The following is a 55,489-nucleotide window of genomic DNA, read 5'->3' as shown; positions in this document are numbered from 1 at the left end:
CCACGTTCGCGCCGGTATCGATGTTGCCCTCCGTCCGGACATCACCGATCGACACGGAGACGCGAAAAGGCCGCTCGTACTCCAGGATCGAATCCCCGCCGGCCGGCAGGGCAAGGCTGCGGCTGAAGGACAGCATCCTCCGCGGATAGTCGATGACCAGCAGGCCGTCTTCGAAGAACCCGCGGCCAAGGATCCCCAGGAATGGCGCCTCCGGCGACATCAGGCGGCTGTAGTCACGGGTGATCACGTCCAGGTCGTGTCGCGACAGGCCGCCCAGGCTCAGCGAGTCCAGGCGCGTGGTGTCCACGGCCGCGGTTTCCAGGCCGTCGGAGGTGCTTGCGCGTCCATGGACCTCCAGCCCGAGCACGGCAACCAGGGCGGCGTCGGCGCGGCCGTTGCCGCTCGCTCCCGTATCGACAGCAAAGCGGAACGGTCCCCGCCCATTGACCCGGGCCTGGACATAGATGCGTCCATCGACAACTTCGAAGGGCACCTGCGCGTCGAAGTCGCTGCGCGCCGCTTCCCCGATGGCACAGGCATCGGACCGCGCCCCGGCATCCACGTTGCCGGCGTCGCCGAGGGCCGCCATGAGCATCACTGCAAGGAGCATCATCCGGATCCTGGTGCACGATTGAAGACGGGCGCCCTCACCGCTTCCGGCCGTCAAGCAGGTAGTAGGCCAGGTGGCCCAGGCCCGTCGCACCAAGCAGCAGCGCTGCCACGCCCGGCGTGACCTCGCGCGCCCCGATCAGTTCCACCAGGCCGAAGCCGATGGCCAGCGCTACCAGGACCGCGCCCCACTGCAGGGAAGACTGGCGGCGACGGCGCGCCTCGCCTTCGAGCAGCGCGCGCACCAGTTCTTCCGAGCCTCGGGCCTCGAAGATCCGGCGGCGCGCATAGGCTTCCACCGTCACCTTGATCGAGTAGGCGACGGCGGCGAAAAGGGAGATGGGAATCAGGATGTCGAAGTTCATGGCGTGCCTGCATCGGTTGGTTGACCAAGGAGATACGCCCGGCGACACGGCGGTTGCACTACGCCGATTGCAACCGGCGCGCCGATTCCCGTATCCCTGTCCTCGATGCTTCAAGCCAGTCCATCTTCCGACGATGCCGCCGACGCCGACCACGCGCTGGTGCAGGCCGTGCTGTCCGACGCCCCGGGTGCCTTCGAGCGCCTGGTCCGCGACTATCAGGGCCTGTGCTGGCACGTCGTCGACCGCTTGGTCCGCCATCCGGACGATACCCGCGAGCTCTGCCAGGAGGTTTTCCTGCGCATCCACCGCACGCTGCACCAGTACCGCGGCGAGAGCGCGCTGAAATCGTGGATCGCACAGGTCGCCTGGTCGGTGGCCGCACGCCATCTCGAGCGCAAGCGCATCCCGATCGCCGATCCCGATGACGACGACCCGCCCCTGGAAGAGCGGATCGGCGACGGCTTCGACCTGGAGGCCGCGGCATCGGACGCGGAGGCCGTCAGGCGGCTGCACCGCGCCATCGAAATGCTGCCGCCGCTGCAGCGCAGCCTGCTTGCGCTCTACCATCTGGAAGAGATGCCAATCGCCGGGATCGCGGAGGTCACGGGCCTCGCCGAAGGCACCATCAAGAGCCATCTGTTCCGCGCACGCAAGCGGCTGCGCAGCCTTCTGGAATCACGCATGGGAGTTCCGCCATGACCACGAAAGACACGGCCCCCAAGGTCGACGCCAGCGAATGGGAGGCCCAGGAACAGGGGCTGCGAGTCGCACGCGGCAATGGACACGGGCCGGCCGACGCCGACGCCGTGGCCCACTGCTACCGTCTCGTGGCCACGGCAGTAACAACCGCCCCACGCAGCCAGCCGCCGCCCGGTTTCGCCGCGGCGGTCGCGGCCAGGGTCGGCATCCGCGACCCGAGGTTCGAGCCGATCCTGGCTCGCAGCCTGCTTCTGATCCTTGCCACCGCATCGATCATGGCGGCGGCGCTCTACGCCGACGCGGCGTGGTACGCGCTCCGCCAGGCGCTGGCCACCGACGCGATGCCGTGGCTCGCGGCCGCCGGGATCTGCATCGCCCTCAACTGGATATCCGGCCAGATCCGCCGGCTTCACGCGCTCCCGCCCATGACCCCGAGGCGCTGAACGCCTGCAGCAGGCGCGCGATCTCGATGACCGAGGCGATGCCGGCGGCGTTGTCGACCGCGACCCACGCCCGGCATGGATGGCGCGGCATCGGCACAATGGCGGCCGCGACATTTCGTGCAGGGCGTTGGACATGCGGATCGGAGTTGATTTCGGCACCAGCTATTCGGCCGCGGGCGCCGTGGTGGATGGCCAGGTGCAACTGATCCGCTTCGGCGACCAGGAGCAGTTCCGGACCACGGCATTTTTTCCGCAGCGACTGCCGGACCTCCACAAGTTCGAGCTGACCGATGCACTGCAGGGCGACGTGGCGCGTTGGATGAGCAGTGCCAAGGGCGAGCAGACCCGCGAACTTGCGCGCCTGGAAGGCCTTCGGCAGGCGGCCATGGCGCTACCTGTGCAGCAGCGCGCGGACGCGCTGGCCCAGGTCCCGACCATGCGCCGGCGCAGTGACGATGAACTCCGCCGCGCGGCGATCGCCGCCGTGCGCCGCAACTGGGCGGCAGCGGAAGTGCGCGACGCAATGGACGCCAAGGCCGATCTGGACGACGCGCTTTACGGCGACGAGGCGGTGGATGCATTTCTGTCCGCGGGTGAAGGGCATCTGGTGGTTTCACCCAAGTCGATGCTCGGCTACAGGCTCGACGCACATGCACGCGACGTGCTGCTGGGCATCGCCACCCATGTCTTGCGCCACATCCGCACCACCGCCTCGGCGCAGCTCGGCGCGGACGTGCGTTCGGCGGTCATGGGCAGGCCGGTGCGCTTCCGCAGCTCGATGCAGGAGGCCGGCGGCGAGCAGGCGCTGGAGATCCTCACCGACGCTGCGTCCGCCGCGGGCTTCGAAACCATCGAATTCCTTGAAGAGCCGGCCGCGGCCGCCTACGAGTACCACCGTCGCAGCCGCGAAGTCCGTCGAACGATGATCCTCGACATCGGCGGCGGTACCACCGACATGGCGCTGGCGCTGGTGGGGGGCGATGCGCCGGCACCAGTCGTTCATGGCGCGTGGGGCGAGCCCGTCGGCGGCACCGACGTCGACCTGGAGCTGAGCATGCGCGCGGTCATGCCGCTGTTCGGGAAGAACGTGACCAGGACGCCCGTGCATCTCTTCTACGAGGCCTCGCACGTGCAGGACCTGCAGCGGCAGGGCAACTTCCGCAGCGCCAGCTTCGACGACGTCGAGGCGCCCTATCGCCAGCGCCTGGTGGCGCTGCAGCAGGCCGGCCACACGGTGCGCCTGAACCGCGCCGTCGAGCGCGCGAAGATCGAACTCAGCGGCAGTGAACGCGTGGCGCTGGATCTCGGCTATATCGAACACGGCCTCGGCTGCGACATCGACCACGCGCACCTCGAAGCCGCCGCCGACCGCCCGTTCCTGATGCAGCTGCGCGCGCTGATGCGCGAAGCCGGCGCCGGCGCCGGCGAGGCGCCGGACGTGGTCTATCTCACCGGCGGCATGTCGCGTTCGCCGTACGTGCCGGCGCTGGTCGGCGAAGTGTTTCCGGGCGTCGAGATCGTGCGCGGCGATGCGTCGTTGGGCGTGGTCACCGGGCTTGCCCGCGCGGCCGCGGCCTGAGGGCCCGGCTCCGCGGCGAAAACGCGCGCGTTGCAATGCGCGGGCCGCGCGCACCTCGCGGAACTCGCGCCCTCGCCCCGACCGGCAACATGTAAAAAATACTTGACACGACCCCATCGCAATGTAAAAACTTGTTTACATCAAGCCGAGGGAGAATTGTCGTGACGATCGGGCGCTGGGGTTGGATCGGACTGCTGGCCGTGGCGGGCACCGGCCTGTGGTTGCTGCTGGGCAGCGGACGTGTGTTCGGTCACGACATCGGCGGTCTGGGCATGACCCTGCTGATCGGCTGTACGTGGGTGGCGCTGTACGCGGTGTCCTCGATGCCGCGCGGCGAGTTCGAGCAAGGCGCCTCACCCGGCGAGTGGAAGGCCTGGATCGGCTTCGCCTTCATGCTGGCGGCCACCCTCTACTTCGTCCTGCACGCCGAGGCGTTCAGCGGTGATGACCGCGCGGCGGCGCGGCGCGTGGCGACCAATCTCGTGCTGCTGCTGGTGGCGTGGACCGTGCTGTCGCGGCTCATGGCCTCGCGCTGGAAGGACCGCGTGCAGCAGGACGAGCGCGACCGCGAGATCGAAACACGCGGCGCCGCCTGGGGTCGCGGCGCGCTCGTGGTCGGGGTGATCTTCCTCGCGGTAACGCTGGGCCTGTCGCCGGAGCACAAGCTGCAGTGGGCCACGCACTTCGCGATCGGCAACATCCTGGTTTTCGTGCTGATGATCGGCTGGCTGGTCGAGGCTGCGGCGATCGCGCTCACCTACTGGCGGGACCGCCGCTGATGCCGCTGCCGTCATTGGCGAGGTGCTGACGCGATGACCGGCACTCCGCTGGAAAACGACATCCGGCGCCTGCGCCTGGAGCGCGCCGGAATGACCCAGCAGCAGCTGGCCGATGTCTGCCATGTGACCCGGCAGACCATCATCGCGCTGGAGGCGGGGCGCTATGCACCGTCGCTGGAACTGGCGTTCCGGCTGGCGCGCGCGTTCGACGTGGGCGTGGAGGATGTGTTCCGCTGGAAGACGCCCTGAGCCTCGGCCTCACTGCGCTGCAGGGGCCTGTTCATCCCGCAGCGCCGTCAGGATGCGCAACCCCGCGCGCCCATCGGCGGGCGTGAAGCCCAGTCGCGCCTGCTCTGCGGCAATCGCCCGCCGCGTCAGCGTGCCGACCATGCCGTCCGCCTCGCCGATCGCGTGCCCGCGCGCCAGCAGCAGTTCCTGCAGCTCCCGCCGCTCCGCGCGCCCGATGCCGGGGTCGTCCGTGGGCCAGGCAGTGGCAAAGGCAGCGCCTCCGCGCAGTCGATCGGCCAGGTGCGCAATGGCAAGGGCATAGCTCTCCGCCGCGTTGTAGGAATAGATCGCGTCGAAGTTCTTGAACACCAGGAACGCCGGGCCCTTGGCGCCGGCAGGCAGGATCACCGCGGCACGCGCGTCCGCGGCCACTCCACCGACGGCGCTTCCATCCACGCGCCTGACGCCCTGCTTCACCCATTCCGACAGCGGCTTGCGATTTGTCCGACCTGCCTGCGCGGCGTTGAATCCTTGCGGCAGCTGCACCTCGTAACCCCAGGGCTCGCCCGTGCGCCAGCCGGATCGTTTCAGGTAATTGGCGGTGGATCCCAACGCATCCGGGATGCTGCCCACCAGGTCGCGGCGGCCGTCACCGTCGAAATCCACCGCGATGCGCTGGTAGGTGCTGGGCATGAACTGCGTGTGCCCGAAGGCACCTGCCCAGGATCCGGTGATGCCTGGATCGACCAGGTCCCCGCCCGCCAGCAGCTGCAGCGTGGCGACCAGCTCGCCCTGGAAGAACGGCTGCCGCCGCCCGAAGCAGGACAGCGTGGACAGCGAGACCAGCAGCGGCCGCTTGCCGAAACTCCGGCCGTAGTCGCTCTCCACGCCCCACACCGCCACCACCGTGGCCGGGTCCACGCCGTACTCCGCCTGCGCGCGCGCAAGCGTCGCGGCGTGCGCGGCGAGCATGGCGCGGCCGTCGTCAATGCGCTGCTGGTCGACCAGCGCGGCCAGATAGTCCCAGATCGGCGTGCTGAACTCGGGCTGCTGGTTGAGCAGCGGCAGCACGCTCATGTCCGGCACCAGGTCGGCGGTCAGGCGGTCGAAGCTGCCGGCCGCGACGCCCTTGCCCGCAGCGGCGCCGCGCAGTTTGACCATGCAGCCCTTGAACGTGGCGAGCTCGGCAGCCGTTGGCCCGGGCTGGGCGGGCGGAGCCGGCAAGGTCTGCGCGGGTAGCTGGGGCGCTGCCTGTGTCGTTTGCAGCGGTCCCTGCGGCTGCGCCATTGCAACGGCGGCCGGCAGGGCGAGGACAAGGACCAGCGTGGCAAGCGGGGGAATCAGGCGCATCCGGAAACTCCGTGTTCGACTCGCCGGATTGTAGGCACGCGCCGCTTCGGCATGCGCCACGCGCGATGAACAGGCGACTTCACGGCCGGCAGACCGCCGCTGCGCTGTCATCGGCGGGGCCGCACGACAAGGACACACGATGGACGTACTGCAGAACACCGAACTCTGGATCCTCGCGCGGGTGGCCGCGGCGATGGCGCTTGGTGGCGTGCTCGGCATCGAGCGCGAGCTCGGCCGCCACGCCGCCGGCCTGCGCACGCACATGATGATCGCCGGCGCCGCGGCGCTGATCGTCGGCCTGGGCGACGTCGTGGCCGAACACTTCACCCAGGAGCAGTATCGCGACCTGCTGCGCATCGACCCCGGTCGCCTGATCGAATCGGTGGTGGCCGCGGTCGGCTTCGTCGGCGCCGGTGCCATCCTCCGCGCCCGCGGCGACCAGCAGGTGAGTGGGCTGACCACCGCCAGCTCGCTGCTGATGGCGGCCGCGATCGGCATCGCCGCCGGGCTCGGCAGCTACCTGCTCGCGCTGGGTGCTTCGCTGCTGTGCGTGGTGGTACTGGCCGTGTTCCGGCGGCTCGAGTCACGGCTTGGCACCGATGAACCGAAGCCCGAAAAGTCATGACCGCATACCTGCGCCGGAATATCCGCCAACCGCACGTCCGGCCATCCCACGCCCGTCACAGCACGCCCGTCCGCAACACCCCCGCCGCGCATGCGGCATGATCCCGCCATGACCATGAGGAACCGCCCATGTCCCGCTTCCACTCCGCTCGCCATCTTGCCGTGCTGCTGGCCGCGCCGCTGGCCTTCGCTGTCGTCGCCTGCTCGCCCGCACGCGAGCCCACGCCAGTGAACGGTGCACCCCCGAAAATCGTCGATGGCGGACTTGGCGGCAGCTGCGACGCCAAGGCGGCTGAGCAGTTCGTCGGCCAGCTGCTGGACGAAGCCGTGGGCGAACGCGCAAAGGCCGCCGCCGGCGCGCGCGGCGTCCGCGTCATCCGCCCGGGCATGGCGGTGACCATGGACTACCGCGCCGGGCGCCTGAACATCGAGATCGACGACGACCGCCGCATCATCAAGGTCAGCTGCGGCTAGGCCCATGGCACGCCGCAACCGGGGGAAGCGCGCACCGCGCAGCTGGATCTGGCTGGTCGCGGCACTGTTGCTGGTCGGCATGTGGCAGGTGCTGGAACGCCAGGACGGTCCGGCGCTCGCCTTCCTGCCTGCCGAAGCCCAGGCGACCCTGGCCCTGATCGACCGCGGCGGGCCGTATCCGCATCGCCAGGACGGCGGCGTGTTCCAGAACCGGGAACGCCTGCTGCCGCAGCGACCGCGCGGCCATTACCGCGAATTCACCGTCGATACCCCGGGCTCGCGCGACCGCGGCGCGCGCCGCATCGTCACCGGCGGCGACCCGCCCGCGGAGTGGTACTACACCGAGGATCACTACCGGAGCTTCCGCGCCTTCGAACGCGGGGACCGGCCATGAACGGCTTGGAGCTTGGCGCGATGCTGGCCGATGCCAGCCAGGCGGCGGCCTACTTCGTCGATATCCACGATCGCGCCGCGCTGGTGGAATCAGCCACCTCGCTGGACTTCGCGGTGCGCGCCGTGGACCTGGAGTTCGCCGACGACAAGGCCGCGCTGCTCGACGGACTCGCCGCGGCGCTCGACTTCCCGTCGACCTTCGGCGGCAACTGGGACGCGCTGGCAGACAGCCTGGGGGACCTGTCCTGGCTGCCGGCACCGGGCTACCTGCTGCTGCTGGATCATTGCGGCGGCCTGCGAGAGGGCGCCGGCGATGACTTCGTCACCCTGCTGGACATCCTCGACGAAGCCGCACGCCACCACGCCCGCGCGGGCGTGCCGTTCTGGGCGCTGCTGCCGGTGTCGGCGCCGTGACCGGCGTGCATACGCCGTACACACGGTCTTAGCGAAAAAAGGACACCGCGCATACGTCCACACGCGGACACTGGGCCGCGAGCCCCTGACCGTGGACAACTGCGATGAAGCGACTCCTCCCGATCACCGGCGCCGCACTGGCGCTGTCACTCGCGGCCTGCAGCGACCCGAGCCAGGCCTACACCCCCGTGGATGAGCTGCCTTCGGCGCAGACCCCGGCTGCGGAGCGCACGGAACCCGGCGCGCTGCCGGCCGACGATGCCATGCCTGCCCCGGCACCCGTCGTCGACCCGGCACTTCCGCCCCCGGTGGATCCCAGCCTGCCGCCGGTGGATCCCGCCACGCCGCCGATGAACCCCACCGTGCCGCCGATCGACGAGACCCAGCAGCCGCCACCGCCGGTCGATTCGCCGATGGCCAACGAGCCACCGACGGACTGAGCCGCGGTCTTCAGTCGTCGCCGCCCTTGCGGAAGTCGATCGGCTGGCTTGGGCGGTCGCTGCTGATCGTGGCGCCGCTGTCGCGAACGCAGTCGCGCGAGACCGGCTCGCCGGGGCGATCGCTGCTGCTGGCGCACAGTGGGTTGGCGTCTACCGCCGCGTTGGTGTCGTAGTACTCGGGCGTGGCGGCGCAGGCGCCGAGCAGCAGCGCCGCGGCACCGGCGGCAAAGGCGAAGCACATCGCGCGCATGGGACTCTCCTCGGGCGTATCGGCAGTCCAGCCTGCACGAGGATCCCCGCGGTCCGCAAGACGCTCGCGCCTGCAACCCGCCGCCGTGCCGGGCCCGCGACGCTCCGTCGATCAGGCCCGCGGGTCGCCGATGAAGCGGAGGAACTCCGAGCGCGTGCGCGCGTCGTCGCGGAAGCCGCCCAGCATCTTCGAGGTCACCATGCTCACGCCGCGCTTGTGCACGCCGCGGGTGGTCATGCACTCGTGGCTGGCCTCGACCACCACGCCCACGCCGCGCGGCTTCAGCACGTCCTGGATGACCGCGGCGATCTGCGCGGTCATCTTCTCCTGCACCTGGAAGCGGCGCGCATAGGCGTCGACCACGCGCGCGAGCTTGCTGATGCCCACCACCTTGCCGTCGGGCAGGTAGCCGACGTGGGCGCGACCGATGATCGGCGCCATGTGGTGCTCGCAGTGGCTCTCGAACTCGATATCGCGCAGCACGATCATCTCGTCGTAGCCGGCGACTTCTTCGAAGGTGCGCTCGAGGTACTCGCGTGGATCGTCGGCATAGCCGCTGAACCAGTCGCCGTAGGCCTTGGCCACGCGCTTGGGGGTGTCCAGCAGGCCTTCGCGCGCCGGGTCGTCGCCGGCCCAGCGCAGCAGGGTGCGGACAGCGGCCTCGGCCTCGTCGCGGCCCACGCCGTTGCGCTGATCGTCCGGATTGGCCATCGCCCTGCTTCCTGTCGCCTGAAAACCGCCATGGTACCGCGCCGCGGCGGCGGGCCAGGACGCAGGCCCCGGACCAATGGCCCTGACCCGGCACCCGCATTCATGGGAAAGTCGGGCCACGATCCTGCCTCGGCACCCCAACCCTCCCTCCCTCCGGAGAGCCCCAGATGCGAACCGCTTCCGCCCGCTCGCCCCTCGCCATCGCCCTCGCGCTGGTCCTTCCCCTCGGCCTGGCCGCCTGCAACGACCCCGGCACCGCCGCGGCCGCCGGCAACCAGGCGACGACGGCCGCCACGAACGCGACGGTGGCCGATCCCGGAGCCGAGACGGCGCGCCTCAATGCCTGGTTCGAGGAGAAGTACGAGGAGCAGCTGCAGTTCAGCCCGGTCCAGCTGACCTTCCTCGGCCGCAAGGAGCTCTACGACCGGATCGACGATGTCTCCGAGGCCGGGATCCGCAGGCAGCTGGACTGGATGGAGGCCTCGGTGAAGGACATGGAGGCGCAGTTCGACTACGACCGCCTGGAGCCCGAGGCGCAGCTGTCCTGGAACCTGTGGAAGAAGCAGTACGAAAGCGCGCGCGACGGCATGCCGTTCCTGCTCGACGGCTACTCGTTCGACCAGATGAACGGCATGCACAGCATGGCGCCGACCTTCATGATCAATTTCCACAAGGTCGACGACGAGTCGGATTTCCAGGCCTATGTGGCGCGCCTGCGCGCGCTGCCGGCGACCTTCGACATCCTGCTTGAACGCACGCGCGCGTCGGCGGCGCAGGGCATCCGCCCGCCCAGGTTCGCCTGGGAAGGCGTGGCCGACCAGTCGCGCAAGATCATCGCCGGGGCGCCCTTCGACGACGGCCCCGACAGCGCGTTCTGGGCCGATGCCCAGGCCAAGGCCGACGCGCTGGCGGAGTCCGGCAAGGTCACCGCCGAGCGGGCCGCCGAACTGAAGGAAGAGGCGCGCAAGGCCCTGGTGGACGACGTGAAGCCGGCCTATGAACGCATCCTCGCGCTCGCCGCCGAAGAGTTGCCGAAGGCCGCCGAGAACCCCACCGGCGTCGGCCAGACGCACCCCAACGGCGCCGCCTACTACGCCTACCAGCTGCGCGAGAATACCTCCACCGACATGACCGCCGACCAGATCCACGCGCTCGGCCTGTCCGAGGTCGCGCGCCTGCGCGGCGAGCTGGAGGCGGTGCAGGCGCAGATCGGCTTCGAGGGCGACCTGCAGGACTTCTTCAAGCACGTGCAGTCCGACCCGGCGCGCCTGTATCCGGACACCGACGCCGGCCGCCAGGCCTACATCGACGACGCCACGAAGGCGATCGACAACATCAAGCAGCACCTGCCGCAGTACTTCGGGCTGCTGCCCAAGGCCGACCTGGTGGTGAAGCGCGTGGAAGCCTTCCGCGAACAGGACGGCGCCGCCCAGCACTACAACCCGGCGTCACCGGACGGCAAGCGCCCGGGCGTGTACTACGCGCACCTCTCCGACATGAACGCGATGCCGAAGACCGAGCTTGAGGTGATCGCGTACCACGAGGGCCTGCCGGGGCATCACATGCAGATCTCGATCGCGCAGGAGCTGACCGGCGTGCCGACCTTCCGCACGCAGGTCTTCGACACCGCCTACAACGAGGGCTGGGGCCTGTACTCGGAGTGGCTGGCCAAGGAGATGCCCGACACCTACCAGGACCCGTACTCGGAGTACGGCCGCCTGATGTCGGAGATGTGGCGCGCGATCCGCCTGGTGGTCGACACCGGCATGCACGCCAAAGGCTGGACCGAGGAGCAGGCGGTCGCCTACTTCCGCGAGAACAGCTCGGTGCCCGACGCCGCGATCCGCTCCGAGATCCAGCGCTACCTCGTGTTCCCGGGCCAGGCCACCGCCTACAAGATCGGCATGATCCGCATGCAGGAGCTGAGGAAGAAGGCCGAAGCCGAACTCGGCGACGCCTTCGACATCCGCGGCTTCCACGACACCATCCTCGGCGGCGGCGCCATGCCGCTGGACCTGCTGGAGCAGCGCGTGGACCGCTGGATCGCCTTGAAGAAGGCCGGCTGAGCGGCCTCCCGGAAGTGCTGCAGCCCTATGGGGCTGCAGCATCTTTTTTGGACACTACAGCCCTTGCGTGGGCTGCAGCTTTTGTAGGAGCGGCTATAGCCGCCCCTACAGTTTCCCGCGATACCTAGTGCACGCCGTGGCACACCGACGTCGGTCCGAAGGATTCGCCGAACGACTGGCCGTGCCCATGGTGCTGCCAGTAGAAGGTCGGCGCCGGCACCGCCTGGTTGCCGATCTCCGCCATGTCGGCCGCGACATCGAACAGCCGCCCGTCCACCATCACATAGCGCGTGTCCGCGGTATGGCGGATGTTGTCCAGCGGATTTCCGTCCAGCACCACCAGGTCGGCGCGCTTGCCGACCTCCAGTGAGCCCAGCTGCGAGGCCATGCCGAGGTAGTCCGCGCCGTCGATGGTCGCCGCACGCAGCGCCTCGAAGTTGCTGAAGCCGCCCTGGGTCAGCATCCAGGTCTCCCAGTGCGTGGCCATGCCCTGCAGCTGGCCATGCCCGCCCACCTGCACCTTGACCCCGGCGTCGCGCAGCGTCTTCAGCGACTTCGCCACCTCGATGTGGTGGTAGTCCCAGTCCGGCGCGGTCTCGCGGCGGATCGAACGCGCGTCCAGCGTCTCGCGCGGGAAGAAGCGGTTGAGCTTGGCGTCCTCCCAGACGTTGTCGCGCGCGTACCACCAGTACTCGCCCGACAAGCCGCCGTAGCTCACCACCAGCGTCGGCGTGTTGCGCACGTCGGTTTCCTTCCACAGGTTCACCACGTCCGCGTACAGCGGCGCGATCGGCAGGTTGTGCTCGATGCCGGTGACGCCGTCCAGGATCATGGTCATGTTGTGGTGGAAGGTCGAGCCGCCTTCCTCGACCACCAGCATGCCGAGCTCGCGCGCGGCCTGGTCGACCTGCTGGCGCTGCGCGCGCCGCGGCTGGTTGTAGCTCTTCACCGAGAACGCACCGTTCGCCTGCATCCGGCGCAAGTGGCTGCGGGCGTCGTCGAGCGAGTCGATCTCGGCCTTGAAGCCGCCATCGGCGCCGTACAGGATCGTGCCGGTGGAGAACATGCGCGGGCCGACCATGCGCCCGGCCTGCAGCAGCTCCGACTGCGAGAACACGAACTCGGTGGTCGCCGACGGGTCGTGCAGCGTGGTGATGCCGAAGGCGAGGTTGGCGTAGTACGCCCAGTTCTGCTGCGGCACCACGCCCTGGCCGAAGTTCGAGGCATGCGCGTGCACGTCGATGATGCCGGGGATGACGGTCTTGCCGGCCACGTCGACCACGCGCGCGCCCGACGGCACCTGCACCGTGCCCGCGCTACCGATCGCGGTGATGGTGTTGCCGTCGACCACGATCGTGCCACCCTCGATCACCTCCTCGGCGTTCTCCGCGTCGCGCATGGTGACGATGCGCGCATTGGTGAAGGCCACCACGTCGCGCGGCGCGTATACGGGCGCGTCCAGGCCCACGGCGATGCCGCCGCCGGGCGTCGGCTTCGCGATCTCCGCCGGCGCGCCGGGCAGGAAGTCGAAGGTCTGGTCCAGGCGGCGCGAGTGGTAGCGGTCGCCGACCATCCAGTGCAGCGACTTCGAGTCCGCCGCCCAGTGCAGGTAGCTGCCGATGTCCGCGCTCACCGGGCGCACCGGCAGCGCCTTGGTCTTGCGGTCGAGGGTGATGGTGCGGCCGGCCTCGGGCATCGGCGCCACGTAGGCGTTGAAGAGTTCGGTAAAAGCGACCCACTTGCCGTCGGGGCTGATCTGAACCGAGTCGACGTACTTCAGGTCGAACAGCGCGCGCGGGTCCTCACCGTGCAGGCCCACCGACATCAGCTTCTTCTCCATGCCGTTGCCGGCCAGGTAGAGCACGCGCGCGCCGTCGTGGCTGAACTGCGGCGACTGCCCGCTTTCGGCCACGCGCACCGGTTTGCCGCCGCCCACCGGCACCACGTGGATGCCGCGCTCGCCCGCCCACAGGCTGCCGGTCAGGCCGCCGCCGCTGCTGCGGCTGTAGACCACGTGCTTCCCGTCCGGCGAGAAGCGCGGGTGGTAGTAGAAGCCCGGCTCCGCGGTGAGCTTGCGGCCCTCGGCGGTGCCGCCGGCGCCGCGCACATGGATCGCGCCCAGGCCGTCGTCCGACCAGGTGGTGTAAAGCAGCTGGCGGCCGTCGGCGCTGAAGCTGGGCTGGTATTCGTAGACGTCGCGGTTGGCGGTCAGGCGCGACGGCGTGCCGCCCGGAAGCGGTTTGCGCCACAGCTGGCCCAGCGCGTGGAAGACCAGGGTGCCGCCGTCGGCCGAAGTCGCCACGTCGCGGATCATGCGCGGGTTGAAGCGGCCCTCGGGCAGCGTCGTCTCGAAGCGCAGCGGCTGCGACACCACCTGCTCCACCTGGGCGGTGAACGGGATCTTCGACGCGGCACCGCTGGCCATCTCGACGCGCCACAGCCCGCCCTGCGCCCAGGCCACCACCGACTTCGAGTCCGGCGTCCAGCCGAAGCCGCTGTACGGCCCGAAGATCGCCCACGCTTCCTGCTGGTCGTGGCTCAGCCCGTCCCACACCGGACGCACTTCGCCGCTGGCGATGTCCATCCGGTGCAGCACGCTGGCGTCGCGCACGCGCTTCACGAAGGCCAGGGTCTTGCCGTCGGGCGACACCTGCGGCCGGACCGCGCCGCCGGGCGTCGCGACCACGGTCTCGGTCTTGCCGGTCTGGCGGTCGAAGCGCTTGATCGCGTAGATCACCCCGTGCGGGTCGCGGTTGTAGTCAAAAGCGCCGCCGGAGCTCACGTCCTGCGAGAAGTAGACGTAGCGGCCGTCGGGCGAGACCGTCGGCTCGCCGATGTCCTGCTGCTCGTTGGCCTTCTCCACCAGCTGGATGCCGCCGCTGGTGCCGGCGGCGTGGTAAAGCCACAGCTCGCCGGCGCCCAGCGAGCGCGTCGAGGTGAAGTGCTTGCGGGCCACGATGTACTGGCCGTCCGGCGTCCACGTGGGGTTGTTGAGCAGGCGGAAGTCCTCCTCGGTGACCTGGCGCGGATCGCTGCCGTCGGCGGCGATGGTCCAGATGTTGTTGCCACCGCTGCGGTCGGAGGTGAAGGCGATGCGGCGGCCGTCCGGCGACCAGCGCGGCTGCACGTCCCAGGCGCGACCGGTGGTGACGCGGGTGGCGGCCCCGCCGGTGATCGGCATGCGGTAGAGATCGCCGAGCAGCGCGAACACCAGCTGGCGGCCGTCGGGCGAGACGTCGACGTCCATCCAGGTGCCTTCGCTGGTCTCGAAGCGGACGGTCTTCGGCGTGCCCTGGGTGGACTCGACGTTCCATTTGGCCGCTTCTTCGTCACCGTTGGCGTCCTTGCGCAGGCCGCGGGCGCTGTCCAGCGGCGCCTCGGCCTGGTTGGCGCCGGCGGCGTCAAGCGACTCTTGCTCGAGTTCGACGTTGTCGCTGCGGTCGCTGTCCTGCGTGTCGGTGCGGTCGTCCTGCTGCTGCGTGCGCTCCGGGGCCGGCGGCGCCGGCGGCGGGTTCTGGGCCAGCGCGGGGAAGGTGGCGAGTACGCCGGCAAGGGCGAGGGCAAGGGCGTTGCGTGTCATGCAGCGATATCCGTCTGGGCCAAACCACCCACGATAATCGCCGCGCCCGCGCAGGGCATCGCTCGAAAGTCCCGGTCCGGCCCGGCTTTCCTTTGGCGATCAGTGCCCCCCGGACGCTGCGGGATCCGCCGCGCTCCGGCCGAGTCAAGCCCGGCGTTCTCCGCATTGAGCTTGAATTCGGCGCCGCGGCACGCATATCCGCAGCCTGCCTGCCGTTTTGCAAAGGACACGCTCCATGACCACGACCACCGAGACCCGCAAGTTCGAAGCCGAAGTCGCCCAGGTGCTGCACCTGGTCACGCATTCGCTCTACTCGCACAAGGAAATCTTCCTGCGCGAGCTGATCTCCAACGCATCGGATGCCTGCGACAAGCTGCGCTTCGAGTCGATCGCCAACCCGGAGCTCCTGGCCGGCGAGCCCGAGCTGCGCATCGACGTCAGCTGGGACAAGGACGCGCGCACGATCACCCTGCGCGACACCGGCATCGGCATGGACCGCGACGAGGTGGTGGCCAACATCGGCAGCATCGCCAGCTCCGGCACCCGCCGCTTCCTCGAGGCCATGGGCAGCGAGCAGAAGGCCGACGCGCGCCTGATCGGGCAGTTCGGCGTGGGCTTCTACTCCGCCTTCGTGGTCGCCGACCGCGTGACCGTGTTCACCCGCCGCGCCGGCGCCGCGCCCGAAACCGGTGTGAAGTGGGAAAGCGACGGCCGCGGCGAGTACACGCTGGAAGACGTGACACTGCCCGGGCGCGGAACCACCGTGGTGCTGCACTTGAAGGCGGACGAAGACGAATTCCTCGACGCCTGGCAGCTGCGTTCGCTGGTGCACAAGTACTCCGACCACGTCGCGTTCCCGATCCGGATGCCGAAGGACGCGGCGGCGGGCGCGGATAGCGACGACGGCGCAAGCGGCACCGGCGATGATGCCGTGGCGGACGCCGACAAGCTCGACGAAGGCAAGGACGATTCGGCGAAGCCGGCGGCCACATGGGAAACCGTCAACGACGCCTCCGCCCTGTGGACCCGCCCCAAGGCCGAGATCAGCGACGAGGAGTACCAGAACTTCTACAAGTCGCTCGGCCACGACTTCAACGATGCCGCGGCCTGGTTGCACAACCGCGTCGAGGGCAGCCAGAGCTTCACCACGCTGCTGTATCTGCCGGCGCAGCCGCCGTTCGACCTGATGATGGGCGGCCGCGACGAGCGCAAGGGCCTGAAGCTCTACATCAAGCGCGTCTTCATCATGGACGCCGCCGAAGAGCTGCTGCCGAACTACCTGCGCTTCGTGCGCGGCGTGGTGGATGCCGACGACCTTCCGCTCAACGTCAGCCGCGAGATCCTGCAGCACAACCGCCAGCTCGAGCGCATCAAGGGCGCCTGTGTGAAGCGCGTGCTCGACCTGATCGAGCGCCTCTCGCGGGACGAGCCGGAGAAGTTCGCCGCCTTCCTCAAGGCCTTCGGCAACACGCTGAAGGAAGGCATCGTCGAGGACGCCACCAACCGCGAGCGCATCGCCAAGCTGCTGCGCTTCGCCTCCACCAAGGGCGAGGGCGCCGCGCGGACCGTTGCGCTCGATGACTACATCGCCCGCATGTCGCCGGGCCAGGACGCCATCTGGTACGTCACCGCCGACGGCTACAAGGCCGCCACCGGCAGCCCGCAGCTGGAAGCCTTCCGCGCGAAGGACATCGAAGTGCTGCTGATGTCCGACCGCATCGACGAATGGATGCTGGGCCAGCTGCGCGAGTACGCCGGCAAGCCGCTGAAGCACGTGGCCAAGGGCGAGCTGCCGCTGGACGAAGCGGAGAAGCAGAAGCTTGAAGACGCCACCGGTGCCGCCGCGCCGCTGCTTGAGCGGATCAAGGGCCTGCTTGGCGAACGCGTCGAAGACGTGCGCGTGTCGGCACGCCTGACCGACTCACCCTCGTGCCTTGCCCTGTCGGAATGGGAGATGGCACCGCACCTCGCGCACCTCCTGCGCGAAGCCGGCCAGGACGTGCCCGAGCAGAAGCCCACGCTCGAGATCAACCCGCAGCACGCGCTGGTGCGCAAGCTGCAGGGCGAAACCGACGACGCCCGCGCCACCGACCTGGCCACCCTGCTGCTTGAGCAGGCCGAGCTTGCCGCCGGCGCCCCGCTGCCCGACCCCGCCGCCTTCGTGCAGCGCATGAACCGCCTGCTCGTCGACTGAGCGGAACAGCGCGCCGCAGACCGGGCCCCGGCACGCGCCGGGGCCTTCTGCCGTCCGGACGGCGCCTTCATACGCTCTTACCCCTGCCGCCTGCACAATCGACCATTCTTTTCCGCGGAGTGTTGAAATGGGCCTGTTTTCCAAGATTTCCGAACGCATCTTCGGCCGCAAGAGCGCGCCGGAATCCACCCCCGCTCCGGCCGCCGGCAACAAGCCGGCACCGGTCATCTTCAGCGGCAGCACGCAGGACCCGAAGGTCTCGCCGCCTGCACCCACCCCCGCCGCGGCCCCGCCGGCCGCCGCACCGGTCGACGTGGAGGCGGTGCTCTCCGGCATGGCCGAGAGCAAGGGCGGCAAGAGCGATTGGCGCCATTCCATCGTCGACCTGCTGAAGCTGCTCGACCTGGATTCCAACCTGGATGCGCGCAAGGAGCTGGCCGCCGAACTCGACGTCAACGCCGGCGCACACGGCAGCGCCGAGCAGAACCTGGCCCTGCACAAGGCGGTGATGCGCAAGCTGGCCGAGAACGGCGGCAAGGTTCCGGATTCGCTGAAGGACTGAGCCACCTGGCGCGCCGCGGCGGACACGTCGCGGCGCGCCCGCCCGGCATCGATGACGCCTCGGCCCCGGTCGGGGCGTCATTGCGTACCGGACCGCGGCATCGCGGCCGGACGCGTTACGATGCCGCCCTTCCCGCCCTGCCCTGCAGATTCCCCATGAAGGCCCGCACCTCCGTCGCACAGCCGGCCGCATGAGCAACACGTCACGCCGGGCCGCCGCCGGGACCGAGCCCCGCATCGAGCGCCTGCAGCCCTGGATCGCCGCGCTGCTGAGCGCGCTGCTGCACCTGTTGCTGGCCCTGCTTGCGATGTCGGCCGCCCCGGTCACGATGTCCAATCCCGAAGGCAGCGCGGGCGGCAGCCGGATCGACGTCACCTTCATCGACGTGGCCGACCCCATCCCGTCGCCCCCCGAGCAGCCACCCTCGCCGCCCGAGACGCCGCTGGAGCCCGTGCCGCCGCGCGAAGCGATCCGACCCCCGGCCACCTCGCCGCTCCAGGTCACCCGGGTCGTCCAGGCCGACGAATCCCTGCCGCCGGATGCGCAGGCCACGCGGGAGACCGCGGAACCTCCCGCCAGCGCCGCGGCGCCGCCGCGTCCCCGCCGCCACGTCCGCGGCCAGCCGCCGGGGATGCTCCCCGAACACCACGCGCCGGTGAACGCCGGCCCCGCGCGCAGCCCCGCCACCGACCGCGGCCGCAGGTACAACGCGTCCGCCGCCGAAACCAACATGGAAGCCGGTGGCTTCCAGGTGATTTACGACCTGCTGGGCGAAGCCAGGCTGCGCGAATGGCGCGACGCCGGCATGACCGAGCTCTACCTGCCGCTGCCGGGCACGCGCCGGCTCATGGTCTGCCCGCTGGAAACCGCGCTCCGGCGCGAATCCGGCCCCTGCCGCCTGGTCGAACCGGACGATCCCGGGCTGGCGGAGATCGGCGATGCGCGCAAGGTCATCACCATGGACCGGGTGTACCGGCAGGGCGAACTGCTCTGGAGCGGGCCGGGCCCGTACCGGTGAACCATGCCGAACGGCACGTCCCCTGCGGGCGCTGCAGGCACACTCTTGCGGGCAAACCCTTGTCCCGCCCCCTCCGGAGCACCATTCCATGCTGCGTACACTGCTGCTGTCCTCCGCGATCGCCCTCGCCCTGAGCGCCTGCGACCGCACCGCCACCGAGCCGCCGATGCCGACTACCGCCGCCACGCCCGCCGCCCCCGCCCAGGGCGAGAATCCGCTTTTCGCCGCCAGCACCCTGCCGTTCCAGGCACCGGTGTTCGACCGCATCGAGGACGCGCACTACCAGCCTGCGATCGAAGAAGGCATGCGCCAGCACCTGGCCGAGGTGCGCGGGATCGCCGACAACACCGCGGCGCCGGACTTCGCCAACACCATTGAGGCGCTGGAGCGCAGCGGCACCCTGCTGACGCGCGCCGCGTCGGTGTTCTTCGCCATGACCTCGGCCAACACCAACCCGGCGCTGCAGTCGGCCGAGGAAGCCCTGGCGCCGAAGCTCGCCGAGCACGGCGACGCCATCCACCTCGATCCCGCGCTGTTCGCGCGGGTGAAGACCCTGCATGACCAGCGCGCGGAGCTCGGCCTCACCACCGAGCAGCTGACCCTGCTTGAGCACACCTACGACAGCTTCGTTCGCGCCGGCGCCGAGCTTGATGCCGACAAGCAGGCCGAGCTGCGCAAGCTCAACAGCGAAGAGTCCTCGCTGACCACTGCCTTCTCCAACAAGCTGCTGGCCGCGACCAAGGCCGGCGGCGTGCTGGTGGACGACGTCGCCAAGCTCGACGGCCTGGACGAGGCCACGATCGCCGCCGCCGCCGAGGCCGCGAAGGCCGACGGCAAGGACGGCCAGTGGTTGCTGGTGCTGCAGAACACCACCCAGCAGCCGGTGCTGGCATCGCTGACCGACCGCGGCGTGCGTGAGCAGGTCATGGCCGCTTCGCTTACGCGCGCGCAAAAGGGCGACGCCAACGACACCCGCGCCACCATCCAGCGCCTGGCCGAACTGCGCGCGCGCAAGGCCGAGCTGCTGGGCTATCCCAGCTACGCCGCCTACGGCATCGCCGACCAGATGGCGGGCACCCCCGAGGTTGCGCTGAAGCTCCTGACCGACACCGTGCCCGCGGCCACCGCGCGCGCGAACGCCGAGCTTGCGAAGATCCAGGCCCTGGTCGACGCCCAGGGCGGCGGCTTCACCGCCGGCGCGGCGGACTGGGACTTCTACGCCGAACAGGTGCGCAAGGCCGAGTTCGACCTCGATGCCGAAGCCATCAAGCCCTACTTCGAGCTCGACCGCGTGCTGAAGGACGGCGTGTTCTTCGCCGCCGAGCAGCTCTACGGCATCACCGCGAAGGAGCGCACGGACCTCCCGGTCTACCACCCCGACGTGCGCGTGTTCGACATCTTCGACGCCGACGGCACCCAGCTGGCGCTGTTCTACCTCGATCCGTTCCAGCGCGAGAGCAAGCAGGGCGGCGCGTGGATGGGCAACTTCGTCGAGCAGAACGGCCTGACCGGCGACATCCCGGTGATCTACAACGTCGAGAACTACACCAAACCGGCCGAAGGCCAGCCGGCCCTGCTGAGCTTCGACGACACCACCACGCTGTTCCACGAGTTCGGCCACGCCCTGCACGGCATCTTCTCCAAGACCACGTACCCGAGCGTGGCCGGCACCAACGTGCCGCGCGACTTCGTCGAGTTCCCCTCGCAGTTCAACGAGCACTGGGCGCTGGATCCGAAGGTGTTCGCCAACTACGCCAAGCACTACCAGACCGGCGAGCCGATGCCCCAGGCGCTGGTGGAGAAGATGGTGCGCGCGCGCACTTTCAACCAGGGCTACGCGACCACCGAGTACCTGTCGGCGGCGCTGCTGGACATGGCCTGGCACACGCTGCCGGCGAGTGACGCGAAGAAGGACGTCGACGCGTTCGAGAAGGAAGCGCTGGCGAAGTACAAGGTGGACCTGGCGGCGGTGCCGCCGCGCTACCGCACCAACTACTTCAGCCACATCTGGGGCGGCGGCTATGCGGCCGGCTATTACGCCTACTTCGGCGCCGAGGTGCTGGATCACGACGCGTTCCAGTGGTTCCGCGAGAACGGCGGGCTGACGCGCGAGAACGGCCAGGTGTTCCGCGAGAAGATCCTGTCGATCGGGCATTCGCGGGATCTGGCCGAGGCCTACCGCGAGTTCCGCGGCAAGGAGCCGAGCGTGGAGCCCCTCCTCGAGCACCGCGGCCTGAACTGAGCCACCCACGGCCCCGGCAACATCCGGCCGGGGCCTTTTCTTTTGTGGGAGCGGCTACAGCCGCGATCAACGAAGCCGGTACATCACCGGCGTGCTGTACCGGCTCCGCTGGAATCACTCTGTCGCCATGAGGTATTTCAGGCCGTGGGTGAAGCCACGCGGCGCGACGCTCAGACACCATTAGACCGAAGCCGGCAGCGCCTTACTGCGGCATCCGCGCCGGTTCCAGCAGGCCCGGCGTGAACGACAGGCCATGGCCCACGTCGGCGATGCAGACACGCTCCCTGGAAGCGAGCCGGGTCCACTGCTTCGGACCCGGTTCCTCGCCACCGATGTGGTCGGGCTGCATCCACGCGCGACCGCTGAGGTAGTTCACGCTGGTCTCCATGATCTCGCCGGACCCCCGGTGCAGACCCCTCTCGTCATAGCCGACCAGCCGCATGCAGCCGACTTCAAACCGGAACGTAAAAGTCACGGTCCGCATGCGCCAGGACCCCGCGCTCCACCAGCTGCCCAGGGATACCTGCCATGTCCGGTTCGGGCGGAATTCCACTCCGCAGACCCCGTCCGTGCAGAGGACATCATCCATTGCCGGGATCTCCGCGCGTGGCACCAACGTGTCGTCCACCATGACCCTCCGCCATTCCCCGTCGGGCATGGTGACCACCGCGACCAGCATGCGCGGATTGGGCCAATGACTACTGCGGAAATTCGCCGTCGACGTACAGCCACAGCCCGTCCACCCGTTCGAACCGGCTCACCTCGTGCAGACGCAGCGCGGGTGCGCCACCGGTCTTGTAGCGGGCGACGAATTCGACCACGGCGGTGTCGTCGCCGAGCGCGGCGTGGCGCCTGACCTCGAGTCCCAGCCAGCGCAGGCCCGGCGTGTCGTCCAGCTCGAATGGATCCGGCCGCGTGGCGGGATGCCAGGTGGCCGCGAGGTAATCACGCAGGCCAAGCACGTAGGCGCTGTAGCGGGAGCGCATCAGCGCCTCGGCGGTGGCGGCGGGAGCGCCGTCGTGCGAGGGCTGGCAGCAGGCGGCGTAGGTCGTCGAGGGGTTGCAGGGGCAAGGTTGGGACATGGTGTGTAGGGGGGTCGCGCAAATCAGCGCTTGAGGCCGGCCACGATCTCCGACACATCGAGGCCCAGCTCGAGCTGCACGCGCACGTAATCGCGCTCCTTGCGCGACAGAGTGCGGCCGGCTTCGATGCGTACGTCCTCTGCATGCAGGATCCGCATGATCTGCGGCATCGCGGAACCGATGGCATCGGGGCCATAGCCGGCTTCGCGGAGGGCCGCGCGGAGGAGAGCTTCAACGTCCATGACATTCCTGATCGTGCGTGGGACGGTGCATTGTGAGGCATGCGCGGAAGTGGCGACGCGGCGGGTGGCGGAGCCGTTCTGGCGGCTCTCAGCCCCGCAGCGCCCGCACCGCATCGGTACCCGCCGGGAAATGCAGGCGCGCCGACGTATCGTTCGCGGCCTGCCACACCGCGTCCGCAACGTCCTCCGGACGCGTCCCCGCCTCGACCTGCGACAGGCCCTCGAAGACCAGGTTCGCGAACGCGGCATAAGGTTCGGTGACCAACCCCTGCATGCGCTCGGCGCCGTTGTCGGCGAAGCGTGTGTCGGCGCCCGGTGGCAGCGTTCCACCGCGCCTTCAACCTGATCGCCGACGGCGGCTGGATCGCGTTCAACATCAAGGTGACGTTCCTGGGGCAGTCGGACGAGAGCGGCCTGGCGCTGTTCATCAAGCGCCTGGTGGCCGGGGAGTTCCTGCAGCTCTACCATCTCGAGCGCTATCGCCACCGAATCTCGATCGAGGACAACCCGCTGCACTACTGCGCCGTGATCGGCCGCAAGCTGGCGACGATGGCCGACGACGCCTAGTGGAGCGAGCCGGAGTCGCCGGGCTGCACCCCGGCGGCTTCGATCAGTGCCTTGTCGACTTTCAGCCAGTGGCTGTCCTGGCCATCCGGCTCCAAGGTGGCCTGGAACGGCGCCGAGGCGAAGGTGCCCTCCACCGTTACCTGGCTGCGGGTCGGGAGCTTGGCGCTCGCGCCAAGCACGCCTTCTTCTCTCTGGCCGAAAATTTATTCCACTTCGAATTCCCCGACCAGCACGGTCTCGCGCACGTCCGTCAGCCGGAGCGTCACGGTGCGGTCGTGCTGGTTCGCCTGTCCGAAGTTGGTGGACAGCCACAGTTGCAGCGTGGTGGCGCCGGTCACGAGCTGCTGGCTGTCACCGAAAAAGTTCGCCTCGACCTTGTACGAGCCCCGCCTGGCCTTGCGAAGGGCGAATTCCTCGGGCCCGTACCCGCCGGTGAAGTCCTGCGACATGCGTCCGCCCTGGTAGGTCAGGCGGTTGCCGTAGTACGCCCTCTCTCCATCGGGATCGGTCACCCACAGGTCCATGTCGCTGTTGTCGCTGTCCCAGCTCAGCACCGTCCTGAGTGCGAGCGGCAGGTTGCGAAGCAGGCGGCGGTCGACGAACGACGTGTCGAGCGGCGACCGGGAAGTAGCGACGATGCCGTTGAGCTCCGCGAGCGCGATTTCCGACACTCCGCTGAAGCGCGGATCCCACTCGCCCTCGACAACCTCGTACAGGCGCTCGATCGCCTCCTGCGGTCGGCCGGCCGCCGCGTACGCAAGCCCGAGGTCGCGGTACGTCTGCGGTTCCTCGCCACCCATCTCCTGCACGCGCTCAAGCACGTCGACGGCGAGGCTCGGTTGCCCGGCCTGCATCAGGCGATACGCCAGTACGCGCAGCACGTGGCGGTTCTCGAGGTCCATCTCGGCCAGGTTGGACAGCACGCGCAGTGCCAGCGCCGGTTGCTTCTTCTCGAACAGGACATCGGCGACGTCGAGGTAGAACGCCGTCCCCGACGCGTTGCGCGCGCGCTCGTCGAGGTAGTGCGGATACACCTGGTCGGCGGGGAGCTGGCGCAGGCGTCGCGCCGCGGGCGCGTCGGAGCGCCAGGGCGCCAGCGTGATGGATGCGCCGTACGCGGCCTCGTCGCCCTCTTCGAGCCGCGAGCCCGTGACTTCGATCCGATCGAGGGACGCCGGCGCGGCCGATACGGGCGGGGCCGGCGGGGCCGGCGGCGGCGCGGGCGTGTCGATCGGCGAGGGGGCGTCGAACACCACCGGCGGCTCGCCAGCTCCAACCGGCACCATTTCCCCCTGGTCCGGCCGCGAACCCCGGCCGTCCTTCGGGAACGGGGCTTCCCACCACTCCACGCGTGCATTCCAGTCCTCGGCGATGGCGTCGAGCCGCTGCTGCCGTCCCGCCGAACGCGTGCGTTGCCCTTCGCCCTGCAGCCGCGCGAACGCCTCGCGCAGCTCCACGGGAGGCTGGATGTCGTAGCGGACGAAGTCCTCCACGTCGTCGAGGACCAACAGCGAGGTCTGCGGCGTCACCATGCCGAAGTCCTTGCCCAGTCCGGCGATGGCGGCACGATGCCGGCGCGGGTCGGACTGGAGCGTGGCCAGCCTGTAGCCTGCCCAGACGCGCGCCGCGAGACGGCCCTCAACGAGGGTATCGAGCGGAACGTCCACAGACCGGTGGTGGCCCGCGGCGTCGGTGACCTGCAGTCGCAGCGCGGACTGGGCGTCGGCCAGGCGCCCTGCGATGCGGAACACCCCGTCGCGCGCGTGGATGGACGCGGCGATCAGGTCGGTCACGCCAAGGCCCTCCAGGGTCGTCAGCCGGGGCGCGTCATGAAGGAGTTCGCGTTCGGCCGCCGCCAGTGCGGCGCTGTCGCGGATGCCGATGAAGGCGCCGCCGCTGGCCTCGGCCAATGCCTGCAGCCGTGCGCTGTCGCCGCCGCCGCCCGCGTGCACGGCGAACAGGCGTTGCGAGGCGCCGAGGCTGGGGAATCCGGACGAGCCGTAGTTGAACAGGCCGTCGCCGAACAACAGGTACTCGCCGACGCCCGGATCCGGTCGCCAGCCATCGGGACGCGTCGCGCCGTCGTACACCGTGCCTTCCAGCGCACGACGCAATGCCGACCAGTCGCCGTTGCGGACCTGGAAGCGCTCGACCGGATCCGCGACATCGCGCAGCCGGACCAACTGCACGTCGACCGTGCCCGCCTTGCGGAAGTAGGCATCCAGAAGCGCGAACTCGAGATCATGCGCGCGCCGCGCCCCGGACATCGAGGCATCCCAGAGCAGGCCGACCGAGCCGGGCAGCCGGCGTTCCACCGCGGCGCCACCGGCGGGGACCTCGGCCACGAAGTACGTGCCGTCGCCATGCCGCTGGCTGTGGAAGCGCGGCGCGGCCGCGCCCGGGAACTGCAGCGTGATGCCCTGGCCGGGACGCGTGCTTCCGCGCCCGACCGCGATGCGGTGCTCGCCGGCACTGCTCGCGACACGCGCCGGGCGCACGGTGCCGGTGACAACCGGCGCTTCGGCGGACCGCACGGTGACCTGCACCTCCGGCAGTTCGCGCGCGAACTGCAGCGGCACGGTTGTCGACCACCCCGCGCTGTCGCGCCGGAGGGCTTCGGACACGATGACCCGCACGCGGCGCTCCCCACGCGGCGGAAGCGGATAGACCCGCACCCGGAAGAACTCGCCCTGCGTCTGCTCCAGCAGGCCCGGATCGACCTGGCGACGCTCGATGGATTCGAACACCTGGCGGGCGCGCTCCTTCTCGACCGGCACGGCATCGCGCATCCGGCCGTCGATGTCCAAGGCGAACCCGACCACGCTCTGGCCCGGCTGCAGCGGGAACTCCAGCCGACCCTCCAGCACCCGCGCGTTGGGATTGTGGAAGGTCATGTCGATGGTCGTCTGCGCCATGCCGGCTGCGGCATCCACCGCGATCGCCGCCGACGCAAGCCGGACCGGGACCTCGGCATGGTCGGCCTGCATGGCCATGGGCGCGATGCGACGGACGGGTGCCTGCGCGGGCGATGACCCGATGCAAAGCCCGGAGAGCACGGCCACGAACAGCGCGAAGTACCGCATGCGATCCCCTTGCCTACCCCGCGCGGTCGGTTGACCGCGCCCTCCGGGGTGGCGCTGGCCGCAACAATAGCCGGACCCGGTGGGGTCGGCGCAATTCGGGGCGACAACGCCATGGCATCGACCAGGTGATGCGCGTTGCGCCACGCCGCGTCGGGCGAGGCGCTTCAACTCGCGCCGGGGAGTGGCCCCTGCGCTGTGCTAGAATCGCCGCAGTTTCGCGCATTTTGCCGTCAATTCGCTTCGTATTCGACGAAGTTTGGCCCACTTGGGCCGCCATTGGCGATGTCCCCCGCGCGAACGCCATGCCCGGTATCGGCAGGAACGGAGCCAGGCTTCGGTCGGAGCTCCGACGTACTTCTTCCAGCGGTCCATCGGGTGCAGCCCGCTGCAACCGGGCGTCCGCGTGCCTGTCTGCCGGCGCGACACACCAAGGAGTGACACCAAGCATGACCCAGCGAATCGCCGTTCTCGGCGCCGGCCCCAGCGGCCTGGCCCAGCTTCGCGCCTTCGATGCCGCCCGCCGCGCGGGTGCCGACGTCCCCGAGATCGTCTGTTTCGAGAAGCAGTCCGACCTTGGCGGGATGTGGAACTACACCTGGCGCACCGGCCTGGACCAGCATGGCGAACCGGTGCACGCCAGCATGTACCGCTACCTGTGGTCGAACGGGCCCAAGGAGTGCCTGGAGTTCGCCGACTACAGCTTCGAGGAACACTTCGGCCGCCCGATCGCCTCGTATCCGCCGCGGCCCGTGCTGCGCGACTACATCATGGGGCGGGTCGAGCGCAGCGGCCTGCGCGACCAGATCCGCTTCAACACCGCCGTGCACGCGGTCGAATACAGCGAAGAGACCGGCAAGTTCACCGTCACCGTGCGCGAGCTCAAGGACGACCGCATGGTGAGCGAGGAGTTCGACTGGGTGGTGGTGGCCACCGGGCATTTCTCCACGCCCAACGCGCCCGCGTTCGAGGGCCTGTCGCAGTTCCCCGGCCGCGTGCTGCACGCCCACGACTTCCGCGACGCCTGCGAGTTCACCGGCAAGGACCTGCTGCTGGTTGGCAGCAGCTATTCGGCCGAGGACATCGGCACCCAGTGCTACAAGTACGGCGCCAAGTCGGTGACCTTCAGCTACCGCAGCGCGCCGATGGGCCACGACTGGCCGGAGGCCTTCAGCGAGCGCCCGCTGCTGACGCGGATGGAAGGCAATACCGCTCACTTCGTCGACGGCAGCAGCCAGGACGTGGACGCGATCATCCTGTGCACCGGCTACCAGCACCACTTCCCCTTCCTGCCCGACGACCTGACCCTGCGCACCAGCAACCGCCTGTACCCGCGGGAGCTGTTCAAGGGCGTGTTCTGGATCGACAACCCCAAGCTGGTCTACCTGGGCATGCAGGACCAGTACTACACGTTCAACATGTTCGACGCTCAGGCTTGGCTTGCGCGCGATGCGATCCTGGGCCGCACCGCGCTGCCCGACACCGAGGCCATGCGCGCCGACAGCGACGCCTGGTTCGCGCGCGAGAACGCATGCGCCGGCGCCGACGACGACATCGATTTCCAGGCGGCCTACGTGCGCGATCTCGTGGACCGCACCGACTACCCCGAGTTCGCGATCGAGAAGATGGCCGACATGCTCAAAGAGTGGCAGCGCGACAAGCAGGCCGGCATCCTCGACTACCGCGACAAGAGCTACCGCTCCACGATCACCGGCACGCTGGCGCCGCGGCACCACACGCGGTGGATGGAGGCGATGGATGATTCGCTGCAGGCGTTTCTTGACGATTCGCGCGGGTTGGAAGACCAGCTAGAGGTGAAGCAGGTGCCGAGGATGCGCATGATCCGCGGCAGCGCCGAGCACGGTCGTGAAGTGGTGCGAGCCAAGTGAGCCACCGGTCGGGTGGGACCATCGCCTGAGCCGACACACGGCGAAGTCGCTCGACGCGAGGCAGCCGGCGCACGGCATCAAGCGGTGACCAGAGTGATGTTCGGATGCGCCCCGATGATCTCCAGCACGATCTCGAAATAGGTTTGGCCCTCCCCGGCCTCGAGCGCGTCGAGCTGGCGACGGATGCGGTCGAAGTCGAAGCGCCCCGGTTGCTCGAGCTTTGCGAGCAGGTACTGGCGAGTGGTGTCGATGCCGAGCGCAACGCGGCTTGCCTCGAAGTGTGTCCAGACCAGCGTCACCGGCGCCTCGCCTTCGAGCACGCCGTAGCCGCCATGGAGCATATCGTGCAGAGCGTCGAGGCTGGGACCGAGTTGCCAGTCGACGCCGGTCATGAAGACACGGTTGATCTCGGCGTAGAACGACGGGATGTCGTGGATGCGGTTGCCGTCGAGGGTCACCGATGCAGACATGGGAATCAGAGAACCTGATCTCGCGCAACCATCGCTGGACATCCTCGGTCTATCGAAGAGTAATGCACCGGATCGACGGGGTTGAGTGCCTCGAACTTCTCGCGGAAATTGCGTTCCAGCGCCGCGCGGTCACGGATATCCGGCCGCAGCGTGTACTTGAGCTCGCCGAGCTTTTCGATCAGCTCCTGCTCGATAGTGCTTTCCCTGACGCGCATGTATCCCCCGCTTCCCGTTGAAGATGCAGCACCGGCCCCGTCTGGCGAGCACGCTGGAATTCTAGCGGACAAGCCCGGGCGGATGATCCTGTGCAGACGTGATATCGCGCGTAGCGGGCCCGACCGGTGGCGCCGCGCTACGGACTAATGTTGCAAGCGCCACCCCAACCCTGACCACCGCCCCGCGTGCTGCGCCAGCGCGTCGGTGATGACGTCCGCCCGCCCTGCCACATGCAGCTGGCGACGTGCGCGGGTCATACCGGTGTACACCAGCTCCCGCGAGAGCACGCGGTTGAAGCGCTCCGGCAGCACCAGCCACACCTCGTCGAACTCGCTGCCCTGGGCCTTGTGCACCGTCATCGCGAATGCGCTGTCGTGCGCCGGCAGCGCCGCAGGGTGGAACGGTCGCGGGTTACGCGCGTCGTCGCCTGGAAACCACGCCATCAACGTGCCGCTGTCATCGCGCAGGCAGATGCCGATGTCGCCATTGAACAAGCGATGCCGGTAGCTGTTCTCGGTCACCAGCAGCAGCCGGCCGTGGAAGTAGCGACTTGCCGCTGACGCGGGACCAGCGCCGCGGCGCATGCCAGCCAGCATCTCCTCGATGCGCGCATTGAGCCCACGTGCGCCCTGCGGCCCTTCGCGCACGGCGGTGAGGATGCGCAGGCGGCCGGCACGTACGAGGGCGTCGGCGGGGTCGCTGGCATCGGCCAGCGAGGCCCAGTGCGCGAGCAGATGCTCGCGATGCGACTGCAGCGGGTCGGCGTTGCCTTCGTGGAAATGCACGCCGGCAAGCTCATCGCCGCGCAGCAGTGACAGCGCAGTGGCGGTGTCGCCTTCGCGCACAGCAGCAGCCAGCGGCGCGAGGTCGAGCGCCGCGCTCTGGCGGTAGCCGCGGGTGAGGTGGACGTGCCGGGCCGGGAAGGTGGCGCCGGGGGCAGTGGCTTGGGCGGCGCGCAGGATGCCGGCGAGCACGTCGCCCGCTTCCACCGAGGGCAGCTGGTCGGGGTCGCCGAGCAGGACCAGGCGCGCGCCGTCGGGCACGGCTTCGACCAGCTTGGCCATCAGCGGCAGGTCGATCATCGAGGCTTCGTCCACCACCACCACGTCGAACGGCAGCGGGTTGTCGGCGTGGTGCCGGAAGCGCGGGGAGTCGGGGATGGTGCCGAGCAGGCGGTGCAGCGTGGTGCCGGTGGTGGGCAACTGCGCGCACAGCGCGGGGTCGACGCCGAGCGCGGGCAGCGCCTGCACGGCGTTGCGGACGCTTTCGGCCATGCGTTCGGCGGCGCGGCCGGTGGGCGCGGCCAGGGCGATGCGCGGCGGCGCGGTGCCGGCCTCGTGCGCTTGCGCTGCCAGCAGCACCAGCATGCGGGTGATGGTGGTGGTCTTGCCGGTGCCGGGGCCGCCGGTGACCAGCAGCGGGCTGTGCCGGAGCGCGGCGGCGGCGGCGCGGGACTGGGGGTCGTCGCTGGTGGCGGCTTCGGGGAAGAGCTGGGCGAAGAGGGGCGCGAGGTGTGCGGGAACCTGCGCGTCGTTGGCATCCGCATCGGCGGCGGCCGCGCCTGCGTGGGGCACGGCGCGGCCGATGCGGCGCAGGCCGTCGGCCAGGCGGCGCTCGTACTCGCGGTAGCGGCGCAGGTAGACGAGGCCGTGTTCGTACACGAGCGGGGCGTCGGCGGCGGATTCGGTATCGCCGGCGTCCGGGCGGGCGACCCAGCGCGAGGCTTCGAGTGCGGCGGTCCAGGCCTCGGGTGTCGGCCAGTCGATCGCGGCATCGACCAGGCGCTGCGGCTCCGCGGGGTCGAAACCGGCGTGGCCGGATGCAACCGCGAGCGAGGCCAGCGCCGCCGCTGCGAGCACGGCGTCCGGCGTGTCCGGCTCCAACCGGCGCAGGCTCTGCGCCAGTGCGTGGTCGAGCGTACGCAGCGCGCCGGCTTTGACGAGTTCTTGCAGCAGGCCCATGCGGCGCGCTCCATGCGCCTGCTCCGGCGGCGGCGCATCGCGTCCATCAGGGGCGCTGGCTGTCGCGTCGGCGGCCTGGCCCTCCGGAAAGAGCGGGAGCGTACTCATGCCGCAGCCTCCGTGGCCTGGCCAGCAAACAGGGCGTCGAGTTCGTCGACCAGCTCCGGCGTGAACCGCCACGCCTGCACGCCCTGCGCATCAGTGCGAGAGGCATCCAGGCCACGACAAAACACGTAGCGCACGCCGCCGAAGTCGCGGGCGTAGTCGTACTTGTCACCCAGCCGGAAGCGCAGCCAGCGGTGCAGGGCCAGCGTGTAGATCAGCGCCTGCAGGTCGTACTCGCTGTGCGCCATCGCATCAATCAGCTGCGCGGGGCCGTAGCCGGGCAGGCGGTTGGACTTGTAGTCGAGCACGTACCAGCGGCCGTCGTGCACGTAGGTGAGGTCGATCAGGCCGGTCATCAGGCCTTCCAGCCGGCGCCGCGCGCCGAAGCCCTGGCGCGCGGCGAGCAGGCCGTGGCGGTGCAGCAGCGCGAGCAGCGCGTCGACGCGGGTGGGCGCGAGCGCGAACTGGAACTCGATCTCCGGGCGGCGCCGGTCCGCGGGCACGTCGGCCAGGCGCACGCCTTCGGGCAGGGCCACGGTGAGCGTGTGGCCGATGAGCGGGGTGAGCACGCCGATGCCGTCGTCGAGGTCTTCAGCCGGGTAGCCGCCGGCGCGCAGGCGGTCGGCGATCAGCTTGGCGTCGTCGCTGCCGGGCGCGGGCGCGCCGGGCGTCCACGCGGACCAGCGCGCGAAGTCGGTGTGTTCCAGCACGTCGTGCAGCACCACGCCGAAGCGGGTGCCGGCGAAGCGCGGGTCGAAGACGTCGCTGTCGGCGGCCGGGTCGGCGCCCGACGCAAGCTCGGCATCGGCATCTGCCGCGGGCTCGTCCTGGCCGCCGGGGGCGGGCTGGGTGGCGCTGGCGGAGGCATCGCCCTGGCCTTCGGCGTTGGCGAGCTGGGTGAAGCTGTAGACCCACCAGTCGCTGGCCAGCGCGCGCGAGGCGATGCGCGCGGGCGGCACGGCGTCGGTGGATTGCGGCGCGAGCCACGGCAGCGTGGCCGGCGGCGTGCTGTCGTCGATGGCCACCGCGGTGCCGAGCGCCGCGGCCAGCGCGTCGGGCTTGGCCACCATGTGCAGCAGCGGCGACTTGTCGTGGTTGCTGAAGAGTCCGCTGGCCAGCCACAGCGCGTGACGCGCGCGGGTGAGGCCGACGTAAAGCAGGCGTGCGTCCTCGGCGCGCTGCGCGAGGGTCCAGGCGTCCTTCGCCGTTTCCCAGCCGGAGCGCGACGGCAGCAGCTTCCAGTGCAGCGCGCGGCCGCCTTCGCCGTTCACCACGGCGCGCTGCCCGGGGCTGCGCGTGGGCGAGCCGATGGCCGCGAACGGCATGAACACCAGCGGGTATTCCAGGCCCTTGCTCTTGTGCAGGGTGACCACCTGCACGCGCCTGGCGTCGGACTCCAGCCGCAGCAGCTGGCTCTCGTCGTTGGCATTGGCATCGGCTATGGCATTCGCCAGCCAGTCGACCAGGCCGTGCAGGCCGAGCGCACGCGCCTGCGCGTCCTGCAGCAGTTCGGCCAGCTGCAGGTAGTTGGTGAGCCGGCGCTCGCCGTCGAGCAGGCCGAGCAGGCGGCCGGCGTGTTCGGCGCAAAGCTCGTTGATGAGCGCGAGCGGGCCGCCGCGCTGCAGGCGGTCGCGCCAGGCGAGTGCGGTGAGCTGCCAGGTGCGCAGCGCTTCGCCATCTTCGTCGAGCGCGGCGATCGCGGTGGCGTCCAGGCCGACCAGCACCGTGGACAGCGCCATGCGCAGGCGGCCGTCGTCGGCGCCGTGCAGCAGGGCGAGCAGCAGCGCGTGCAGGTCGCGCGCTTCGGGCGTGGCGAACAGGCTCTGCTTGCCGGCGGCCACCGCGGGGATGCCGGCCATCGCCAACGCGTGGCGGATACGCGTGGCCTCGTTGTGCGAGCGCACCAGCACGGCGATGTCGCCGGGTTGCACGGGGCGGCCTTCGATGCTGGCGTGGCCTTCGCGCGCGTCGGTCAGCACGCGGTGGATGGCAGCGACGCAGGCGCGGGTGGCGAGTTCGCGCGAAGGGCCGGCGTTGAAGGGTTTGAGCTTGCCCTTGCTGTCCGTGTCCTGCGGCAGCGGCGCCTGCCACACGGTGAGCGCCGGCGCCGGCGCGCCGTGGCGCAGGAAATCGTCGTCGCTGCGCACGCCGCCGGGCGCGACCTCGCGGAAGCCGATGCGACTATCGATGAAGGGCGGCGGGATGCGCTTGGCTTGATCGGTCTGTGTGTCGCCATCGGCGGCCGCCTGCGCCTGCGCGTACAGCGCCGACACCGCACGCAGCACCGAAGGCCGCGAGCGGAAGTTCTGCGACAGCGGCGGCGCATCCTCGGCGGTCGCGCGCGCAGCGAGGTAGGTCTCGACGTCGCCGCCGCGGAAGCCGTAGATCGCCTGCTTGGGATCGCCGATGACGTACAGCGCCGGTGCCTGGCCGTGCAGCGCGGCGCTGGCGGCGCCGAACACGCGGTCGAAAATGCGCCACTGGCGGGCATCGGTGTCCTGGAACTCGTCGACGAGCGCCACGGCGTACTGCGCACGCAGGCGTTCGACGAGCTCCGCGGCCTGCGGGCCGTCGATGGCGTCGGCGACGCGGTCGATCAGGTCGTCATAGGTCTGCACGCGCTGTTGCTGCTTGGCGCGGGCCACGCGCTGGCGGGCGTCGTCACGCAGGCGGTGCAGCAGTTCGACGCGGCGGGCGTCCTTCCACTCGGCCATCGCGGTGAGCGCTTCAAGGTAATCCGGCACGGCATCGCAGATCGGCGAATCCGGGGTGCGGCCGGCACCGGCCTTGCTGGTGCGCAGCAGCAGGGTGTCGCGCGTCAGCTGCGGGAGCTTGGAGTGTTCGAACGCCGTGCCGCGCTGGTCGGCGCTGCACCACTGCTGCAGGGCATCGAACAGCTCGGCGATCCAGGCGGTCTTGTAGCTGCCGCCGTGCAGGATCTTGCCTTCCACGGCGTCGACCAGCGACGCGCGGAAATCATCGCCGTGCGCGCGGAATGCAGTGGCCAGAGCTTCGCCGCTGGCGTGCAGCCGCGGCGCCGGATCATCGGGCAGTTCGGCCAAAGCCGGGCGCAGCACGGGTTCGCGCACCAGCGGGGCGAGATCGGCGGCCAGCGCCTGCGGGCCGCCCGGCCACAGCGCCAGCAGGTCGTCGGCGGCGTCGGCGGCGCTGCCGTGCGAGCGCCAGAGGTCGGCGGCGATGGCCTCGTACAGGGCGGTATCGCTGGTGAGCAGCTCCGGCGCATCGAAGGCCTGGCCGACTTCCAGCGCGTGGTCGCGCAGCACGCGGGCGCAGAAGCCGTGGATGGTGAAGATGGCCGCAAGGTCGATGTCGTTGGCGGCGGCGTGCAGGCGGCGGCGCAGGGCGTCGGCGGATTCGCTGCCGTGCGCCAGATGCGCTTCGAGCACGGCGTGGGTCAGCTTTGCTTCGGGCGAGGCATCCGCCGCCAGCGTGGCGCCGACCAACTGCTCGGCCAGCAGCAGGCGCGCGCGGATGCGGCTGCGCAGCTCCTGCGTGGCGGCTTCGGTGAAGGTGACGGCCAGCACCTGGCCCACGCGCAGGCCGCGCTCCACCACCAGGCGCACCACCAGCGTGGCCAGGGTGAAGGTCTTGCCGGTGCCGGCGGAGGCCTCGATGGCGTGGACACCGTCGAGCGCGAGGTCGAGGTAGGGATCGCGCGCCGCGCTCATTCCGCGTCCTCCAGGTCGAGCGCGGCGGCGATGTCGCGCAGCGCGCCGACGTCGGTGCCGCCGTAGACGTTGCCTGTCACCACCGCGGAATAGATCGCCATCGCCAGGTCCACGAACGCGACCTGGGTGGCCTCGTCGGTGAACGGATCGCGGCCGCGCAGGGCGAGCCGCAGCGCCTCGCCAGTGCCTTCGCCCCAGCTGCGGTCGCTGCCGTGCCAGCGCTTGGCGGCGAGATCCAGGCCGCGTTCGAGGCGGTCGGCGCGGAACAGCTCCCAGCCGCTGTAGGGCGCGAACGGCAGCGGCCGGCGCAGGCCCTTGTTGCGCAGGTTGATCAGCATGCGCAGTACGTCGCGTGCCTGTTCGGGGTCCAGCGGCGCACGGACGTGCGGACCGACGCCGGATTCGCCGCCGTCGTGGAATTCGATCAGCGGCATGGATTGCCCCGCCGCGCTGGCCAGCAGCCAGTCGAGGCCATTGCGGATCGCGGACTGTCCGGCGGGCGGGTCGAAGCGCACCCGCGCCAGGCCCTGCGGATACGCATCGGCGATGCGGCCGTGCAGGGTCAGGCTGCCGGCAGCGACACCGCCGCCCTGCAGCGTCACGCCATCGATCGCGACCTCGAGCCGCGGGGCATCGGGCTGTGCGGCGCCGCGCCACTCCCCGAACGCCGCCGCATACGCATCCACCTGGCCGCGCACACCTTCCAGGGTGCGGCGGCCCAACGGTCCGGACGGCAGCAGCCCGCGTGCGCGCAGCAGCGCATGCGTGGTGGCATCGTCATCGCCGCGCAGCACGGCGTCGAACACGGCCTTCTGCAGCAGCTGGCGTGTGAAGCCACGGCCCGGCGCCAGCAGCGGCTCCACGTCCTCATCGACCTGTTCAACCTCGGCCAGCCGCAGGCCGAGGCGCTGCTTCAGGAAGACCTCGGCCGGCGCCTGCAGGAAGCGGCGCAGTTGGTCGAGCGCCAGCGTGCTGCTGTCCTCGCTGTCGTCGCCCGCACCCGGCGCCGCCAGCGCCTGATCGCCAAACCACGCCGGCAGCGCTACCCGCTTCTGCGAAGGCTGCGCCGCCGCCGGCCACCACTGCGCGTGGTACGAGAACCGCCGCGGCTCTTCATCGCTGCCAAACGCGGCGGGTGAGAACGGCTGCAGCGGATGCCGCAGCACCAGCGCCTCACCCGCCTTCGCCTCCGGCGCGTGCTGCGCATCCGCGGCCGCCAGCAGATCCGCCACCAGCACCGATGGCTCGCGCGCGCTGCCATCGCGCGGGTCCGCCCCCTGGTAGCTCACGTAGAACACGTCCTGCGCGGCGGCGAACAGCTGCAGGAACAGGAAGCGGTCGTCATCGCGCGTTGAGCGATCGCCCTGGCGGCGCTGGCCGCTGGCGAGGTCCGCGGTGAGCCGGTCCAGGCCGCCGGCGGGATCGCGGCGCGGGAAGGCGCCGTCGTCCATGCCCAGCAGGCAGATCACCCGGAAGGGCAGCAGGCGCATCGGCACCATGCGGCCGATGCTGACGCCGCCGGTGAGCAGCGGCGCGCGGGTGTCGGCTTCGGACAGCGCGGCGCTGAAGTGCGCGCGCACCACCTCGGCCTGCACGGGGGTGTCGACGCCGGCGTGGCGCGCATCGGCGGCGAAGTCGTCGACCAGGCTGCGCAGGCGGTCCAGCGCGCGCCGCGTCGCGGGCGAGGACGGCGGCTGCGGCAGCAGCGCATCGAGCAGGCCCAGAAGGCGCTCACGCCAGCCGTCGGGGGTCAGCGTTTCATCGAGCACGCGGGCATGGCGCGCGAGCACGCGCAGCAGCCGCACCATGGTGTCGAGGGCGTCCAGCGCGCTGCCTTCCAGCTCCGGCATCGGCGCGATCACCTGGCCATCGGGGCTCATGATCGGGGCATCGCTGCCGGTGGCGTGCCCGAGCAGCAGGCGGTCGAGCGCGAAGGCCCATGTGTAGGCGTCGTCGGCCGGCGCATCCAGGCGCGCGCGGTGTGCGGCGTCCAGGCCCCAGCGCGCGCCGGCGGCGTGCAGCCAGGCGTGCAGGCGGGCGAACGCGACGGCATCGAGCGCGGCGGCTTCGGCCAGCGGCGGGCTGGCCAGCAGGTCGAGCGTTTCGACCAGGCCGAAGCGCGCTACCGGCAGCGCCAGCAGGCGCAGGAACACCTCGGCCAGCGGCTCGCCGGCCAGCGGGCTGGCGTCGGCAACGGCATAGGGAATGGAATCGGCGCGGCCGCGGCCGCCGAACACCGCATCCAGATACGGCAGGTAGGGATCGATGTCCGGCGCCAGCACCGCGACCTCGCGCGGCTCCAGCGGCGGGTCGAAGCGTGGATCCTCAAACAGCGCGCGCAGCTGGTCGTGCAGCACCTGCAGCTCGCGCAGGCGGGTGTGGCAGGCGTGCACCTGCAGGCTGGGATCGTCGTGGCGCAGCGCCGGCAACCGGGCGCGGGCATCGTCCGCGGTCGGCACCAACGGCGGCGACGGGCGGCGGTGGAACAGGTCCGACTGCAGCTGCCGCAGCAGGCTGCCCTGCAGCGCGCCGCCGCCTTCGCCGGGATCGGCATCGCCGCGGAATTCGACGTCCGGATGCACCACTTCGTAGTTGCCCAGCACCGCCATGAAGTCGCGCCCGGCCGCGCCCCAGGCGCGCAGCAGCGGGTTCTCGCCGGCGGCCGCATCCGGGTCGCCGCCGCGCACGCGCTGCAGGTCGCCCCAGTAATCGCGGCTCGGCGATGGCACATAGAGATGCAGCGTGCCGGTGCGCGCCACGGTCGCGATCACGCGCAGCACGTCGGGCGAGACGTTGAGGATGGCGAAGGCGAACAGGCGCTTGGGCAGTCCGGACGGCGGCGGCGCATCGACGTCGGCAAAGCCGCGCAGATAGGCATCGATGCGCCGCGCGCGGTGGTCCGTGCCGCCCGCCACCCGCCGCCACAGCGCGGCCTGCGGATCGCGCGGCGCCTCGCCTGCCTCCCAGGCCAGCAGCCATTCGCGGCGCCAGGCCTTGTACTTCTCGAAGGCCTGCGCGAGCTCGCCGGCCAGCGACCAGGCCTTCAGCGGATCGGGCGACGCTTCAAGGTAGGCGCGCATCGGCTGCAGCGCGCGCTCACGCAGCAGCGCCGGATCCGCCAGCGCAGCGTGGATGCGCCAGCGCAGCGCGGCCGCATCAAGATCGTCGCCGCGCCCCGGCACGTTGGCATCCAGCGCGCGCTGCACGAACTCGCCCGGGGTCAGGAACTCCAGGTTCGCGGCGACGCCGTGCGCCTGGGCGAGCGTCGCCTGCAGCCAGCGGCGCATGGCCGGCTGCGGGATCAGGATGACGTCGGGCTCGAGCAGGCCCTGCCCGGGCGCCGGCGTGCGCAGCTCGGCCGCCAGCAGCCCCGCCAGCACATCCAGCGCATTGGAGTGATAGAGGCGGAAGTCGGGCGTGTCGGTCATTGGCCGACCATCCTGCCGCAATGGCGTCGCATCGCGCGAGATCCTGACGGCACCGCAGCGCAGCGCGCGGAACCCTACCGCGCGTACCGGCTCAATACCTGCTCCCACGTGTCGACCACCGCCACGCCCGTTCGATCCGCCGTGGAAGCGCACGCGCGCCCAGTGCGCCGCGCCGTGCACGCCGTCCCAGGCGAGGCGGAACTCCTTGCGCAGGTGTGCCACCAGGCTCTGCTCGCCCATTCCAGCTCCCCTGCTCCAGGCGGCCATGATGCCGGAGCCTGGTCGCAGGCTCCTACAAAAGCGAGCGAGCCTCGGAGGGCGCCCGAGTCCACGCGCGCCCCCGGACCGCATCGGCGATAATGTCCGACCGCCCCGGTGCTGCCCCTGTTCAGCCACAGCACGCGAAGCTTCACGGGTTTTACCCGTCCCCGGTCCCCCGCCCCGAGCCCATGCCTCCAGCATCGCCCACGCCATCGCCCGTCCCCGCCGTCCGCCTCTCCGGCGTGCGCCTGGACCGCGGTGCGCGCACGATCCTCGACGGCATCGACCTGGTGGTCCCGCGCGGCAGCATCACTGCGATCCTCGGGCCCTCGGGCAGCGGCAAGTCCACCCTGCTCGCCGCACTCACCGGCGAACTGGTGCCGGCCGCAGGCGCCGTGGAAGTGTTCGGCCAGCCGGTGCCCCGCCGCCAGCGCGAACTGCTCGAGCTGCGCAAGGGCATCGGCGTGCTGCTGCAGGGCAACGGCCTGCTGACCGACCTCACCGCCGGCGAGAACGTCGCGTTGCCGCTGCGCGCGCATACCAAGCTGCCGCCACCGGTCATCGAGCAGCTGGTACTGATGAAGCTGCACGCCGTGGGCCTGCGCACCGCCGCCAATCTCTATCCGCGCGAGCTTTCCGGCGGCATGGCGCGCCGCGTGGCGCTGGCCCGGGCGATCGCGCTGGACCCGCCGCTGATGCTCTACGACGAGCCGCTGACCGGGCTCGACCCGATCGCCTCGGGCGTGATCATGAGCCTGATCGCGCGCCTCAACGCCACGCTCGGCCTGACCAGCATCATCGTCAGCCACCACGTGCGCGAGACCCTGCCGATCGCCGACCAGGTGCTGGTGACCGCCAACCGCGGCATCGTCTTCACCGGCACGCCGGCCGAACTCGAGGCCAGCGACGATCCCCTGCTGCGCCAGTTCCTGCGCGGCGAGCCCGACGGCCCGATCGCCTTCGACCCCGCTTCGACCACGTCGGACCAGGCATCCGCACGCAGGGATAGCGTGGCCGCGTACCCGGCCGCCCCGCACGCCGGGTCGGCCTCGCCGGCGACACCCGCCACGCCCCGTCCCGACGCCGAGGCCCGCTGATGCCCATCATCTCCAGCACCCGCTCGCTGGGCCGCGCCGGCCTGTTCTCGCTGTCGGTGATCGCGGCATCGAAGCCCACCCGCGACTTCTTCACCGAACTCGTCCGCGAGATCTACAAGATCGGCGCGCGCTCGCTGCCGATCATCGCCGTCGGCGGCGCCTTCGTCGGCCTGTCGCTGACGCTGCTCGGCTACCGCGCGCTGGAAACCTACGGCGCCTCCAACCAGGTCAGCGCGCTGATCGGCCTGGGCCTGTACCGCGAGCTCGCGCCGGTGCTGACCGCGCTCCTGTTCATCGGCCGCGCGGGCTCGTCGATCGCGGCGGAACTGGCGTTGATGCGCGCCACCGACCAGATCCAGGCCCTGGGCCTGATGGCCATCGACCCGATCGCCAAAGCCGTCGCCCCGCGCTTCTGGGCGGCGGTGATCTGCGTGCCGCTGCTGACCGCGTTCTTCGTCAGCCTGGCCTTGACCGCGAGCTGGTTCGAAGCCGTGCAGATCCTCGGCGTCGACAACGGCACCTTCTGGCAGACCATGCGCGACGTGGTCGATTTCCGCTCCGACTTCCTGGTCGCGTTCATGAAGTCGGCCGTCTTCGGCGGCACCGCGGCCCTGGTCGCGGCCTACGTCGGCTTCCACGCCGAACCGACCATCGAAGGCACCTCGGTCGCCACCACCCGCGCCGTCGTCAACGCCTCCTTGCTGGTCCTGATGTTCAACTTCGTCCTCTCCGCGCTGCTGTTCCGATGAGCCGCGTGAAAAGCATATTTGCCACGGATTTACGCGGATGAACGCGGATAAGGCAAAAGCCCATGCAGAGATTCTGTTTTTAATCCGCGTTCATCCGCGTAAATCCGTGGCAAAAAAAGCTCTTAAAGGTGTCCCAATGAACACATCCCGTGGCCCAAGACTCGAGTTCGCCGTCGGCGCCTTCCTGCTGCTGGCGCTCGCCTCCGTGCTGGTGCTGGCGGTCGCATCGACCAACGGCAAGTTCGGCTTCGCACGCGATACCTACGAGCTGACCGCGCGCTTCACCAATCTCGGCCAGCTGCGCCCCAACGCGCCGGTCAAGGTCGGCGGCGTGACGATCGGCAGCGTCTCGGCGATCGACCTTGATCCGGTGAAGTTCGACACCATCGTGACCCTGGCGATCGACAACCGCTTCAACGAGATCCCGATCGACACCTCGGCGCAGATCCTCACAGGCGGCCTGCTTGGCGAGAGCTACGTTGGCCTGCAGCCCGGCGGCGACATGGAAGTGTTCCTGCCCGGCGAAGAACTGGTCTACACCCAGCCCGCCGTCGACCTGATGCAGATGGTCGGCAAGTACATGTTCAGCGGCGGTGGCAATGATGGCGCTGCCGGTGGCGACACCGGCGCGGCACCCGCCGCCGACGACACCCCGTCCCCCACGGAGACCACCCCATGACCGTCCGCCCCCTGCTTCCCCTCGTGCTGGCCTCGGCCATCCTCGCCACGGCGCCGTTTTCCGCGCTGGCCCAGGCCCCGGCCGCCAAGCCCGCAGCCGCCGCCACCCAGGGCGAATCGCCCAGCAAGCTGGTGCTCGACAACAGCCAGCGCGTGCTGTCGACGCTTGAGTCGCGCCGCGCCGAGTTCACCGCCGACCGCGGCAAGCTGCAGGCCTTCATCACCAGCGAATTCGACCAGATGTTCGACCGCGACTACTCCGCGCGCCAGGTGCTGGGCCGCCACGGCCGCGGCGCCAGCGACGCCGACGTCAAGGTGTTCGCCGACGCGCTGGCCGAAAGCCTGATGCGCCGCTACGGCAGTTCGCTGCTCGACTTCAACACCCAGCTCCGGGTGCGGCTGAAGTCGGAAACGCCGCTGCCGCGCGGCCTGGGCGTGAAGGTCTCCAGCGAGATGTTGCGCTCCGGCGGCGAGCCGATTCCAGTCGACTACCTGATGCGCCAGACGGCCGACGGCTGGCGCGTATTCGACGTGATGGTCGAAGGCGTGTCCTTCGTGCAGACCTTCCGCCAGCAGTTCGACACCCCGCTGTCGCGCAAGTCGATCCGCGCGGTGGCGGCCGACCTGAGCGCCGGCCGGGTGCAGGCCGATGCCGGCAGCAACTGAGGCCAGCGTGCGACGCGATGGCGACGCGCTGCGCGTCAGCGGCGCCGTCGTGCGCGAAGCCGTGCCCGCCCTGTGGCGCGCCGCGGCCGCGCAGGTCGCGGGCGCGCGCAGCCTGGACATCACAGCGGTCACCCGGCTCGACAGCGCCGGGCTGGCCCTGCTGTCCGCGCTGGGCCATGCCACCGGACACGGCGGCGCCATCGACGTGTCCGGCGCGCCGCCCGGCCTGGCCGACCTGCGCGCAGCCTATCGGCTGGACGCGTCGCTCGGCTTCGCCTCCTGAATAAAGGACGAGCACATATGCGCACGGACAGCCAATCCAATCACCGACTGCGCGCCATCGCGCTCGCACTCGCCGTCTCGATGCTGGCCGCCTGCGCCGGGACGGCGTCGCGCGCCGACGCGCCAATCGAGGCCGTCGGGGCCGCTGGTTCGCCGGCGGCGGGTGTCGAACCGGCAGCGCCGGTGGAATCCGCAATCGTGCCCGATCCGGCCGCAGGCGACGGGCTGCCGGCCGTCCACGGTGCCGCGCGCGACGCCGCCGCCGCATCCCCGGGTGCCAATTCCGATGTCGATTCCGGCGCGGTCAACGCGGCCCGGGACGGCTTCGAAGCCGACGGCCCCACTCCGAACGCACCCACCCAGGCCGAACTCGACTACGCCGCCCTGTACGGCACCCAGGTCTACGATCCGATCGCCGACCCGACCCTGCCCACGCCCGCGCAGCTTCCGGGCGCGAGCTACGACCCCTGGGAAGGCTGGAACCGCCGCGTGCACGGCTTCAACATGGCGATCGATCGCACCGTCGCCGAGCCGCTGGCGCGCGCCTACATGAAGGTGGCGCCGCGTCCGGTGCGCCTGGGCGTCGGCAACTTCTTCAACAACCTCGGCCAGCCGGTCAGCGCTCTCAACGCGCTGCTGCAGGGCAAGCCCAAGCAAGCCGGGCAGTCGCTGGGCCGCTTCCTGGTCAACGCCACCCTCGGCGTCGCCGGCCTGTTCGACCCCGCTTCGCGCATGAACATCCCCAACCGCAGCGAGGACTTCGGCCAGACCCTGGGCGTCTGGGGCTGGGAGTCTTCGCGCTTCGTGGAGCTGCCGCTGTTCGGCCCGCGCACCGTGCGCGACGTCTTCGGCCTGGTGGGCGATGGCCAGGTCTCGCCGCTGCGCCAGGTCGACGACGACGCCGTGCGCATCGGCCTGCAGGGCCTGCAGCTGGTCGACCTGCGCACCCAGCTGTTCGCCGTCGACCGCCTGCGCGAAGGCGCGGAGGACGAGTACGCCCTGGTGCGCGACGCCTGGATGCAGCGCCGCAACTACCAGATCCACGGCGACCGCATCCGCGAGGGCCAGGACGACCTCCCCGACTACCTGCTCGACGACGAAGCCAACCCCACCGTCCCCGTGGACGTGATGCCCATCATTCCCGGCTCGTCCCCGAACTGACCCGGCTTTTGACTCGCCCGGCTGTTGACCGGCCCGGCTTTTGTAGGAGCCGCTATAGCGGCGATTCACGCCACCGGATCGTCCCCGTTCGCGCCAATCTCCTCCCCCAACAACTCCTGTGCCGCCGCCCCCGGCAGCGACTCCACGCCCTTGAGCTGGCGCTCGATCGCGCGCGTGCGCACGCCGGCCTGCTTGATGCTGTTCTGCACCGTGTCCAGCTGCCCGTGCGCGCGCTCCAGCACCGTGGCGAACTTGCCGAACTCGCTCTTCACCGCGCCCAGCACCTGCCAGACCTCGCTTGAACGCTGCTCGATGGCCAGCGTGCGGAAGCCCATCTGCAGGCTGTTGAGCAGCGCCAGCAGCGTGGTCGGTCCAACCATGGTCACGCGGAAGTCGCGCTGCAGCGCTTCGAACAGCCCAGGGCGGCGCAGCACTTCGGCGTACAGGCCCTCGGTGGGCAGGAACAGCAGCGCGAAGTCGGTGGTGTGCGGCGGCGCCAGATACTTGTCGCGGATGCGCTTGGCCTCCAGGCGCACCTGGCGCTCCAGCGCGGTCGCGGCCTGCTTGGCGGCATCGGCATCGGCACGGTCCTGCGCGTCGAGCAGGCGCTCGTAGTCATCGCGCGGGAACTTGGCGTCGATCGGCAGCAGCACCGGCTGGCCCGGCTGCGAGCCGGGCAGGCGGATCGCGAACTCCACGCGCTCGCCGCTGCCGGGCACGGTGGCGCAGTTGGTTTCGTACTGCTCGATGGTCAGCACCTGCTCCAGCAACCCCGCCAGCTGCACCTCGCCGAAGATGCCGCGGGTCTTGACGTTGCCCAGCACGCGCTTGAGGTCGCCGACGCCGGCGGCCAGCTCCTGCATCTCGCCCAGGCCGCGCTGCACCTGTTCCAAGCGCTCGGACACCAGCTTGAACGACGCGCCCAGGCGCGCCTCGAGCGTGGTCTGCAGCTTTTCATCGACGGTCTCGCGCATCTGCTCGAGCTTCTGCGCGTTGTCGGCCTGCAACGACTTCAGCTGCGACTCCAGCGTGGCGCGCATCTCGCCGATGCGCTGCTCGTTGCGCTGGGTGAGCTCGGTCACCCGCTGGCCAAGCTGGTCGGCGAAGCGCTGCTGCGCCTCCGCGCCCTCGCTGCGCGCCTTGCGCGCGTCCTCGCCCAGCGCCTCGCGCAGCACGTCCAGGCGCTGGTCGGTGCGGGCGCTGAACTCGGTCAGCCGGGCGCCAAAGCCATCGATGCGCTGGCCCTGCGCCATGCCCAGGCTGTCGAGCTGCAGCCGCAGCTCCCCGCGCCCGTCGCGCTGCTCAGCCCGCAGCACCTCTTCCAGCTCCTGGCGCAGCGCCACCAGCGCCGCTTCCGGGCGCCGCAGCAACAGCACCACAAGCAACACGATGGCCACCGCCACCGCCGCCAATACCAGCATCAACAAGGTCTGAACATCCATCGGAGCAGTGTAGCCGGGCCAGGTCGCATCCCCTGCGACGGAGGCCGCATGCAGATCCACGTCCGCCGCGTCTACGCCGACTCCAGCAGCCACGAAGGCCACCGCGTGCTCATCGACCGCCTGTGGCCGCGCGGTAAATCGAAGGCCGATCTCGACGGCGTGCCCTGGGTGAAATCGGTCGCCCCGAGCGACGCGCTGCGCGACTGGTTCGACCACGACCCGGCGAAATGGACCGGGTTCAAGCGCCGCTACTTCGCCGAGCTCGACGACAACCCCGACGGACTGGCCGAATTGCGCAAGGCCCTTGGCCACGGGAAGAACGCCACCCTGCTTTACGCCGCGAAGGACGAAGCCCACAACAACGCCGTCGCCCTCGCCGAACACCTCGGCAAATCCCCGTAGGAGCAGCTACAGCTGCGACCGCAGCTATGGCTGCTCCTGCAGGACGCGCTTCCGGGTGGTCGCGCCCTACAGCACCCGGCAGAACACCGCCTTCAGATATCGCGACTCCTGCGCGTTCGCCATGAACGGATGGTCCGGCCCGGCGCCGGACACCTTCAGCACCTGCACCGTGCGGTTGGAGAAGAACGCCGCCCGCCGCAGCATGTCCAGGAACTGGTCCTCGGCCACCAGCCCCGTGCACGAGAACGTCGCCAGCAGCCCGCCGGGCTTGACCACCGACAGCGCCAGCTTGTTCATGTCCAGATACTTCTTCAGCGCCGGGATCACCTGCTCGCGGTCGCGGGTCATCTTCGCCGGATCCAGGATCACCACGTCGTACTGCTCGCCGGCGTTGGACGCGTCGCGCAGCCACGGGAAGATGTCGGCCTGCACGAAGCGCGGGCGCACGCCGTTCAACTTCGCGTTGCCCTTGGCGAGTTCGATCACGTCGGCGTCGATGTCCACGCCCGTCACTTCGCTGGCGCCGCGCACGGCCGAATACACCGCGAAGCCACCGGTGTTGCAGCACAGGTCGAGCACGCGCTTGCCGGCGACCTGCCGGCTCAGCCACTCGCGGTTCTCGCGCTGGTCGGCGAAGAAGCCGGTCTTGTGCGCCCCCGCCGGATCGGCGCGGAAGCGGATGCCGTGCTCGCTGATGATCGCGGGCTCCGTGCCCGGCGTGCCGTGGAAGTCGAAGCTTTCCTGCTTCTGCACGTGCTCGTCCGCAAACGCGTGGAAGCGGCAGCCCGGGAACTGTTCGCGCAGCGCCGCCATGATCCACTCGCGATGGCGGAACATCCCGGCCGAGAAATACTCCAGCACCAGCAGGTCGGCGTAGCGATCCACCACCAGGCCGCTCAGCCCATCACCCTCGCTGTGCACCACGCGCCAGGCGTCGCTCACCTCGTCCAGGCGCAGCACCTCGCGGCGCAGCGCCACCGCATCGGCGATCTTGCGCGAGAACCAGCCCGCATCCACTGCCACGTCCGGGTTGGCTTCAAGGATCCGCACCGCGATCCGCGAATGGCCATTGTAGAAACCGCGGCCGATCCACTCGCCGTCGATGCCGACCACGTCGACGATGGTGCCGGGCTTGGGCCGCGGGGTCGGCTTCTCCACCAGCTTCTGGAAAATCCACGGGTGGCTTGAGCGCCAGGCGTTGCGCAGGCGGACTACGGGGAGGGCTTCGTTCATGGCGCGATTCTACCGGGTCGCTCCGATGGCGACGCCCCGGCGCGCCGCTGCCGGACCGCCGCCGGGCGATGTGCGGACAAGGGTCTCCACTCTCCACGCTCCCCGCAGCCCTTGCGTTGCCGCCATCCGCCGCCATGCTTCGGATCATGCACCTGCCCCACGACGACCATCCGCCCGATTCCGCTGCCCAGCGCGTCGCCGACTGGCGCCGCTTCCGCCGCGCCGCCGGAGCATCGGCACTCTTCGTCGCCGTGCTGGCCATCGTCTACGCCGCCCAGGCCGGCTTCAGTGCGCGCGCGTTCGCAGTCGCCCCCGGCAGCGCCGCCGGCCTGTTCGGGCTGCTGACCGCCCCCCTGCTGCACGGCTCGCTGGAACACCTGGTCGCCAACGGCGTCGCGGTGCTGTTCCTCGGCACCCTGGCCGGCTGGGTCTACCCGCGCGCCACCCTGCGCGGCCTGCCGCTGATGTGGCTCGGCTCCGGCCTCGGCGCCTGGCTGCTGGGCGCGCCGGGTTCGTACCACCTGGGCGCCAGCGGCGTGACCCACGGCCTGATGTTCCTGGTGATGACGCTGGCCGTGCTGCGCCGCGACCGCGCCGCCATCGCCGCCACCATGATCGGCTTCATGTTCTACGGCGGCATGCTGTTGACCGTGCTCCCGCGCGAGCCCGGCGTGTCCTGGCAGTCGCACCTGGGCGGCGCCATCGGCGGCATCGTCGCGGCCTGGCTGTTCCGTCGCCTCGATCCCGCCGCACCGCGCAAGCGCTACAGCTGGGAGCTTGAGGAAGAACAGGCCGCCGCCGACGCCGAACGCGCCGCCGCCGAGCGTGGACAGTTCGAGCCCGACACCCCCGAAGACGTACCGGTCCTGTGGAATCGTCCCGAGTCGCCCGAAGCGGAGCAGGGCACCATCCTGCAGTTCCCGCCGCGCGATCGACGATAGACTCCGGGCATGGACATCCGCCCCACGACTCTTTTCCTGCTGGCGATCCTGCCCTTCGCCACCGGCACCGCCACCGCCACGGCCGCCACCGCCGCGAACGACGCCACGGAGAACACGACCATGGCCGAAGTCGACGCCCGGCTGCGGCCCTACACCGGCGACGTCCCCGGCGCCGCCCTGCTGGTGCTACGCGACGGCGAGCCCGTGGTCCGCCGCGGCGTCGGCCTGAGCGACCTCGCCGCCGGCGCCCCGGTCACCCCCGCCACCAACTTCCGCCTGGCCTCGCTGAGCAAGCAGTTCACCGCCGCCGCCGTGCTGCTGCTGGCCGAAGACGGCCGCCTGCGCCTGGACGACCCCGTGCGCCGCTGGCTGCCGGAGCTTCCCGCCAATGCCGACGGCGTGACCCTGCACCACCTGCTCAGCCACACCTCCGGCCTGCACGACTACGAAGACATCATGGCCGCCGATTTCGAAGGCCAGGTCCGCGATGCCGACGTGCCGTGCCTGCTGGCCACCGGCGCGCCCTGCGCAGCCCGGGTCGCAGCTGCAGTCACCCCCGCCCCGCCCTACTTCCCTGCGGGCACTGCCTACCGCTACAGCAACAGCGCCTACGCCCTGCTCGCCCTCGTGGTCGAAAAGGCCTCCGGCCTGTCCTACCCCGATTTCCTCCGCGAGCGCATCTTCACGCCGCTGGGCATGGATAGCAGCCTGGCCTTCGTCAACGGCGTCAACGCACCCGCCAACCGCGCCTACGGCCACAGCGCCAGCGGCGACGGCTGGGCCCGCACCGACCAGTCCACCACCAGCGCCGTGCTCGGCGACGGCGGCATCTATTCCTCCATCGACGACCTGGCCAAGTGGGACGCCGCCCTGTACGACGACCGCCTGCTGTCCGACACCTCGCGCGCGCTGGCGTTCTCCGCGCAGACCACCACGCCCACCGATGAGGAAAACGTCGCCGCCTACGGCTACGGCTGGCGCCTGGACGGCGACCTGATGTGGCATTCCGGCGAGACCATCGGCTCCCGCAACGTCATCCTGCGCTGGCCGGCGCAGCGCCTGACCGTGCTCATGCTGACCAACCGCAACGGCCCCGAACCCTACGCCGCCGCCCGCGCGATCGGCGACGCCTGGCTGCGCGGGTCCGCCACCACGCGCTAGGCTTGCGCCCCCGGCAACAACAGGCCACGCCATGTCCTTCGACGCCCGCCGCATGATGCCGGCCGCCCTCGTCCTCACCCTGCTGCTGGCGCTGCCGGCCTGCAACCGCGACCCGGCGCCTGATGCCGGCGCGGCGCCAACAACGTCCGCCGAACGTTCGCGGGATCCCGCCGCCAACCGCATCGAAGCCGACGTCCGCGCCCTTGCCGACGACCACATGCAGGGCCGCGAGACCGGCACCCCGGGCCACGACCTTGCCGCGGAATACGTCGCCGCGCGCTTCGCGGAAGCCGGCCTTGTCCCCGGCGGCGAAGACGGCGGCTGGTTCCAGCGCGTGCCGCTGCTGCGCGCCACCATCGCCTCCCAGGGCGCACGACTGGTAGTCCATCTTGATGGCCAGTCGCGCTCGCTGGCCTTCCAGGACGAATTCCTGCCGATGGCGAACTTCAACCGCCCCGATGCCGCGGTCGAGGCCCCGGCGGTGTTCGTCGGCCAGGCCATCCACGCGCCGGAGCTTGGCCACGACGACTTCGCCGGGCTCGACCTGCGCGGCAAGATCGCGGTGGTCTTCGGCGGCGCGCCGGAGCGCTTCGACAACACCCGCCGCGCATTCAACAGCTCCCTCCACGAGAAGCTGCGCAGCGTGGCCGAACGTGGCGCCGTGGGCGTGGTCCTGGTCGGCACCGCCGCCGACGAAGTGCGATCGCCCTGGACCCGCGGCGCCGCTGGCTGGGAGCGGCCCTCCATGCGCCTGCGCGACGCCGACGGCCACGGTATCGACACCTGGCCCGGCCTCGACGTGGTGACGCGCGTCAGCGCCGCCGCCGCCGACGCCCTGTTCGCCGGCGGCGAGCGCAGCGCTGCCCAGCTCGCCAACGCTGCCCGAACCGGCACGCCAGGAGGCTTCGACCTCCCCGTACGGCTGTCGCTCGCCGTACAAACCCGGGTCGAACGCCTGGACTCGCGCAACGTCGTCGGCATGCTTCGCGGCAGCGACCCCGTCCTCGCCGACGAATACGTGGTGCATACCGCCCACCTCGACCATGTCGGCCTTGGCATCGAAGTCGACGGCGACACCATCTACAACGGCGCCATCGACAACGCACTCGGCGTCGCGATCATGACCGAGGCCGCCCGCGAACTCGCCGCCGGCGACACACGACCGCGCCGCTCGCAGCTGTTCGTCGCCGTTACCGCCGAAGAGCAGGGCCTGCTCGGTTCGCAGTGGTTCGCCAGCCGCCCGACCGTCCCGCGCGATGCATTGGTCGCCAACATCAACATCGACATGCCCGTGCTCACCGCGCCCAGCCGCGACGTGGTGCCGATCGGCGTCGAGCACTCGTCGCTCAAGGCCGTGGTCGACCTTGCCGCCCGCGAGATCGGCGTGAAGGTCTCACCCGACCCCTTCCCCGAAGAAGCCGTGTTCGTGCGCAGCGACCAGTTCTCCTTCGTGCGCGAAGGCATTCCCGCCGTCTATCTCGACGCCGGCATCGAAGCCGCCGACCCCGAGCGCGATCCCAAGGTCTCCGCCACCTGGTTCATGCGCAACTGCTACCACCGCCCCTGCGACCAGGCCGACCTGCCGATCCACTACGACGACGCCGCCCGCCTGGCGCGCGTGTCGGCACGCACCGCCTGGCATATCGCGGCCGCCGATGAGCGACCGTCATGGAACGAAGGCGATTTCTTCGGCCATCGCGACGCTGCCCACGGGACCCCGGCGCAAAAGACCGGCGAGCGCGCCGGTCAATAGGGCCTTCCTGCTCACCCCGACGGAACTCACCCGGCCCCAGGGCGGACCACGTCACTCGCCCTGTGGTATCCCGGTCATCAGCGCCTTCATCAGTTTCTCTTCGCTCAGATGACTGTCCAGGTCCGCCATTGCCTTTGTAACGGCAGGATCGGTCATCAGCCCGCCTACCGCCGTTGCTCCAAGGGTCTCGAACGCACTCTTGTACCCGGCCATTCCCTCATTGAGAATTGCGTCGCGGGATTCACTCGCGCACTTGTCGGCAATCAACTTCTCGAATACCGATGCGCTGCTTCTGGATATTTCATCCCAGGACTCAGGCGTCAATCCCGAGATATCCACCACCTCTGGATGACTGGCGACCGCGCCGAATATCCAGCGGACAAGAGCGGTCTTGTCCTCGGCAGTGACGGACGCCACAAGACACCCTGACAGACGCTCGGAATACTCACCGGCAATCGCCAGGTTGCTCGCCAGCAGAAGCGCGGCTATTGAAGCTGATTTTGCGAAGTGCATGAAATTTCCCATTTTGGACCGGTTGGACGCATTGTCAGGCATCGGCCAGACAGTCACCCGGGCCGGCTGCGCCGCGAAACGGGTGCCGGCCTGGATCAATCGGCAGGCGGCCATGTACGGGCTGCGGAAAGAGCAATGAGCGCCATGAACGCGGAGATAGCCGCCCAAGCCGCCATCATGCCTGGGACCGATCCGCCGGGGAAGCGATCGACCGAAGCGATCAGCGCGCCTTGGCCAAGACTTAGCGTTGCCACCACCCAAACGAGGCGCCGCCCCCGCAGCTCGCGCACCGCCTTGCGCAAGATTGAACAAACGAGCAGATGACCTGAAAACGAACAGATCAGCATGACCCCAGCAGCGAACGCAGCGAACTGGATGTTTCCAAGGCACCCGAATTTCTGTTGGTCACAATTGCCACGCATGTAGACATCGCCCGCCGTATACCCCACGAATGCCAGGAACAAGACGACTCCCGGAACAAGTGCTACTGCTACAAATGGCCGGATTTTCTTCATGAAACCTGACACCTGAGTTAAGCCGCGCTCCAAAACCTGCTTCACCGCCTCTGCCCGGAACTCATCCGTGTACTGCTTGCTGCTCATAAACGCCCCTGCTGTTGCCATGAATTATGGCCTGCGGGTGTCTACAAAAGGTTGGCCGGTCCAAGAACCATTTGCATTCCAACCGTAGAGCGCGTCTTACAGCCTGCAACAAGAACGACTATCAGAGCAGCCGTGGCAATTGTTCTGAAACAAGAGTTCTTCAAGTAAGCCTCCATGGCCTCGAGCGCGCCTAACACCAGAATTAAATCGTGCCGCGAAGCGGCATCGGCTTGAATGATTTGCTAGGCCGCACGCCAAGCGCCTTGGCGGTCTCTTCAAGCGGCGTACTGAACCCTAGCTTCTTGGCCGGGCGGGAGTTCATGTCAATTACCAGCTGGTCAAGACTGCAGCGGTTCAAGCCGCCATCCTGCACAATGAAGCCCTCATAATCGAGTGCGCAGTTGGTCAGTACGCCGAGCTTGGAAAGATCAGACGCTCTCGCAAATGCAACAGAGCGATACCCGTTCATCACTCGCTCCCGCACATGCTCCGGATAACCAGCGAGCTCAAGCACTAGGGAAATGCCCCGAACTAAGCTTATGAACAGCTTCTCGGCCGTGAGGCGCTCTCCCTCCAGCATGAGGAAGCTCAGCTGAGTGCGACTACTCATATACACAAAGGCGTTCCGCTCTGCCATTGGCAGGAACGTAACGTACCAATTGCCAAGCGGCACGTCGGTCGCCTGAGCTTCGCCCAAGTGATCTCGTTTGATACGAGCTCTCGCAGCTATGGCGCGCGTAACGATTAGATCAGCCATGACGTGTCATATACGGCCTAACGCCTGAATTAAGCCGACCTGCGAAGCGGGTTCGGATTGAATGAATTGTGAGGGCCCGCCGGATCGAATAGCGATCTACTTGCACCAGAGGTCGATAGCCATTTGGTTGGATCGCTCTCTGGCCAGCTCACAATTCTCATGTCCTTGCCCAGCACCATGAGTCTCGTGGCCCTCCGTTGGCCCGCCGTTTTGAAGTACAGAACATCCAGCTATCAGTACAGCGACCACAGTAAAGCAACTCTTGAGTTTCATTTGGGTAGAGCTTCCAATGAAAGTGTGGTGTGGGGCCTAACACCTTATGTCTTGAGTTTCCCCTAGCCTAAGAGCCGAGAGCCCGGCGTGCGCGCCCGATAACGCCTCGGTGTAGCACCACCGTAACTTAGCAGGAGCCGCACCCGGATCTCGCGCCCTGCGCCCGAACAGTTGCTCGAGGTTGCCCTCGAACCGATAAGCGTGGGCCTCGGGCGCGATGCTCTCGACCACTCGACTGTAGCGGAGAATCGGGATGACGGCAGCAGGAATCGATGTGTGTAAGGCCAGCCTGGATCTGGCTGGACCCGCCATGCCTTTGGTGTAACGAAGCGGTTTCGGCTTGAACGAATTGTTAGGGCTCATCCGGGATACGTACATAGATGGACCCCACGTGATCTGACTCATCATATAACCGCAACTTGCCTCGTTGGAGCGCAAGGACTTTCAGCCGAAATGGGGCCAACTCGCCGCGTTGAGGAGTGACGACTAACCGGCAGCCCTCTAGGCCCCATGTGGCTCCAGAGAGTTCTGGTCTTTGGTGAAGCCATGAACTGAAGGTGCGTCCGCTAGCGTCCGACTCCAGTAGAAAATCCTCGAAGAAGCCTGAATCGCTGCTCCTACTCCAAGCGCCCATCAATTCCCGCTCTGTGACCGAACAGCGTTCAGCTGAAAGTACGACGCCTGATGCTGTGAAGAGCAATATAAGGATCGCGAACTGTCTCATGAGCGCTAACGCCTGAATTAAGCCGCGTCGCGAAGCGGCGTCGGCTTGAACGCATTGTTAGGCACCGGGGTGCTGACCAGTGCTCTGACCTTCAGCGGTTCCGAAGAGCTTCTTGGCAAGCTCTAGCCCGCGCTCCATTCCTTCTTCCGTGAGCTGCACCGACTTCTGCTTGCCCACCGGATTGAACAGGTAGCCAGCCTCGTGGAGGCGGTCCATGACGCTGAAGTCATAACCCTTCCAGGAACTGTTCGTGTCGAAGAGGTGGGCTGCAAGAAGCGCCAAGATCGCCTCATCAATTCGGGACTGATCGTAAGCCATGTTTGAAGACTAAGCCTGCTTCGAAGGGCGCGCAACGCCTCCGGCCTAACGCATAAGTTAAGCCGAGACGCGTAGTGGAGCGAAGCACGTGGCAAGCTGTACCTGCCATGTACTTTGCGGAACGAAGCGGCTTCGGCTTGAACGCATTTTTAGGCCTGACTTGCATGAGCCGGCGTTGTATGCAGCTCGACACCAAGCGCGCGAATCAGCTTGAGTACGGTGTCGTACCGTGGCTTTGCGCCCGGAGCCAAAGCCTTGTACAGGCTCTCACGACCAAGCCCAGTGTCCTTGGCCAGCTTGCTCATACCTCGAGCCTTTGCAACGTCAGCGATTGCCTGAAGAAACACGTTGGGATTCTCATCTTCCAACGCGGCATTTAGGTACTCAGCAATGACAATGTCGCTGTCGAGATAGTCGGCGGCATCAAAAGCGGCGATGTTCTTCATGGTCAGTTCTCCAGACTCTTGAGGAGAGTCTTGGCTTTCAGGATGTCCTTCGGCTGGGACGATTTGTCCCCTGCGCAGAGGAGCAGATAGGTAACATCGCCGCGCCGGCAGTAGTACAAACGGTATCCAGGACCAACGTGAATCCGCATCTCGGAGATGCCGTCTCCAACCGGGGCGCAGTCACCGAAATTGCCCCCTTCTGCGGAGCGGATGCGCGCCGCGATGCGAGCTGTTGCTATCGGATCCCGTAGCCCTTTCAGCCACGCGTCGAACTCCGACGTGCGAAGGAATATGCTCATGGCGCACCGTATCCCTTCGGATACGTACTGTCAAGCTGCGAAGATGCTCGGTGTCAGGCCTAACGCCTAAGTTAAGCCGAGACGCGTAGTGGAGCAAAGCACATGGCAAGCTGTATCTGCCATGTGCTTTGCGGAACGAAGCGGCTTCGGCTTGAACGCATTGTTAGGCCGCACCGCCAGAAAGCCTGCCCCAAGACTGCCGAAGGCCCACAAGATGGACGAGGCCGATCAGTAGGCAGATGTAAGAACTCACAACCCAGAACGTCATGCTGTTTCCGGGGAAGTGCGCCATGACCGGCACGAATGCGACGCCCCGAACAATGTAGATGGTCGTGATTGCGGAGAGAATGGCACGCCGCAACGGCAGCTGGCGAATTACACCGGCACCGGAGAGAGCGTAAGCACTCCACCCAGCAAGGACGGCAGCAATGACCAGGGTAACGACGGTGGGATACCAGTGGCCGGCCAAGTGCAGCTGTGCCATTTGCTCTCCAGCGCCCAACAGCCGAAACAGCGGAGCGCCTACTGCAAGGCACGCCAGATGCATCAGCGCCGCGATCCCGCTAAGGGCGGCGCCGACTACCAGAAGCTTGTTGGTTGGACTGGCCATGTAGTTCCTCAGCGGCCTAACACCTAAGTTAAGCCGACGCGACTTGTGGCGTTCGGCTTGAATGAATTGTTAGGCCTCATACGCGGATGAGCAAAGAGGGGGCATATGCAGACCAGTACAAAGCTATGGTGCCAATAAAGCTGAAGGTGAGCGCAAGAGTGACGTGCCGTATCTTGGGCCTCCAGACGGCAATGCCGACCAGAACCAGGCAAAACACGGGCAAGGCCCACCACCACTTGATGGTAAGAAATACAAGCTGCGAGTAGCCTGATTGAGTGAGATTGAAGCTACTCCACGCACTAGTGAAGGCGCCCCCAGCACCGTGTTGAACGGCGTAAATGAAGTAGCTCTGGGCCAATGCCAGTAGTAGCACAATGACTATGAGTGCGATTTTCTTGAACATGAGGCCTAACGCCTGAATTAAGCCGTGCCGCGAAGCAGCATCGGCTTGAATGAATTGTTAGCTGCCTGCGCTACTGATCACGCGAAGCAACCGCTTTAACGTATCAGATGAGTAGGTCACCTCGCTGGGTGTCTCCGGCAGCGGAGCCGGATCTCCAGCTCGCCTCAGCCGCTCATCCAGCCCGCTTGTGGTCCCGTAAATTGGACTCTTAACTTGCAGTGGCTGGGCAGCTGGCCAGGTGCCATGTAATGCCTGATATATCAGCATTGCATTCAGTAGCGCGAGCTCCCTTCCGGGGTGCATCCCATCCTCAGCGAACCAGCCGAGATCCGGCTCAGCCTCGCGCAGCCTCTGCAGCCTCTCAGAAACCTCGGCGTAGGCGATCCCGGCTTCATTCGCAGCCGCCGACTCCTTTTCTACAATTTTCTTTGATGAATTAGGATGAGGTTGATAGGTGCCAAGCAGAACAACCTTCAGCCCCTTTTTTTCCGCCAAGCTCACTAGCTCTTCCAACGCTGAGCGGGACTCCACACATGAGTCCGGACCGAACGAGCACGTAAAGTCGCCTCCTCGCTCTTGAAGCACCAGCACGGCATAGGCCCGTTGCGACAGAGCCTTTTCTACTGAACCGTCAGACACGCGTTGAGTAAGCGTCGCTCCACCGCGGACGATCATGTCGCTTTCAGTTGGATGGCCGTTCGCAGTTGCGAGTGCAGAATAGACGGCAGGCAAATTTCCTACGTAGGTCAAGCTGTTGCCTACAAAGAGCACCCTCTCCGCTTCCTTATCAGGTGCTCTAGGGCTACACGCCGTTCCGGCGAGAAGGAACAAGAGCAATAAGATTAGGAAAGTGCGCATATGTTTGAGCAGCTAACACCTTATGTCTTGAGTTTCCCCTACCGTAGGTGCCGAGAGCCCGACGTGCGCGCCCGATAACGCCTCGGTGTCAGACCACCGTAATTCAGCAGG

Annotated in this window: 52 protein-coding genes and 3 pseudogenes (1 of these 55 cut by a window edge); 27 read left to right on the top strand and 28 right to left on the bottom strand. The window is 68.9% G+C overall.

The features are described 5' to 3' along the window. Positions 1–613 carry the 5' portion of an aspartyl protease family protein gene (locus ACW7GZ_RS13455; protein WP_457009692.1) on the bottom strand. 284 nt of this gene lie to the left of the window's left edge, so 613 of the gene's 897 nt are visible here — the first part of the coding sequence; the start codon lies at positions 611–613; its stop codon lies off the left edge, out of view. A gap of 34 nt (positions 614–647) precedes the next feature. Continuing rightward, complete coding sequence (locus tag ACW7GZ_RS13450; RefSeq protein ID WP_343281542.1) at positions 648–974, bottom strand: hypothetical protein; 327 nt, start codon at positions 972–974, stop codon at positions 648–650. Positions 975–1,079: 105 nt separating this feature from the next. Here ACW7GZ_RS13450 and ACW7GZ_RS13445 point away from each other — a divergent pair, with 105 nt between their 5' ends. From ACW7GZ_RS13445 to ACW7GZ_RS13425, 5 genes are all read left to right on the top strand, one after another. Beyond that, positions 1,080–1,673: an RNA polymerase sigma factor gene (locus ACW7GZ_RS13445; protein WP_457004852.1), complete on the top strand. Its 594-nt coding sequence runs from the start codon at positions 1,080–1,082 to the stop codon at positions 1,671–1,673. Continuing rightward, positions 1,670–2,116 (top strand): hypothetical protein, encoded by a 447-nt coding sequence (locus tag ACW7GZ_RS13440; RefSeq protein WP_457009689.1) that lies wholly within the window; start codon positions 1,670–1,672, stop codon positions 2,114–2,116. The genes ACW7GZ_RS13445 and ACW7GZ_RS13440 overlap by 4 nt, the downstream gene beginning before the upstream one ends. Before the next feature lie 133 nt (positions 2,117–2,249). After that, entirely contained in the window at positions 2,250–3,695 is a 1,446-nt protein-coding gene (locus ACW7GZ_RS13435; protein ID WP_457009687.1) for an Hsp70 family protein, read from the top strand. 161 nt (positions 3,696–3,856) lie between these two features. Then, positions 3,857–4,474 (top strand): hypothetical protein, encoded by a 618-nt coding sequence (locus tag ACW7GZ_RS13430; protein ID WP_457004846.1) that lies wholly within the window; start codon positions 3,857–3,859, stop codon positions 4,472–4,474. A 33-nt stretch (positions 4,475–4,507) separates the two neighbouring features. Further along, positions 4,508–4,723 carry a helix-turn-helix transcriptional regulator gene (locus tag ACW7GZ_RS13425; protein ID WP_457009685.1) on the top strand — a complete coding sequence of 72 codons (216 nt, stop codon included), beginning with the start codon at positions 4,508–4,510 and terminating at the stop codon, positions 4,721–4,723. Between the two features lie 9 nt (positions 4,724–4,732). On the opposite strand, the gene ACW7GZ_RS13420 is transcribed toward ACW7GZ_RS13425, so the two are convergent. Next, entirely contained in the window at positions 4,733–5,989 is a 1,257-nt protein-coding gene (locus tag ACW7GZ_RS13420; protein ID WP_457009830.1) for a lytic murein transglycosylase, read from the bottom strand. Positions 5,990–6,191: 202 nt separating this feature from the next. Between ACW7GZ_RS13420 and ACW7GZ_RS13415 the strand changes: the two genes are divergently transcribed. From ACW7GZ_RS13415 to ACW7GZ_RS13395, 5 genes and pseudogenes are all read left to right on the top strand, one after another. Further along, the gene (locus ACW7GZ_RS13415; RefSeq protein ID WP_457009683.1) at positions 6,192–6,677 is read left to right on the top strand and encodes an MgtC/SapB family protein; all 486 of its coding nucleotides are present in this window, start codon (positions 6,192–6,194) and stop codon (positions 6,675–6,677) included. A gap of 128 nt (positions 6,678–6,805) precedes the next feature. Next, positions 6,806–7,150 (top strand): I78 family peptidase inhibitor, encoded by a 345-nt coding sequence (locus ACW7GZ_RS13410; RefSeq protein WP_457004844.1) that lies wholly within the window; start codon positions 6,806–6,808, stop codon positions 7,148–7,150. A gap of 118 nt (positions 7,151–7,268) precedes the next feature. Next, a pseudogene (locus ACW7GZ_RS13405) lies at positions 7,269–7,544 on the top strand (ribonuclease domain-containing protein); the annotation flags it as partial. Next, a complete protein-coding gene (locus tag ACW7GZ_RS13400; RefSeq protein ID WP_457009681.1) occupies positions 7,541–7,957 on the top strand; it encodes a barstar family protein in 417 nt (138 codons plus the stop codon). The pseudogene ACW7GZ_RS13405 and the gene ACW7GZ_RS13400, both read left to right, overlap by 4 nt. 104 nt (positions 7,958–8,061) lie before the next feature. Then, on the top strand, positions 8,062–8,397 hold the full coding sequence (locus ACW7GZ_RS13395; RefSeq protein ID WP_457004841.1) for a hypothetical protein: 336 nt from the start codon (positions 8,062–8,064) through the stop codon (positions 8,395–8,397). A gap of 10 nt (positions 8,398–8,407) precedes the next feature. Here ACW7GZ_RS13395 and ACW7GZ_RS13390 read toward each other — a convergent pair whose 3' ends face one another. Beyond that, on the bottom strand, positions 8,408–8,647 hold the full coding sequence (locus ACW7GZ_RS13390; RefSeq protein WP_457004839.1) for a hypothetical protein: 240 nt from the start codon (positions 8,645–8,647) through the stop codon (positions 8,408–8,410). Between the two features lie 111 nt (positions 8,648–8,758). Next, complete coding sequence (gene folE / locus ACW7GZ_RS13385; protein ID WP_457004838.1) at positions 8,759–9,358, bottom strand: GTP cyclohydrolase I FolE; 600 nt, start codon at positions 9,356–9,358, stop codon at positions 8,759–8,761. A gap of 167 nt (positions 9,359–9,525) precedes the next feature. On the opposite strand from folE, the gene ACW7GZ_RS13380 reads away from it, so the two are divergent. Then, a complete protein-coding gene (locus ACW7GZ_RS13380; protein ID WP_457004837.1) occupies positions 9,526–11,424 on the top strand; it encodes a DUF885 domain-containing protein in 1,899 nt (632 codons plus the stop codon). A gap of 124 nt (positions 11,425–11,548) precedes the next feature. Here the strand turns inward: ACW7GZ_RS13380 and ACW7GZ_RS13375 are convergent, their stop codons facing one another. Further along, complete coding sequence (locus ACW7GZ_RS13375) at positions 11,549–15,004, bottom strand: amidohydrolase family protein (RefSeq protein ID WP_457009679.1); 3,456 nt, start codon at positions 15,002–15,004, stop codon at positions 11,549–11,551. A 235-nt stretch (positions 15,005–15,239) separates the two neighbouring features. Here ACW7GZ_RS13375 and htpG point away from each other — a divergent pair, with 235 nt between their 5' ends. From htpG to dcp, 4 genes are all read left to right on the top strand, one after another. After that, on the top strand, positions 15,240–17,198 hold the full coding sequence (gene htpG / locus ACW7GZ_RS13370) for a molecular chaperone HtpG (RefSeq protein ID WP_457009677.1): 1,959 nt from the start codon (positions 15,240–15,242) through the stop codon (positions 17,196–17,198). Between the two features lie 127 nt (positions 17,199–17,325). After that, positions 17,326–17,760, top strand: coding sequence for a DUF3597 domain-containing protein (locus tag ACW7GZ_RS13365; RefSeq protein ID WP_457004832.1), 435 nt, complete (start codon positions 17,326–17,328; stop codon positions 17,758–17,760). 190 nt (positions 17,761–17,950) lie between these two features. Then, complete coding sequence (locus ACW7GZ_RS13360) at positions 17,951–18,778, top strand: type II toxin-antitoxin system RelE/ParE family toxin (RefSeq protein WP_457004830.1); 828 nt, start codon at positions 17,951–17,953, stop codon at positions 18,776–18,778. Between the two features lie 88 nt (positions 18,779–18,866). Further along, positions 18,867–21,020, top strand: coding sequence for a peptidyl-dipeptidase Dcp (dcp, locus tag ACW7GZ_RS13355; protein WP_457009675.1), 2,154 nt, complete (start codon positions 18,867–18,869; stop codon positions 21,018–21,020). A 202-nt stretch (positions 21,021–21,222) separates the two neighbouring features. Here dcp and ACW7GZ_RS13350 read toward each other — a convergent pair whose 3' ends face one another. The 4 genes from ACW7GZ_RS13350 to ACW7GZ_RS13335 form a co-directional block, all read right to left on the bottom strand. Further along, entirely contained in the window at positions 21,223–21,699 is a 477-nt protein-coding gene (locus ACW7GZ_RS13350; RefSeq protein ID WP_457009673.1) for a hypothetical protein, read from the bottom strand. Between the two features lie 19 nt (positions 21,700–21,718). Beyond that, a complete protein-coding gene (locus ACW7GZ_RS13345) occupies positions 21,719–22,102 on the bottom strand; it encodes a YchJ family protein (protein ID WP_457009671.1) in 384 nt (127 codons plus the stop codon). Between the two features lie 23 nt (positions 22,103–22,125). Beyond that, entirely contained in the window at positions 22,126–22,344 is a 219-nt protein-coding gene (locus tag ACW7GZ_RS13340; RefSeq protein ID WP_457009669.1) for a polyprenyl synthetase, read from the bottom strand. A gap of 88 nt (positions 22,345–22,432) precedes the next feature. Beyond that, positions 22,433–22,618, bottom strand: coding sequence for a hypothetical protein (locus ACW7GZ_RS13335; RefSeq protein WP_457009667.1), 186 nt, complete (start codon positions 22,616–22,618; stop codon positions 22,433–22,435). A gap of 41 nt (positions 22,619–22,659) precedes the next feature. On the opposite strand from ACW7GZ_RS13335, the gene ACW7GZ_RS13330 reads away from it, so the two are divergent. Next, the gene (locus tag ACW7GZ_RS13330) at positions 22,660–22,911 is read left to right on the top strand and encodes a hypothetical protein (protein WP_457009666.1); all 252 of its coding nucleotides are present in this window, start codon (positions 22,660–22,662) and stop codon (positions 22,909–22,911) included. A 2-nt stretch (positions 22,912–22,913) separates the two neighbouring features. On the opposite strand, the pseudogene ACW7GZ_RS13325 reads toward ACW7GZ_RS13330, so the two are convergent. After that, positions 22,914–23,081 (bottom strand): annotated as a pseudogene (locus ACW7GZ_RS13325) (DUF1905 domain-containing protein); the annotation flags it as partial. Positions 23,082–23,114: 33 nt separating this feature from the next. Then, a complete protein-coding gene (locus ACW7GZ_RS13320; protein ID WP_457009664.1) occupies positions 23,115–25,994 on the bottom strand; it encodes a VIT domain-containing protein in 2,880 nt (959 codons plus the stop codon). 446 nt (positions 25,995–26,440) lie between these two features. On the opposite strand from ACW7GZ_RS13320, the gene ACW7GZ_RS13315 reads away from it, so the two are divergent. Further along, complete coding sequence (locus ACW7GZ_RS13315) at positions 26,441–27,880, top strand: flavin-containing monooxygenase (RefSeq protein ID WP_457009662.1); 1,440 nt, start codon at positions 26,441–26,443, stop codon at positions 27,878–27,880. Between the two features lie 77 nt (positions 27,881–27,957). Here ACW7GZ_RS13315 and ACW7GZ_RS13310 read toward each other — a convergent pair whose 3' ends face one another. From ACW7GZ_RS13310 to recC, 5 genes are all read right to left on the bottom strand, one after another. Further along, positions 27,958–28,350, bottom strand: a complete 393-nt coding sequence (locus tag ACW7GZ_RS13310) for a barstar family protein (protein WP_457004815.1) — start codon at positions 28,348–28,350, stop codon at positions 27,958–27,960. 5 nt (positions 28,351–28,355) lie between these two features. Further along, positions 28,356–28,565, bottom strand: coding sequence for a hypothetical protein (locus ACW7GZ_RS13305; RefSeq protein WP_457004813.1), 210 nt, complete (start codon positions 28,563–28,565; stop codon positions 28,356–28,358). Positions 28,566–28,709: 144 nt separating this feature from the next. Then, the gene (recD, locus tag ACW7GZ_RS13300; protein ID WP_457009828.1) at positions 28,710–30,527 is read right to left on the bottom strand and encodes an exodeoxyribonuclease V subunit alpha; all 1,818 of its coding nucleotides are present in this window, start codon (positions 30,525–30,527) and stop codon (positions 28,710–28,712) included. Positions 30,528–30,631: 104 nt separating this feature from the next. Next, positions 30,632–34,321, bottom strand: coding sequence for a UvrD-helicase domain-containing protein (locus ACW7GZ_RS13295; RefSeq protein ID WP_457009660.1), 3,690 nt, complete (start codon positions 34,319–34,321; stop codon positions 30,632–30,634). Continuing rightward, the gene (gene recC, locus ACW7GZ_RS13290; RefSeq protein WP_457009826.1) at positions 34,318–37,749 is read right to left on the bottom strand and encodes an exodeoxyribonuclease V subunit gamma; all 3,432 of its coding nucleotides are present in this window, start codon (positions 37,747–37,749) and stop codon (positions 34,318–34,320) included. The genes ACW7GZ_RS13295 and recC overlap by 4 nt, the downstream gene beginning before the upstream one ends. Positions 37,750–38,198: 449 nt before the next feature. On the opposite strand from recC, the pseudogene ACW7GZ_RS13285 reads away from it, so the two are divergent. The 6 genes and pseudogenes from ACW7GZ_RS13285 to ACW7GZ_RS13260 all read left to right on the top strand — a co-directional run. Continuing rightward, positions 38,199–39,029: pseudogene (locus ACW7GZ_RS13285) on the top strand (ABC transporter ATP-binding protein); the annotation flags it as partial. A gap of 77 nt (positions 39,030–39,106) precedes the next feature. Further along, positions 39,107–39,856, top strand: a complete 750-nt coding sequence (locus ACW7GZ_RS13280; RefSeq protein WP_457009658.1) for an MlaE family lipid ABC transporter permease subunit — start codon at positions 39,107–39,109, stop codon at positions 39,854–39,856. 136 nt (positions 39,857–39,992) lie between these two features. Next, complete coding sequence (mlaD, locus tag ACW7GZ_RS13275) at positions 39,993–40,535, top strand: outer membrane lipid asymmetry maintenance protein MlaD (RefSeq protein ID WP_457004803.1); 543 nt, start codon at positions 39,993–39,995, stop codon at positions 40,533–40,535. Next, the gene (locus ACW7GZ_RS13270) at positions 40,532–41,200 is read left to right on the top strand and encodes an MlaC/ttg2D family ABC transporter substrate-binding protein (protein ID WP_457004801.1); all 669 of its coding nucleotides are present in this window, start codon (positions 40,532–40,534) and stop codon (positions 41,198–41,200) included. The genes mlaD and ACW7GZ_RS13270 overlap by 4 nt, the downstream gene beginning before the upstream one ends. Beyond that, positions 41,184–41,483, top strand: a complete 300-nt coding sequence (locus ACW7GZ_RS13265; protein ID WP_457004800.1) for an STAS domain-containing protein — start codon at positions 41,184–41,186, stop codon at positions 41,481–41,483. Before ACW7GZ_RS13270 ends, ACW7GZ_RS13265 begins: the two co-directional genes overlap by 17 nt. A gap of 17 nt (positions 41,484–41,500) precedes the next feature. Then, complete coding sequence (locus ACW7GZ_RS13260) at positions 41,501–42,643, top strand: MlaA family lipoprotein (RefSeq protein WP_457004798.1); 1,143 nt, start codon at positions 41,501–41,503, stop codon at positions 42,641–42,643. A 65-nt stretch (positions 42,644–42,708) separates the two neighbouring features. Here ACW7GZ_RS13260 and rmuC read toward each other — a convergent pair whose 3' ends face one another. Next, positions 42,709–44,031, bottom strand: a complete 1,323-nt coding sequence (gene rmuC, locus ACW7GZ_RS13255) for a DNA recombination protein RmuC (protein ID WP_457005093.1) — start codon at positions 44,029–44,031, stop codon at positions 42,709–42,711. 102 nt (positions 44,032–44,133) lie between these two features. On the opposite strand from rmuC, the gene ACW7GZ_RS13250 reads away from it, so the two are divergent. Further along, positions 44,134–44,487, top strand: a complete 354-nt coding sequence (locus ACW7GZ_RS13250; protein WP_457009656.1) for a DUF488 domain-containing protein — start codon at positions 44,134–44,136, stop codon at positions 44,485–44,487. Positions 44,488–44,553: 66 nt separating this feature from the next. On the opposite strand, the gene ACW7GZ_RS13245 is transcribed toward ACW7GZ_RS13250, so the two are convergent. Then, positions 44,554–45,720 (bottom strand): class I SAM-dependent rRNA methyltransferase, encoded by a 1,167-nt coding sequence (locus ACW7GZ_RS13245; protein ID WP_457009654.1) that lies wholly within the window; start codon positions 45,718–45,720, stop codon positions 44,554–44,556. A 146-nt stretch (positions 45,721–45,866) separates the two neighbouring features. Here ACW7GZ_RS13245 and ACW7GZ_RS13240 point away from each other — a divergent pair, with 146 nt between their 5' ends. Genes ACW7GZ_RS13240 through ACW7GZ_RS13230 form a run of 3 tightly spaced genes read left to right on the top strand, consistent with a single transcriptional unit; the run spans position 45,867 to position 49,575 of the window. Then, positions 45,867–46,661, top strand: coding sequence for a rhomboid family intramembrane serine protease (locus ACW7GZ_RS13240; RefSeq protein ID WP_457004792.1), 795 nt, complete (start codon positions 45,867–45,869; stop codon positions 46,659–46,661). Positions 46,662–46,676: 15 nt separating this feature from the next. Continuing rightward, the gene (locus ACW7GZ_RS13235) at positions 46,677–47,822 is read left to right on the top strand and encodes a serine hydrolase domain-containing protein (protein ID WP_457009824.1); all 1,146 of its coding nucleotides are present in this window, start codon (positions 46,677–46,679) and stop codon (positions 47,820–47,822) included. A gap of 31 nt (positions 47,823–47,853) precedes the next feature. Continuing rightward, the gene (locus tag ACW7GZ_RS13230) at positions 47,854–49,575 is read left to right on the top strand and encodes a M28 family metallopeptidase (protein WP_457009652.1); all 1,722 of its coding nucleotides are present in this window, start codon (positions 47,854–47,856) and stop codon (positions 49,573–49,575) included. A 51-nt stretch (positions 49,576–49,626) separates the two neighbouring features. Here ACW7GZ_RS13230 and ACW7GZ_RS13225 read toward each other — a convergent pair whose 3' ends face one another. The 9 genes from ACW7GZ_RS13225 to ACW7GZ_RS13185 form a co-directional block, all read right to left on the bottom strand. Then, entirely contained in the window at positions 49,627–50,202 is a 576-nt protein-coding gene (locus ACW7GZ_RS13225) for a hypothetical protein (protein ID WP_457004788.1), read from the bottom strand. Continuing rightward, positions 50,184–50,690 (bottom strand): hypothetical protein, encoded by a 507-nt coding sequence (locus ACW7GZ_RS13220; RefSeq protein WP_457009650.1) that lies wholly within the window; start codon positions 50,688–50,690, stop codon positions 50,184–50,186. The genes ACW7GZ_RS13225 and ACW7GZ_RS13220 overlap by 19 nt, the downstream gene beginning before the upstream one ends. Positions 50,691–50,892: 202 nt before the next feature. After that, positions 50,893–51,447, bottom strand: coding sequence for a DUF6933 domain-containing protein (locus tag ACW7GZ_RS13215; protein ID WP_457009648.1), 555 nt, complete (start codon positions 51,445–51,447; stop codon positions 50,893–50,895). Positions 51,448–52,501: 1,054 nt separating this feature from the next. Then, positions 52,502–52,762 carry a DUF6429 family protein gene (locus ACW7GZ_RS13210; protein ID WP_457004778.1) on the bottom strand — a complete coding sequence of 87 codons (261 nt, stop codon included), beginning with the start codon at positions 52,760–52,762 and terminating at the stop codon, positions 52,502–52,504. 149 nt (positions 52,763–52,911) lie between these two features. Further along, positions 52,912–53,208: an addiction module antidote protein gene (locus ACW7GZ_RS13205; RefSeq protein ID WP_457004776.1), complete on the bottom strand. Its 297-nt coding sequence runs from the start codon at positions 53,206–53,208 to the stop codon at positions 52,912–52,914. Positions 53,209–53,210: 2 nt separating this feature from the next. Then, positions 53,211–53,507, bottom strand: a complete 297-nt coding sequence (locus ACW7GZ_RS13200; RefSeq protein ID WP_457009646.1) for a type II toxin-antitoxin system RelE/ParE family toxin — start codon at positions 53,505–53,507, stop codon at positions 53,211–53,213. A gap of 163 nt (positions 53,508–53,670) precedes the next feature. Next, a complete protein-coding gene (locus ACW7GZ_RS13195) occupies positions 53,671–54,117 on the bottom strand; it encodes a hypothetical protein (protein WP_457005738.1) in 447 nt (148 codons plus the stop codon). A 76-nt stretch (positions 54,118–54,193) separates the two neighbouring features. Next, the gene (locus ACW7GZ_RS13190; protein WP_457004771.1) at positions 54,194–54,520 is read right to left on the bottom strand and encodes a hypothetical protein; all 327 of its coding nucleotides are present in this window, start codon (positions 54,518–54,520) and stop codon (positions 54,194–54,196) included. A gap of 57 nt (positions 54,521–54,577) precedes the next feature. Next, positions 54,578–55,270 carry a hypothetical protein gene (locus ACW7GZ_RS13185; protein ID WP_457009644.1) on the bottom strand — a complete coding sequence of 231 codons (693 nt, stop codon included), beginning with the start codon at positions 55,268–55,270 and terminating at the stop codon, positions 54,578–54,580. Positions 55,271–55,489: the final 219 nt, after the last annotated feature.

The organism is Luteimonas sp. A537, from assembly GCF_054052065.1.
Note: the sequence above shows the minus strand (reverse complement) of the source record. Positions and strands in the feature narration are given on the sequence as shown.

What these genes read in the sequence shown, in the direction of transcription:
- ACW7GZ_RS13320 (WP_457009664.1), bottom strand. Translation starts at nt 25,994, where the DNA reads ATGCGGTACTTCGCGCTGTTCGTGGCCGTGCTCTCCGGGCTTTGCATC.
- recD (WP_457009828.1), bottom strand. Translation starts at nt 30,527, where the DNA reads ATGGGCCTGCTGCAAGAACTCGTCAAAGCCGGCGCGCTGCGTACGCTC.
- ACW7GZ_RS13425 (WP_457009685.1), top strand. Translation starts at nt 4,508, where the DNA reads ATGACCGGCACTCCGCTGGAAAACGACATCCGGCGCCTGCGCCTGGAG.
- ACW7GZ_RS13400 (WP_457009681.1), top strand. Translation starts at nt 7,541, where the DNA reads ATGAACGGCTTGGAGCTTGGCGCGATGCTGGCCGATGCCAGCCAGGCG.
- ACW7GZ_RS13310 (WP_457004815.1), bottom strand. Translation starts at nt 28,350, where the DNA reads ATGTCTGCATCGGTGACCCTCGACGGCAACCGCATCCACGACATCCCG.
- ACW7GZ_RS13380 (WP_457004837.1), top strand. Translation starts at nt 9,526, where the DNA reads ATGCGAACCGCTTCCGCCCGCTCGCCCCTCGCCATCGCCCTCGCGCTG.
- ACW7GZ_RS13350 (WP_457009673.1), bottom strand. Translation starts at nt 21,699, where the DNA reads ATGCTGGTCGCGGTGGTCACCATGCCCGACGGGGAATGGCGGAGGGTC.
- mlaD (WP_457004803.1), top strand. Translation starts at nt 39,993, where the DNA reads ATGAACACATCCCGTGGCCCAAGACTCGAGTTCGCCGTCGGCGCCTTC.
- ACW7GZ_RS13410 (WP_457004844.1), top strand. Translation starts at nt 6,806, where the DNA reads ATGTCCCGCTTCCACTCCGCTCGCCATCTTGCCGTGCTGCTGGCCGCG.
- ACW7GZ_RS13315 (WP_457009662.1), top strand. Translation starts at nt 26,441, where the DNA reads ATGACCCAGCGAATCGCCGTTCTCGGCGCCGGCCCCAGCGGCCTGGCC.
- ACW7GZ_RS13250 (WP_457009656.1), top strand. Translation starts at nt 44,134, where the DNA reads ATGCAGATCCACGTCCGCCGCGTCTACGCCGACTCCAGCAGCCACGAA.
- ACW7GZ_RS13240 (WP_457004792.1), top strand. Translation starts at nt 45,867, where the DNA reads ATGCACCTGCCCCACGACGACCATCCGCCCGATTCCGCTGCCCAGCGC.
- ACW7GZ_RS13375 (WP_457009679.1), bottom strand. Translation starts at nt 15,004, where the DNA reads ATGACACGCAACGCCCTTGCCCTCGCCCTTGCCGGCGTACTCGCCACC.
- ACW7GZ_RS13345 (WP_457009671.1), bottom strand. Translation starts at nt 22,102, where the DNA reads ATGTCCCAACCTTGCCCCTGCAACCCCTCGACGACCTACGCCGCCTGC.
- dcp (WP_457009675.1), top strand. Translation starts at nt 18,867, where the DNA reads ATGCTGCGTACACTGCTGCTGTCCTCCGCGATCGCCCTCGCCCTGAGC.
- ACW7GZ_RS13270 (WP_457004801.1), top strand. Translation starts at nt 40,532, where the DNA reads ATGACCGTCCGCCCCCTGCTTCCCCTCGTGCTGGCCTCGGCCATCCTC.
- ACW7GZ_RS13215 (WP_457009648.1), bottom strand. Translation starts at nt 51,447, where the DNA reads ATGGCTGATCTAATCGTTACGCGCGCCATAGCTGCGAGAGCTCGTATC.
- ACW7GZ_RS13390 (WP_457004839.1), bottom strand. Translation starts at nt 8,647, where the DNA reads ATGCGCGCGATGTGCTTCGCCTTTGCCGCCGGTGCCGCGGCGCTGCTG.
- ACW7GZ_RS13260 (WP_457004798.1), top strand. Translation starts at nt 41,501, where the DNA reads ATGCGCACGGACAGCCAATCCAATCACCGACTGCGCGCCATCGCGCTC.
- ACW7GZ_RS13195 (WP_457005738.1), bottom strand. Translation starts at nt 54,117, where the DNA reads ATGGCCAGTCCAACCAACAAGCTTCTGGTAGTCGGCGCCGCCCTTAGC.
- ACW7GZ_RS13420 (WP_457009830.1), bottom strand. Translation starts at nt 5,989, where the DNA reads ATGGCGCAGCCGCAGGGACCGCTGCAAACGACACAGGCAGCGCCCCAG.
- ACW7GZ_RS13365 (WP_457004832.1), top strand. Translation starts at nt 17,326, where the DNA reads ATGGGCCTGTTTTCCAAGATTTCCGAACGCATCTTCGGCCGCAAGAGC.
- ACW7GZ_RS13210 (WP_457004778.1), bottom strand. Translation starts at nt 52,762, where the DNA reads ATGGCTTACGATCAGTCCCGAATTGATGAGGCGATCTTGGCGCTTCTT.
- ACW7GZ_RS13245 (WP_457009654.1), bottom strand. Translation starts at nt 45,720, where the DNA reads ATGAACGAAGCCCTCCCCGTAGTCCGCCTGCGCAACGCCTGGCGCTCA.
- ACW7GZ_RS13360 (WP_457004830.1), top strand. Translation starts at nt 17,951, where the DNA reads ATGAGCAACACGTCACGCCGGGCCGCCGCCGGGACCGAGCCCCGCATC.
- ACW7GZ_RS13225 (WP_457004788.1), bottom strand. Translation starts at nt 50,202, where the DNA reads ATGGCCGCCTGCCGATTGATCCAGGCCGGCACCCGTTTCGCGGCGCAG.
- ACW7GZ_RS13445 (WP_457004852.1), top strand. Translation starts at nt 1,080, where the DNA reads ATGCTTCAAGCCAGTCCATCTTCCGACGATGCCGCCGACGCCGACCAC.
- ACW7GZ_RS13205 (WP_457004776.1), bottom strand. Translation starts at nt 53,208, where the DNA reads ATGAAGAACATCGCCGCTTTTGATGCCGCCGACTATCTCGACAGCGAC.
- ACW7GZ_RS13295 (WP_457009660.1), bottom strand. Translation starts at nt 34,321, where the DNA reads ATGAGCGCGGCGCGCGATCCCTACCTCGACCTCGCGCTCGACGGTGTC.
- ACW7GZ_RS13305 (WP_457004813.1), bottom strand. Translation starts at nt 28,565, where the DNA reads ATGCGCGTCAGGGAAAGCACTATCGAGCAGGAGCTGATCGAAAAGCTC.
- ACW7GZ_RS13335 (WP_457009667.1), bottom strand. Translation starts at nt 22,618, where the DNA reads ATGCAGGGGTTGGTCACCGAACCTTATGCCGCGTTCGCGAACCTGGTC.
- ACW7GZ_RS13395 (WP_457004841.1), top strand. Translation starts at nt 8,062, where the DNA reads ATGAAGCGACTCCTCCCGATCACCGGCGCCGCACTGGCGCTGTCACTC.
- ACW7GZ_RS13440 (WP_457009689.1), top strand. Translation starts at nt 1,670, where the DNA reads ATGACCACGAAAGACACGGCCCCCAAGGTCGACGCCAGCGAATGGGAG.
- ACW7GZ_RS13435 (WP_457009687.1), top strand. Translation starts at nt 2,250, where the DNA reads ATGCGGATCGGAGTTGATTTCGGCACCAGCTATTCGGCCGCGGGCGCC.
- ACW7GZ_RS13340 (WP_457009669.1), bottom strand. Translation starts at nt 22,344, where the DNA reads ATGGACGTTGAAGCTCTCCTCCGCGCGGCCCTCCGCGAAGCCGGCTAT.
- htpG (WP_457009677.1), top strand. Translation starts at nt 15,240, where the DNA reads ATGACCACGACCACCGAGACCCGCAAGTTCGAAGCCGAAGTCGCCCAG.
- ACW7GZ_RS13200 (WP_457009646.1), bottom strand. Translation starts at nt 53,507, where the DNA reads ATGAGCATATTCCTTCGCACGTCGGAGTTCGACGCGTGGCTGAAAGGG.
- ACW7GZ_RS13220 (WP_457009650.1), bottom strand. Translation starts at nt 50,690, where the DNA reads ATGAGCAGCAAGCAGTACACGGATGAGTTCCGGGCAGAGGCGGTGAAG.
- ACW7GZ_RS13450 (WP_343281542.1), bottom strand. Translation starts at nt 974, where the DNA reads ATGAACTTCGACATCCTGATTCCCATCTCCCTTTTCGCCGCCGTCGCC.
- folE (WP_457004838.1), bottom strand. Translation starts at nt 9,358, where the DNA reads ATGGCCAATCCGGACGATCAGCGCAACGGCGTGGGCCGCGACGAGGCC.
- recC (WP_457009826.1), bottom strand. Translation starts at nt 37,749, where the DNA reads ATGACCGACACGCCCGACTTCCGCCTCTATCACTCCAATGCGCTGGAT.
- ACW7GZ_RS13265 (WP_457004800.1), top strand. Translation starts at nt 41,184, where the DNA reads ATGCCGGCAGCAACTGAGGCCAGCGTGCGACGCGATGGCGACGCGCTG.
- ACW7GZ_RS13190 (WP_457004771.1), bottom strand. Translation starts at nt 54,520, where the DNA reads ATGTTCAAGAAAATCGCACTCATAGTCATTGTGCTACTACTGGCATTG.
- ACW7GZ_RS13230 (WP_457009652.1), top strand. Translation starts at nt 47,854, where the DNA reads ATGTCCTTCGACGCCCGCCGCATGATGCCGGCCGCCCTCGTCCTCACC.
- ACW7GZ_RS13280 (WP_457009658.1), top strand. Translation starts at nt 39,107, where the DNA reads ATGCCCATCATCTCCAGCACCCGCTCGCTGGGCCGCGCCGGCCTGTTC.
- ACW7GZ_RS13415 (WP_457009683.1), top strand. Translation starts at nt 6,192, where the DNA reads ATGGACGTACTGCAGAACACCGAACTCTGGATCCTCGCGCGGGTGGCC.